54 protein-coding genes (1 of these 54 only partly in view) are annotated in these 56,910 nt (G+C 59.9%); 20 read left to right on the top strand and 34 right to left on the bottom strand.

The window, feature by feature from the left end; all coding sequences use genetic code 11:
- Window positions 1-181, top strand: the 3' portion of a protein-coding gene (locus M2416_RS25880; protein ID WP_041146845.1) for a DUF2002 family protein. It extends 182 nt beyond the left edge of the window; the window shows 181 of its 363 coding nt (coding positions 183-363); the start codon falls outside the window, past its left edge; the stop codon is at window positions 179-181.
- Between the two features lie 120 nt (window positions 182-301).
- Here M2416_RS25880 and alaE read toward each other — a convergent pair whose 3' ends face one another.
- Window positions 302-751: an L-alanine exporter AlaE gene (gene alaE / locus M2416_RS25875; protein ID WP_076946071.1), complete on the bottom strand. Its 450-nt coding sequence runs from the start codon at window positions 749-751 to the stop codon at window positions 302-304.
- 789 nt (window positions 752-1,540) lie between these two features.
- Between alaE and stpA the strand changes: the two genes are divergently transcribed.
- On the top strand, window positions 1,541-1,936 hold the full coding sequence (gene stpA / locus M2416_RS25870; RefSeq protein WP_259227515.1) for a DNA-binding protein StpA: 396 nt from the start codon (window positions 1,541-1,543) through the stop codon (window positions 1,934-1,936).
- Between the two features lie 67 nt (window positions 1,937-2,003).
- On the opposite strand, the gene M2416_RS25865 is transcribed toward stpA, so the two are convergent.
- From M2416_RS25865 to M2416_RS25850, 4 genes are all read right to left on the bottom strand, one after another.
- Complete coding sequence (locus M2416_RS25865; RefSeq protein ID WP_045857751.1) at window positions 2,004-2,183, bottom strand: hypothetical protein; 180 nt, start codon at window positions 2,181-2,183, stop codon at window positions 2,004-2,006.
- Window positions 2,184-2,312: 129 nt separating this feature from the next.
- Window positions 2,313-2,834: a rhodanese family protein gene (locus M2416_RS25860; protein WP_076946073.1), complete on the bottom strand. Its 522-nt coding sequence runs from the start codon at window positions 2,832-2,834 to the stop codon at window positions 2,313-2,315.
- Window positions 2,835-2,843: 9 nt separating this feature from the next.
- On the bottom strand, window positions 2,844-3,143 hold the full coding sequence (locus M2416_RS25855; protein WP_076946074.1) for an ArsR/SmtB family transcription factor: 300 nt from the start codon (window positions 3,141-3,143) through the stop codon (window positions 2,844-2,846).
- Window positions 3,144-3,263: 120 nt separating this feature from the next.
- Complete coding sequence (locus tag M2416_RS25850; protein WP_259227514.1) at window positions 3,264-5,045, bottom strand: sigma-54-dependent Fis family transcriptional regulator; 1,782 nt, start codon at window positions 5,043-5,045, stop codon at window positions 3,264-3,266.
- Window positions 5,046-5,307: 262 nt separating this feature from the next.
- Here M2416_RS25850 and exaC point away from each other — a divergent pair, with 262 nt between their 5' ends.
- From exaC to M2416_RS25825, 5 genes are all read left to right on the top strand, one after another.
- A complete protein-coding gene (gene exaC, locus M2416_RS25845; RefSeq protein ID WP_045857758.1) occupies window positions 5,308-6,828 on the top strand; it encodes an acetaldehyde dehydrogenase ExaC in 1,521 nt (506 codons plus the stop codon).
- Window positions 6,829-7,567: 739 nt separating this feature from the next.
- Window positions 7,568-8,164, top strand: coding sequence for a fimbrial protein (locus tag M2416_RS25840; RefSeq protein ID WP_259227513.1), 597 nt, complete (start codon window positions 7,568-7,570; stop codon window positions 8,162-8,164).
- 71 nt (window positions 8,165-8,235) lie between these two features.
- Window positions 8,236-8,901 carry a fimbrial biogenesis chaperone gene (locus M2416_RS25835; protein WP_259227512.1) on the top strand — a complete coding sequence of 222 codons (666 nt, stop codon included), beginning with the start codon at window positions 8,236-8,238 and terminating at the stop codon, window positions 8,899-8,901.
- Window positions 8,902-8,979: 78 nt separating this feature from the next.
- Window positions 8,980-11,478: a fimbria/pilus outer membrane usher protein gene (locus tag M2416_RS25830; RefSeq protein ID WP_259227528.1), complete on the top strand. Its 2,499-nt coding sequence runs from the start codon at window positions 8,980-8,982 to the stop codon at window positions 11,476-11,478.
- 17 nt (window positions 11,479-11,495) lie between these two features.
- Complete coding sequence (locus M2416_RS25825) at window positions 11,496-12,602, top strand: fimbrial protein (RefSeq protein WP_259227511.1); 1,107 nt, start codon at window positions 11,496-11,498, stop codon at window positions 12,600-12,602.
- Between the two features lie 19 nt (window positions 12,603-12,621).
- Here the strand turns inward: M2416_RS25825 and M2416_RS25820 are convergent, their stop codons facing one another.
- The 12 genes from M2416_RS25820 to M2416_RS25765 all read right to left on the bottom strand — a co-directional run bounded on the left by M2416_RS25820 (window position 12,622) and on the right by M2416_RS25765 (window position 25,498).
- Window positions 12,622-13,641, bottom strand: coding sequence for a fimbrial protein (locus M2416_RS25820; protein ID WP_259227510.1), 1,020 nt, complete (start codon window positions 13,639-13,641; stop codon window positions 12,622-12,624).
- Window positions 13,641-16,184 (bottom strand): fimbria/pilus outer membrane usher protein, encoded by a 2,544-nt coding sequence (locus tag M2416_RS25815; protein ID WP_259227527.1) that lies wholly within the window; start codon window positions 16,182-16,184, stop codon window positions 13,641-13,643. Before M2416_RS25815 ends, M2416_RS25820 begins: the two co-directional genes overlap by 1 nt.
- A 32-nt stretch (window positions 16,185-16,216) precedes the next feature.
- Window positions 16,217-16,885 (bottom strand): fimbrial biogenesis chaperone, encoded by a 669-nt coding sequence (locus tag M2416_RS25810; protein WP_076946082.1) that lies wholly within the window; start codon window positions 16,883-16,885, stop codon window positions 16,217-16,219.
- A gap of 40 nt (window positions 16,886-16,925) precedes the next feature.
- Complete coding sequence (locus tag M2416_RS25805; RefSeq protein WP_259227507.1) at window positions 16,926-17,477, bottom strand: fimbrial protein; 552 nt, start codon at window positions 17,475-17,477, stop codon at window positions 16,926-16,928.
- A gap of 113 nt (window positions 17,478-17,590) precedes the next feature.
- On the bottom strand, window positions 17,591-18,202 hold the full coding sequence (locus M2416_RS25800) for a helix-turn-helix domain-containing protein (RefSeq protein WP_259227506.1): 612 nt from the start codon (window positions 18,200-18,202) through the stop codon (window positions 17,591-17,593).
- A gap of 325 nt (window positions 18,203-18,527) precedes the next feature.
- A complete protein-coding gene (locus M2416_RS25795) occupies window positions 18,528-19,493 on the bottom strand; it encodes an ABC transporter ATP-binding protein (protein ID WP_259227505.1) in 966 nt (321 codons plus the stop codon).
- Window positions 19,486-20,472, bottom strand: a complete 987-nt coding sequence (locus M2416_RS25790; protein ID WP_259227504.1) for an ABC transporter ATP-binding protein — start codon at window positions 20,470-20,472, stop codon at window positions 19,486-19,488. Before M2416_RS25790 ends, M2416_RS25795 begins: the two co-directional genes overlap by 8 nt.
- Window positions 20,472-21,365: a D,D-dipeptide ABC transporter permease gene (gene ddpC, locus M2416_RS25785; RefSeq protein ID WP_123708519.1), complete on the bottom strand. Its 894-nt coding sequence runs from the start codon at window positions 21,363-21,365 to the stop codon at window positions 20,472-20,474. Before ddpC ends, M2416_RS25790 begins: the two co-directional genes overlap by 1 nt.
- The gene (locus M2416_RS25780; RefSeq protein WP_045857765.1) at window positions 21,366-22,385 is read right to left on the bottom strand and encodes an ABC transporter permease; all 1,020 of its coding nucleotides are present in this window, start codon (window positions 22,383-22,385) and stop codon (window positions 21,366-21,368) included.
- Window positions 22,386-22,444: 59 nt separating this feature from the next.
- Window positions 22,445-23,998: an ABC transporter substrate-binding protein gene (locus tag M2416_RS25775; protein WP_259227526.1), complete on the bottom strand. Its 1,554-nt coding sequence runs from the start codon at window positions 23,996-23,998 to the stop codon at window positions 22,445-22,447.
- 5 nt (window positions 23,999-24,003) lie between these two features.
- Window positions 24,004-24,588, bottom strand: coding sequence for a D-alanyl-D-alanine dipeptidase (gene ddpX, locus M2416_RS25770; protein WP_259227503.1), 585 nt, complete (start codon window positions 24,586-24,588; stop codon window positions 24,004-24,006).
- 37 nt (window positions 24,589-24,625) lie between these two features.
- Window positions 24,626-25,498 (bottom strand): MurR/RpiR family transcriptional regulator, encoded by an 873-nt coding sequence (locus tag M2416_RS25765; RefSeq protein ID WP_041146824.1) that lies wholly within the window; start codon window positions 25,496-25,498, stop codon window positions 24,626-24,628.
- 316 nt (window positions 25,499-25,814) lie between these two features.
- Here M2416_RS25765 and M2416_RS25760 point away from each other — a divergent pair, with 316 nt between their 5' ends.
- Both M2416_RS25760 and M2416_RS25755 read left to right on the top strand, forming a co-directional pair.
- Window positions 25,815-26,576: a transporter substrate-binding domain-containing protein gene (locus M2416_RS25760; RefSeq protein ID WP_259227502.1), complete on the top strand. Its 762-nt coding sequence runs from the start codon at window positions 25,815-25,817 to the stop codon at window positions 26,574-26,576.
- An 83-nt stretch (window positions 26,577-26,659) separates the two neighbouring features.
- Window positions 26,660-27,853: an MFS transporter gene (locus tag M2416_RS25755; RefSeq protein WP_259227501.1), complete on the top strand. Its 1,194-nt coding sequence runs from the start codon at window positions 26,660-26,662 to the stop codon at window positions 27,851-27,853.
- Here M2416_RS25755 and M2416_RS25750 read toward each other — a convergent pair.
- From M2416_RS25750 to M2416_RS25735, 4 genes are read right to left on the bottom strand one after another with little or no spacing between them, the layout of a single operon-like run.
- Entirely contained in the window at window positions 27,850-29,457 is a 1,608-nt protein-coding gene (locus tag M2416_RS25750) for a cyclic peptide export ABC transporter (protein WP_259227500.1), read from the bottom strand. The genes M2416_RS25755 and M2416_RS25750 overlap by 4 nt on opposite strands.
- 40 nt (window positions 29,458-29,497) lie before the next feature.
- Complete coding sequence (fhuB, locus tag M2416_RS25745; RefSeq protein ID WP_259227499.1) at window positions 29,498-31,471, bottom strand: Fe(3+)-hydroxamate ABC transporter permease FhuB; 1,974 nt, start codon at window positions 31,469-31,471, stop codon at window positions 29,498-29,500.
- Window positions 31,464-32,321 carry an iron-siderophore ABC transporter substrate-binding protein gene (locus M2416_RS25740; RefSeq protein ID WP_259227498.1) on the bottom strand — a complete coding sequence of 286 codons (858 nt, stop codon included), beginning with the start codon at window positions 32,319-32,321 and terminating at the stop codon, window positions 31,464-31,466. The genes fhuB and M2416_RS25740 overlap by 8 nt, the downstream gene beginning before the upstream one ends.
- A 2-nt stretch (window positions 32,322-32,323) precedes the next feature.
- Window positions 32,324-34,423: a TonB-dependent siderophore receptor gene (locus tag M2416_RS25735; RefSeq protein WP_254846089.1), complete on the bottom strand. Its 2,100-nt coding sequence runs from the start codon at window positions 34,421-34,423 to the stop codon at window positions 32,324-32,326.
- 214 nt (window positions 34,424-34,637) lie between these two features.
- Between M2416_RS25735 and M2416_RS25730 the strand changes: the two genes are divergently transcribed.
- The 5 genes from M2416_RS25730 (at window position 34,638) to M2416_RS25710 (ending at window position 38,023) form a co-directional block, all read left to right on the top strand.
- Entirely contained in the window at window positions 34,638-35,390 is a 753-nt protein-coding gene (locus M2416_RS25730; RefSeq protein WP_076946095.1) for an AraC family transcriptional regulator, read from the top strand.
- 151 nt (window positions 35,391-35,541) lie between these two features.
- Window positions 35,542-35,823, top strand: a complete 282-nt coding sequence (locus M2416_RS25725; protein WP_076946096.1) for a PTS sugar transporter subunit IIB — start codon at window positions 35,542-35,544, stop codon at window positions 35,821-35,823.
- A 3-nt stretch (window positions 35,824-35,826) separates the two neighbouring features.
- On the top strand, window positions 35,827-37,191 hold the full coding sequence (locus M2416_RS25720; protein ID WP_076946097.1) for a PTS galactitol transporter subunit IIC: 1,365 nt from the start codon (window positions 35,827-35,829) through the stop codon (window positions 37,189-37,191).
- Window positions 37,188-37,643, top strand: a complete 456-nt coding sequence (locus tag M2416_RS25715; RefSeq protein ID WP_045857791.1) for a PTS sugar transporter subunit IIA — start codon at window positions 37,188-37,190, stop codon at window positions 37,641-37,643. The genes M2416_RS25720 and M2416_RS25715 overlap by 4 nt, the downstream gene beginning before the upstream one ends.
- A 50-nt stretch (window positions 37,644-37,693) precedes the next feature.
- Window positions 37,694-38,023, top strand: coding sequence for a hypothetical protein (locus tag M2416_RS25710; protein WP_076946098.1), 330 nt, complete (start codon window positions 37,694-37,696; stop codon window positions 38,021-38,023).
- 22 nt (window positions 38,024-38,045) lie between these two features.
- On the opposite strand, the gene M2416_RS25705 is transcribed toward M2416_RS25710, so the two are convergent.
- The 8 genes from M2416_RS25705 to speB all read right to left on the bottom strand — a co-directional run bounded on the left by M2416_RS25705 (window position 38,046) and on the right by speB (window position 45,880).
- On the bottom strand, window positions 38,046-38,840 hold the full coding sequence (locus M2416_RS25705) for an SDR family NAD(P)-dependent oxidoreductase (RefSeq protein WP_076946099.1): 795 nt from the start codon (window positions 38,838-38,840) through the stop codon (window positions 38,046-38,048).
- 84 nt (window positions 38,841-38,924) lie between these two features.
- Window positions 38,925-39,857 (bottom strand): 2-hydroxyacid dehydrogenase, encoded by a 933-nt coding sequence (locus M2416_RS25700; protein WP_259227497.1) that lies wholly within the window; start codon window positions 39,855-39,857, stop codon window positions 38,925-38,927.
- Between the two features lie 5 nt (window positions 39,858-39,862).
- Window positions 39,863-40,591 carry a class II aldolase/adducin family protein gene (locus M2416_RS25695; RefSeq protein ID WP_045857798.1) on the bottom strand — a complete coding sequence of 243 codons (729 nt, stop codon included), beginning with the start codon at window positions 40,589-40,591 and terminating at the stop codon, window positions 39,863-39,865.
- A complete protein-coding gene (locus M2416_RS25690; protein WP_076946101.1) occupies window positions 40,592-42,112 on the bottom strand; it encodes an amino acid ABC transporter permease/ATP-binding protein in 1,521 nt (506 codons plus the stop codon).
- A 33-nt stretch (window positions 42,113-42,145) separates the two neighbouring features.
- Window positions 42,146-42,949: an ABC transporter substrate-binding protein gene (locus M2416_RS25685; RefSeq protein ID WP_076946102.1), complete on the bottom strand. Its 804-nt coding sequence runs from the start codon at window positions 42,947-42,949 to the stop codon at window positions 42,146-42,148.
- Between the two features lie 9 nt (window positions 42,950-42,958).
- Complete coding sequence (locus tag M2416_RS25680; protein WP_259227495.1) at window positions 42,959-44,035, bottom strand: isopenicillin N synthase family dioxygenase; 1,077 nt, start codon at window positions 44,033-44,035, stop codon at window positions 42,959-42,961.
- Window positions 44,032-44,895 carry a sugar phosphate isomerase/epimerase family protein gene (locus tag M2416_RS25675; protein WP_259227525.1) on the bottom strand — a complete coding sequence of 288 codons (864 nt, stop codon included), beginning with the start codon at window positions 44,893-44,895 and terminating at the stop codon, window positions 44,032-44,034. Before M2416_RS25675 ends, M2416_RS25680 begins: the two co-directional genes overlap by 4 nt.
- 34 nt (window positions 44,896-44,929) lie before the next feature.
- Complete coding sequence (gene speB, locus M2416_RS25670; RefSeq protein WP_076946104.1) at window positions 44,930-45,880, bottom strand: agmatinase; 951 nt, start codon at window positions 45,878-45,880, stop codon at window positions 44,930-44,932.
- 112 nt (window positions 45,881-45,992) lie between these two features.
- On the opposite strand from speB, the gene M2416_RS25665 reads away from it, so the two are divergent.
- Window positions 45,993-46,904 (top strand): LysR family transcriptional regulator, encoded by a 912-nt coding sequence (locus M2416_RS25665; RefSeq protein WP_259227494.1) that lies wholly within the window; start codon window positions 45,993-45,995, stop codon window positions 46,902-46,904.
- Window positions 46,905-46,931: 27 nt separating this feature from the next.
- Here M2416_RS25665 and M2416_RS25660 read toward each other — a convergent pair whose 3' ends face one another.
- Together M2416_RS25660 and surE are read right to left on the bottom strand one after the other, a co-directional pair.
- Window positions 46,932-47,555: a transporter gene (locus M2416_RS25660; protein ID WP_259227493.1), complete on the bottom strand. Its 624-nt coding sequence runs from the start codon at window positions 47,553-47,555 to the stop codon at window positions 46,932-46,934.
- A 156-nt stretch (window positions 47,556-47,711) separates the two neighbouring features.
- Complete coding sequence (gene surE / locus M2416_RS25655) at window positions 47,712-48,587, bottom strand: 5'/3'-nucleotidase SurE (RefSeq protein ID WP_259227492.1); 876 nt, start codon at window positions 48,585-48,587, stop codon at window positions 47,712-47,714.
- A 518-nt stretch (window positions 48,588-49,105) separates the two neighbouring features.
- Between surE and M2416_RS25650 the strand changes: the two genes are divergently transcribed.
- Entirely contained in the window at window positions 49,106-49,894 is a 789-nt protein-coding gene (locus M2416_RS25650; protein WP_259227491.1) for a histidine phosphatase family protein, read from the top strand.
- 89 nt (window positions 49,895-49,983) lie between these two features.
- Entirely contained in the window at window positions 49,984-51,327 is a 1,344-nt protein-coding gene (locus M2416_RS25645) for an OprD family porin (protein WP_259227490.1), read from the top strand.
- A gap of 44 nt (window positions 51,328-51,371) precedes the next feature.
- Here the strand turns inward: M2416_RS25645 and M2416_RS25640 are convergent, their stop codons facing one another.
- The 3 genes from M2416_RS25640 to M2416_RS25630 all read right to left on the bottom strand — a co-directional run bounded on the left by M2416_RS25640 (window position 51,372) and on the right by M2416_RS25630 (window position 55,001).
- Complete coding sequence (locus M2416_RS25640; RefSeq protein WP_045857819.1) at window positions 51,372-52,334, bottom strand: sugar-binding transcriptional regulator; 963 nt, start codon at window positions 52,332-52,334, stop codon at window positions 51,372-51,374.
- Window positions 52,335-52,470: 136 nt separating this feature from the next.
- Window positions 52,471-53,250 carry a triose-phosphate isomerase family protein gene (locus tag M2416_RS25635; RefSeq protein ID WP_259227489.1) on the bottom strand — a complete coding sequence of 260 codons (780 nt, stop codon included), beginning with the start codon at window positions 53,248-53,250 and terminating at the stop codon, window positions 52,471-52,473.
- Complete coding sequence (locus M2416_RS25630; RefSeq protein WP_259227488.1) at window positions 53,241-55,001, bottom strand: dihydroxyacetone kinase family protein; 1,761 nt, start codon at window positions 54,999-55,001, stop codon at window positions 53,241-53,243. The genes M2416_RS25635 and M2416_RS25630 overlap by 10 nt, the downstream gene beginning before the upstream one ends.
- Before the next feature lie 330 nt (window positions 55,002-55,331).
- Here M2416_RS25630 and M2416_RS25625 point away from each other — a divergent pair, with 330 nt between their 5' ends.
- The 3 genes from M2416_RS25625 to M2416_RS25615 all read left to right on the top strand — a co-directional run.
- On the top strand, window positions 55,332-55,811 hold the full coding sequence (locus tag M2416_RS25625) for an RpiB/LacA/LacB family sugar-phosphate isomerase (RefSeq protein WP_045857825.1): 480 nt from the start codon (window positions 55,332-55,334) through the stop codon (window positions 55,809-55,811).
- A 13-nt stretch (window positions 55,812-55,824) separates the two neighbouring features.
- Window positions 55,825-56,805, top strand: a complete 981-nt coding sequence (gene tal, locus M2416_RS25620) for a transaldolase (protein WP_259227487.1) — start codon at window positions 55,825-55,827, stop codon at window positions 56,803-56,805.
- Window positions 56,792-56,910 (top strand): hypothetical protein (locus M2416_RS25615; RefSeq protein ID WP_171996282.1); only part of this gene is annotated, 119 nt, incomplete at its 3' end. The genes tal and M2416_RS25615, both read left to right, overlap by 14 nt.

Genomic DNA, 56,910 nt, shown 5'->3' with positions numbered 1-56,910 from the left:
GCTGGCGGACCCCGCTTCGGATATCAAGACCTGCGATCATTACGAGCAGTTCCCGCTCTATTTAGCCGGTGATGCGCAGCAGCATTATGGTATTCCACACGGATTCAGCTCTCGTATTGCGCTTGAGCGCTTTCTGAGTGGCTTATTTGGCGAAGCGCAGCCGACGATGTCCCATAGTTAACTCATAGTTAACCGGCGGATTTGCGCATTAACGTGCGGGCAGATTACCGCTGGGGGATGATAACAAGGAAGTGGATGCAGTGAGCGACTGGCGCGGGCCAGTCGCTGGTTGGTCAGCGGCTCAGGCCTTGGCCTGGCGGTAGGCGCTGACGCGGAACAGGCGGCGACAGTAATCAAGAAAGTAGCCATACGCCGCGCCCATCAGCATTGAAACGATGATATTCGAACTCACCGCCGCGGCAATCTGATGCCAGTCGGCACCCACGACAAACAGAATCGCGACGTACACCGGCGACTGGAAGGTCACATAGGCGACAACGTCGGCAACATTCTTCATCCAGCCTGTAGGGCTGATATGGCGCGCCAGGCGCATCGCGCGGTCGCGGTAAAAACCGTAGGGCACCGCAATAATAATGTTTACCGGAATAGCGACCAGACGTGACGATAACGACTGCTCAAAAGTCATTCCGGAGAGGAAAATCTCGATCATCATGTTTACGACGGTGCAGTACACGACCATCGCAAAGGTGTCTGCTACCGCATGACGCAAGCGGGACTGCGCAGAGAACATCGGTATGCTCCTCGAAAATAGAGTCTGTTACGCCAAAAAATGCGCGCTGTTATAGCGTTTTTGGGATGCCTGTAATGATTCGAGTAGGTTATATCTCTAGCTTGAAGGTGGCAACTAGCTGTAAATTTTTATTTAATGGCTTTTTGTCTATAAAATACTCTGTGGAAGGCTGTTCGCTGAGCGTTTCGTTAGTTTTATGCTGGTTGTCGTTTTTATTGTTAATTATCAATAGGTTAATATTGTTATGGTTGTGTTGCAAAAAAGATAATGCTGATGGGGTAGCCCTTAGCCAGCGCGATCTTCGCAGAGAAACGTGATGCTCATCACTTTTAGATTTATTTGGCTATTCCTGGCGAATAACTCAGCATAAGATGCTGTTATGGGCGTTTTTTTTCATTCGCCATTAATGAATGCTTATGCAGGCCCCGGCCGACGTAGCGCACTTCGCCCCTGGCGATATTATGCTAAGGCTTTGTGCATCCCCACTATATACGCATGACGGAGCAGGCGCGCGGCTCAGGGATATTCCTGTTGCGCATCGACGCGCCCTGAGGAGTAATATCAGCGGGCGGTTTGCCGTTACGCTAATCTGAATAACTCGCAGCGGTTGGCGCTATATTGAACCCAGCCCGTAAAAGCCTGCCGCCTGGGTCGTGTATAAATTAATTCACAACGGAATTATCTTTCTGTATTTATACGGGGATATTAAAGGTGGTAATAAATAATCTCAGCTATTAACATGGTCAGGTAATTTTGTTTTATTTGTTATCCGGAGTTTTTTGAAAATTTATGTCTTTAATGTTACAGAAACTGAATAATATCCGCTCGCTGCGGACCATCACGCGTGAATTCTCCATTGACGCTCTTGACGATATGCTGGAAAAACTCAGGATCGTCACTGAAGAAAAACGTACCCGGCAGCAGGCTGAGCATGCGCAGAAAGCTGAATATCAGGAAAAAATTAGCACCTGGCTGGAGCTGATGATGGCCGATGGCATTACGCCTGATGAGCTGCTGGGCCAGAAGACATCGCCGGGAACGAAAGCGCGGCGGCCGCGTCCGGCAAAATATCGTTTTATCGATTTTAACGGTCTGGAAAAAACCTGGACCGGCCAGGGCCGCATGCCGAAGCCGATCGCCCGGGCCATCTCTGCGGGTAAAACCCTCGAGAGCTTCCTGATTTAATATTTATCCCGCCGCGGCAGGCTCTCTGCACCAGGGGAAATAACGGTGGGGTGACCCACCGTAAATATCAGCAAACGCCAAAATCGCCGTCTTCGGTATAGGGCGTAACGTCGGCCGCTTTGAGGGTAAATTTCTCGCCCTGCTCGTTGCTGGCCTGCACGGCGACAATGTGATCGTCGTTGACGGCCACCACTTTAAGCTTTGGACCGCCCGTTCGCGGCTGTACCAGATCGCCAGGTGAATACATTATCTCTCTCCTCTGCATGAATAATCCGACGCCTCATCCTGCTATCTGCCGTGATCCTGCGTCGCGATTGCGGATATTAACCATAGCTCAGCCGAACGGCAGGAGACAACTGACCTGAGGGGGTAGATATCAGCGTCGGTTCCACGGCATCACCGCCAGCAGCCGCGCCATGCCGCAAAAGCCGGTGATACCGGCGAAGGTCAGCCCGGCGCCGACCAACGCGCTCAGCAGGAAAAAGCCGCTGCCGAAGCCGTATCCCAGCACCACGCCGAGGAGTATTAGCCCGCCGGCGGCGATCTGCACCTGACGCATCAGCGGCAGCGGCTGCGATTTATCTTCTGTGACCGGCAGGCCCGCCGCTTTCCAGGCCTGGATGCCACCGGCCAGCAGCCTGACCTGCGCCGGAGCGGCGGCCGCCAGCAGGCGAATGGCGTTGTTTTGCGTCCGCGAGCCGGCCTGGCAGTGGAAAATAATCGTCTCATCGGCGGTGGTGTGCAGCGTCGCGCCGCCGTTCAGGGCGCTGAGCGGGACCAGCTCGGCGTCGGCAATGTGCTCGCGGGCATACTCATCGGCGTCGCGAATATCAATTAATCTGGCGCCCCGGGCGATTTGCGTCCGGGCTTCTTCGGGAGAAAGGGCGGTGATAGTCATGACGGCTCCTTAAGGGCAATAGATGGCCTTCAGCGTGGCGATAATCTGCTGGACGGCAGGATCGGTGATGAAGTAATGGATGCGCTGCGCCTCGCGCCTGCTGTCGATGAGGCCTTCGTCGCGCATACGCGCCAGATGCTGTGAGGTGGCGGAGGGGCTCAGGCCGGTGATCCGCGCCAGCTCGCCGGCGCTGGCCTGCGGCGCGTCGCAAAGCATGCACAGAATCATCAGCCTGTTGGGGTTGCTCATTGCTTTTAACAGGGCCGCGGCTTCCCCGGCGCTGACCTGCAGCTGCTGTGGTGTGTTCATCTCTTTATTTTAGCATTGCCTAAATTTAGCTTATTCTAAAATAAAGGGGCGCAGTACGCCAGCGCGGATATCGGCCTATTTACGTCGTAGCGGCGGCGGGGCGCGGGGCCCCGCAGAGGATTAATTTCGCCCCGACCGCGCGGCCCGGCGATAGAGCGTGCTGCGCGCCACGCCCAGCGCCTGCGCCGCCTTACTGACGTTACCGTTGTAGGTGGTCAGGGTATCGGCAATCAGCTGGCTATCGTGCTGCTGCAGCCCGCGCGGCGCGGCGGGTGCCGGCGCTGCCCGGTACTCAGCGGGCAAATCGTCAACCTCGAGGCGGGCGCCGTCATCGGCCAGCGCCAGCAGGACCTTCATCAGGCTTTGCAGCTGGCGCACGTTGCCCGGCCAGGGCTGGCGGGCGAGGTTGTCCAGCAGGTCCGGCGACAGCTGCACCCGACGCTGCCCCGCGCCGAGCGCCTGCGATAGCCGCTGGATAAACGCCGGCAGCGCCGGCCAGCCGCGCAGCGGCGGAATGGCGAGGGCAAATTCCCGTAGGCGATAGAACAGATCCTCGCGAAACTCGCCGTCGGCGACGCGCTGGGCCAGATTACGGTGGGTCGCACAGATCACCGCGAAGTTAACCGGGGTGCTCTGGCTGGCGCCGAGCGGAGTGACCTCTTTTTCCTGCAGCACCCGCAGCAGCCGCGTCTGCAGCAGCATCGGCATATCGCCAATCTCATCCAGGAACAGCACGCCGCCATCGGCCTCGCGGATTTTACCGATATAGCCGTTTTTACTGGCGCCGGTGAAGGCCCCCGGCTGATAGCCAAAGAGCTCTGACTCAATCAGCGATTCGGGAATGGCAGCGCAGTTGATGGCCACAAACTTACCGCTGCGCCAGCGGCTATGCTGGTGCAGGGTACGGCTGACGTACTCTTTCCCACACCCCGTTTCTCCTTCAATGCACAGGGCGATGCCGGCGTTGAGCAGGCGCACCATTTTTTCCCCTTCGCGCGGGCCGGCGAAGGGAAGGTCGACGGCGGGCGGGCCCGACACCGCCACGGCGCTGCGGGTGGGGGCGCGTAGCCGGTAGTAGTAGCTTTGTCGGCGAACGGTGAGCGGCAGCGGAACGGTGACTGCGGTTTGCGTCAGCAGCGGAAAGAGCTGCTGGAAGGTGATGTGGCCCAGCTGCTCGCTGCCGAGCCCCAGCTCGCGCATCGCCAGCCGGTTGCCGGCGGTGAGAACGTTATCGGAAAAGACCAGCAGCAGCTCCTCAACGCTGTCGAGCTTTTGCGGCTGCGAGTGCAGGCTCATCAGCCACTGCTGCGGGTGCAGGCTCTGTTTTACCCATAAATACTCGATCTGTTTAGCCGCCTCTTTCACCCATCCCAGGGTATGCGGATGGGGGAAATGCGCCGGCCCGGAAATATCCAGCACGCCGGCAATTTGCCCGTCAGGGCTCTGAATGGGGATGGCCGCGCAGTAGAGATCCTGGTTGCTGGTGAGAAAATGCTGGCGGCCGTCAATTTCGCAGCTGTCGTCAATCGCCAGCGCGGTGCCGATGGCGTTAGTCCCGCGGCCGCTCTCGCTCCATAAATTTCCCGGCGCGAGGGCAAAGCTCTGCGCCTTCTGCATGGCGTGCATATTGCCGAAGGTTTGCAGCACCAGGCCGCTGGCATCGGAGAGGATCACCACCGACTGCAGGTCGGCGACTTTACGCGACAGGGCGCCAACCACCGGCTGCGTGAGCTGCTGCAGCCCGCTATGGCTGGCCAGCAGATCCGCCAGCTCGCCGGAGCGCAGGCGCGGGAACTCATCCGTCGTCGGCTGCAGGCCATACAGCTGGCTGCGAAACCACGAATCGCTGAGCAACGGATTAGCTGTTTCCTCCGGGGCGAGGGTAAACGGGTTTCCTTGCACGGAGCACCTCATGGTCGGCTGAGTTATGTTGCAACATTGTAGCTTTGCGGTTTCTTATGTGTTGCGATTTGCGACACAGAAGCAAACATCGCTGCCGCGGAATGTGAGATGTCGACCAGGGGTAAAAGTTAATTGTCTGATTTTATTTGCTATTTTAAAGTGCGATAAAACTGGCATAACCCCTGCAATAGCCTTGTTGCAGCAGGCAAGAGCAAAAAACCAATACGCCGCTGCGCCTCAACCCTACAAGAAGGAGATTGCAATGCGTTATGCTCATCCTGGCACCCCGGGCGCGTTAGTGACGCTCAAATCCGCCTACGGCAACTATATTGACGGCAAGTTTGTCGAGCCGCTCGGCGGCGAATTCTTTATGAATACCTCCCCCGTGGACGGTAGCGACATTGCGCAATTTCCCCGCTCCGATGCCAAAGATATCGATTTTGCCCTCGATGCCGCGCACCGTGCCGCGGAGGCATGGGGAAAAACGTCGGTGCAGCAGCGCTCCAACCTGCTGCTGGAGGTTGCCGATCGCATCCAGAAAAACCTCGAGTACCTGGCGGTAGCGGAGAGCTGGGATAACGGTAAGCCGATTCGCGAAACGCTGAATGCCGATCTGCCGCTGGCGGTCGATCACTTCCGCTATTTTGCCGGCTGCCTGCGCGCGCAGGAGGGCAGCACCGCCGAGATCGACGAAACCACCGTGGCCTATCACTTCCACGAGCCGCTGGGCGTGGTGGGGCAGATCATCCCGTGGAACTTCCCGCTGCTGATGGCGGCGTGGAAGCTGGCGCCGGCGCTGGCGGCGGGCAACTGCGTGGTGCTCAAGCCGGCAGAACAGACGCCGCTCAGCATTACGCTGCTGCTGGAGATTATCGGCGATATCTTCCCGCCGGGCGTGCTGAACGTGGTGCAGGGATTTGGCAAGGAGGCCGGCGAAGCGCTGGCGACCAGCAAGCGGATCGCGAAAATTGCCTTCACCGGCTCCACGCCGGTAGGCCGGCATATTATGGCCTGCGCCGCGGAGAATATTATTCCCTGTACCGTTGAGCTCGGCGGCAAGTCGCCAAATATCTACTTTGCCGACGTGATGGACGGTGAAGACGAATTTATTGAGAAGGCGGTGGAGGGGCTGGTGCTGGGCTTCTTCAACCAGGGCGAAGTCTGCACCTGCCCATCGCGGGCGCTTATTCATGAATCGATCTACGAGCCGTTTATGGAGCGGGTGATGGCGAAAGTGGCGCAAATTCGCCGCGGCGACCCGTTTGATACCGATACGATGATCGGCGCCCAGGCCTCGCGCCAGCAGTTCGACAAGATCCTGTCGTACATTAAGATTGCCCGCGACGAAGGCGGCCAGATCCTCACCGGCGGCGAGCGCGCCAGCATCACCGCGGAGCTGGATAACGGTTACTATATTCAGCCCACCCTGATCAAGGGGCGCAACGATATGCGCAGCTTCCAGGAGGAGATTTTTGGCCCGGTCATTGGCATCACCACCTTTAAAGATGAAGCGGAAGCGCTGGCGATCGCCAATGAGACCCAGTTTGGCCTCGGGGCCGGCGTCTGGACGCGCGATACTAACCTGGCCTATCGCATGGGGCGCGGGATTAAAGCCGGCCGCGTGTGGACAAACTGCTACCACGTCTACCCGGCCCACGCGGCGTTTGGCGGCTATAAGCAGTCCGGCGTCGGGCGCGAAACCCACAAAATGGCGCTGAACGCCTACCAGCAGACGAAAAACCTGCTGGTGAGCTACGGTACCGCGCCGTTAGGACTGTTTTAACTGAGCGACTAAGCCCACGCTGATTTATATCTGCTAAAACCCGCGCCTGCTTTTGAGGCGCGGGTTTTTTTATTAAATCGGTTACCCATGTTATTAGTGTGTGTTTGCCGCGAAGGCGCGGGATTTAATGCACGCGGCGAGTGGGATGGCAACATGAAAGATATTCACGGCCAGGCTTTCATTTGAAATATATTCCGGCAGCAGAACAGTAATTGTTATTTATTAGCATGGTTATGATTTATGTGGTGACAAAAAAATGAAGGAAATGGTTACTAAGATAATTCTTAATTTAGTCCGATACCCCTTGTGCGAGTATGGAAAAAGCAGGGGGGGAGATAGGGTTATTTGATTAAATTTGTTAATTAATTCCCGCTCTTGTTGTGATTTATTGACGCGGCAGCGGATTTTTTGCGGGAAAAATTAACAAGAGAAATAATATCTTTCATCTTTATTTTATGTGTAAAGTAAAATGCTATTTCATTAACATAACAAGATATTGCGTTTTGTTTTTTGGCAGAATATTATTTTCGTGCATGTTAAATGCACATTTATAAATTTTACTTAATGGCTTTTCTTTTTTGAGTAAACCAGCTGAGGTGGAATTCGTCTTTGTATATTTGATAACCTGCGGATGGAACGAACGCATTATTAACAAGGAGACCCGGTAAACAGATTTTCACAGGCCAGGCTGGTGCTGTGCTTTATCTGTATTAAATCTATATTAGCAATGAGATAAATAATGAAAACCCAAGCACGCATTATGGCAATTCTTGTCGGTACTCTGGTGTCCGGCGCAGTATTCGCAAGCCCTTCTCAGCCTTCCAGCTCCGCAATGACCGTCAACCCCGGCGCTGGCGCCGGCACGCAGAACACCGGCGGTCAGGTTGAGTTCACCGGTGAGATTACCGATACCTCCTGCAACGTTGATAGCACCAGCGCTAATCAGGTCGTCGATCTGGGCAAATGGGCAAGCAGCTATTTCACCGGCGCGGGCTCAGAGACCACCAAAACCGGCTTCCATATCAAAGTGAAAGATTGCCCTGCTTCGGTAACCACCGTGGCGGTGATGTTTGACGGCACTCGCGATACCAACAACAGCAACCTGCTGGCGGTAAACGGCGGCGCTCAGGGCGTGGCGATTAAGCTGTATGAAAATGATAAATCGACGGCCATCAACCTCGGCTCGGTCTCGCACCAGCAGGCGGTGACTGCCGGCACTTCCGGGGCCGCCTCCGGGAGCGCCGATCTGCAATTCTTCGCCGACTATATTTCGACCAGCGCCGTGTCCGTCGGCCCGGCAAACGGTACGGCCAACTTCAATATGGTTTACAACTAATACGCCCATGAGCAGGCAACGGGCCTGCTCATTCCCTCCGGCATTCCGACTTTGGTTTAATGGTTATCAATATGAAGCAGCTTATCACTGCGGTTACGGCCGCCTTTTTCCTGTTCTCCGCCGTGGCTCAGGCCGGCATTGTTATGGGCGGCACCCGGGTTATTTATCATGAAGGGAAGCGCGAAGCCTCCATTTCTGTGACCAACGCTGATAACCATTCTCCCTATCTGGTGCAGTCGTGGGTGGAGAATTATGCCGAAGCGGATAAAGGCCCGGTGCCATTTATTGTTACGCCGCCGCTGTTTCGCCTCGACCCGGAGCAGGAAAACGTATTGCGTATTAATTTCATTGGCTCACCGCTGCCCGGCGATCGCGAGTCGGTATATTGGCTGAACGTGAAAAGTATTTCCCCGACGCAAAAAGGGGAGGCCAATAAATTACAGGTCAATATTAAATCCAAATTTAAGATTTTCTATCGGCCAAACGGTTTGCACGGCGATCCGGAGAGCGCATGGCAGCAGCTGAAATTTAAACAGGCCGCTCATCGCTTAACCGTTCACAACCCGACACCCTATTTTGTTTCATTTTTCACGGTTGCCGTTGGCGGCAAAGAAATTACAGAACCCGGAATGGTGGGGCCTTTCGCCGATAAAACGTGGCCGGCCGAAGGTAGCGGAACGGTTAAATGGCGTGCCATTAACGATTTTGGCGGTATTACCGATTACGCCCAGCAGTAGCCCTTCACGCTTAACAGATCGCCTGGTCAGGATATTGTGAAAAAGAAGCTCCCGATTATCCCTCATGCTCGTAGCGTGATGAAGGCCCCCAGCGGGGGGATGTTAGCGCTGGCAACCGTTCCGACGCTGCTTTTTACCCTCTGTCAAAGCGGCGCGGCGCGGGCGGACGACTACTTCGACCCGGCAGCCTTAGAGTTTGCCAATCCGCAGCAAAAGACCGCAGACCTGCGCTATTTTGCCAAATCCGGCGGCCAGCAGCCCGGCACCTACCCGGTGAGCATCTGGCTCAACGACCAGCAGGTAGGCCAGGCACCGGTGGAGTTTGTCGAAGATAGCGGGACGCTACGCCCGGTATTAACCGCCGCGCAGCTGGCGGAGTTCGGGGTCAACGTCAGCGCTTTTTCATCCTTCAACACCCTGCGGGACGGGGAGACCTTTACCCGGATTGAGCGCTATATTCCCGACGCCAGCAGCCGCTTTGACTTTGCCAGCCAGCGCCTCAACCTGAGCATTCCGCAGGCGGCAATGAACGCGCAGAGCCGCGGCTACGTTGACCCGGCGCGCTGGGATGACGGTATTGCGGCGGCGTTTGTTAACTACAACCTGACGGGGGCGCAAACGCAGCAGTCTGAGGACCGCAGCCGCTCAAGCTATTTGAATTTACGCAGCGGCGTTAACCTTGGCGCCTGGCGCCTGCGTAATATCTCGGCGATGCAGTATGACCAGCACTATCGCTGGAGTAGCCAAAGCACCTATTTGCAGCGCGATGTAAAATCCCTCAAAAGCCTGCTGCGAATTGGCGATACCTTCACCACTGGCGAGGTCTTCGATAGCGTGCAGTTTCGCGGCGTTCAGCTGATGTCCGACGATGAAATGCTGCCGGACAGCATGCGCGGCTTTGCTCCGACGATCCGCGGTATGGCGCACAGCAACGCCAGGGTGACCATTTCACAGCATGGCTACGTTATCTACGAAACCTTCGTTGCTCCCGGGGCCTTTGCGATTAAGGATCTCTATCCCACGGCGCAAAGCGGCGATCTTGAGGTGCAGGTAAAGGAGAGCGACGGGTCGGTGCGCACCTTCACCCAGCCCTACTCCGCGGTGCCTTTTATGCTGCGCGAAGGGCGGAGCAAATTTAGCCTCAGCGGCGGGCGTTATCACGCGGGCACGCATTCAGCCCAGTCGCCGGAGTTTTTACAGGGCACCCTGTTTTACGGTCTTCCCGCCCAGTTCACCCTCTACGGCGGCAGCCAGCTGGCGCAGAAGTATCAGGCGTGGGCGCTGGGCGTGGGGCGCGGGTTCGGCGAGCTGGGATCGCTGGGGGCCGACGTCACCTGGGCCACTACCGCCACCGTCAGCGATAAACGCTACGTGGGGCACTCGATTCGCGCGCAGTACCAGAAGGATTTTACCCTCACCGGCACCTCCTTTAACCTCGCCAGCTACCGCTACTCCTCGAGCGGATACTATGACTTCAGCGAAGCCAACGCCCTCGACGACCCGAGCGAGCGGGTGGACAACAAGCGCAGCCGCGAAGAGCTGTCGATTTCTCAATCCGTTGGCGCGGCGAGCAGCCTGGCGATATCCGCCTGGTCGCAGGAGTACTGGCACAGTAAAAGCAGCGATAAGACGGTCCACGTTGGTTTTTACAGCGCGTGGAAGGGCATCTCCTGGGGCGTGGGCTACTACTACACCCGCTCGTCCGACGACCAAAAGGCGGACCGCTCCTGGTCGCTGAACCTCAACGTTCCGCTGGGCGGCTGGCTGAAGGAGAGCGCGGTAAGCTACAGCACCACCACCGACAGCAACGGCCGCTCCTCGCAGCAGGTCGCGATGTACGGCGCGCTGCCGCAGCGGCCCAATCTCTACTACTCGCTGCAGCAGGGCTATGCGAACGGCGGACAGGGCAGTAACAGCAGCGCCGGGCTGGATTATCACGGCGGCTACGGCAGCGCCCAGCTGGGCTATCGGCACGACAGCGCCAGCAACCAGCTGACGTGGGGAGCGTCAGGTTCGGTGGTTGCGCACCCGCATGGCGTTACTCTTGGGCAAACCGTGGGCGACAGTTTTGCCATCGTGCGGGCGCCGGGCGCGGCGGACGTGGCGATCCAGAACGGCACCAACGTGCATACCGACGGGCGTGGATACGCGGTTGTGCCGACGCTCACGGTCTATCGCAAAAACGTAATTACCCTTGATACCGCCTCGATGGCCAACGATACCGACGTGGAGCTGCAGGGACAAACCGTGATCCCCGGCGGCGGCTCCGTGGTGCTGGCTAACTATCAAACCCATATTGGCAACCGCGTGCTGTTCACCCTACGCGATAGCCGCGGGCCGATCCCCTTTGGCGCCAGCGCGCATCTGCGCCAGCAAGAGGAGGCGGAGGGCACCGCGCCGACAGGAATGGTCGCCGACGGCGGGCAGGCCTATCTGAGCGGGATCCCGGATGACGGTACGCTTGACGTCAGCTGGGACGACCGTAATACCTCGCGAAAATGCGCGCTGCATTTTCATCTGGCTGACCACCAGGCACGGCAAAGCGCGGTAAAAACCGTCAGCGGCCTGTGCCGATAAACCGAAGAGAGATCGCCATGTATAGCGGCTGTCGTACGCTGCAGTTTTTGTTCCTGCTGGCTACGGGGATTTACACGCATTACGGATGGGCCGACAGCTGCGGCGGCAGCGTCGGTCAGATGACCATTAACGTGCAGAATATTAAGTATCTGCCCACGCTGCGGGCCAACACGCAAATGACCAGCGCCATGGCGGACAACGGCGGCGGGATCCACTTTGTCTGCGATCTGCAGCTGCCGACGGCGAGCATGAAGCGCATTATCTATAAACAGCGCAACACCGCCGGCTCGCCGCGGGTGATTAACGGCCAGCACGTCTATGACTCAGCGCTGAGCGGCATGGGCTATTCGCTGGGCTTTCAGTGCGAAGGCGGCGCGATTCGCTACATCGATGGCGGCAGCGCCCCGGCAGGAGGCGAGTCGATGACGGTTTGCGATAGCGCGCAGATATCGACGCTGCTCGCCAGGCGCGAGACGGTGGTCAAAGCCTATATCACCTTTTATAAAACCGGCGATATTCCGCTGGTCAGCGGTAACCACACCAGCGTTGCGGCCCAGCCGCAGGTGGGTAATTTATATATTGAGAAGCAGGATAGTGGGAGCGCGGGCCACACGCTGAGCTCGCCGGTCAGCATCGACCTCTCCGCCCTTAACGTGGATATTGGCGCCAACGGCAGCTGCCAGGTGACCCGCTCGTCGATTGGCGTCAATCTGGGCACGGTCAATAAGGCGGAGTTCAAAGGCAAAACGACCGTCGCCGGCGCAGCGCAGACGTTTAGCATTCCGGTATTTTGCAGCACCCCGGCTGATATCAGGATTGGCTTTTTTGGCGTCACCGCCGATCCCGGCATCGGCGACGCTTTAGCCCTCGCCCAGGTCGTCGGCGCGGCGAGCGGCGTCGGAATCAAGCTGAGCTACGGCAATAACTCCGCCCCGGCGCCCTCTGCCGGAACCCCGATAAAGATCAACGAGGCCAGCAATCTGCCGGTGCTGAAACATATCACGGCGAGCAGCGCCGCCACCGCCGAGAATATCAACTTCAGCGCCCGCTACGTGCAGACGGGAGACCGGGTGACGCCAGGGCGGGCCAATGGCCTGGCGACCTTTGCCCTGGAATATAACTAAGGGAGGGCCGTGCGCCCGGCTACTGAAAGGTGACGGTAATGGTGGCCGTCGCCGAAAATGCGCCTGTTTTGGGGGCGGTAGTGGTCCACAGCACCCCGACGAAGTAGGGCTGGGTTAGAGGGACGCCGACTTTTATCGGGATTTTTTCCGGGGCGTTCATTTCAATGCGCGGCGTCATAGTGGTGCTTTTGGACAAGATAATGCCAAAACCGCTGTCGCTTTCGGGAAGAACGATCGCCGCATCCTGAATTTTGTTCACCGAGCTGAAGGTGGCAAACAGGTCTTCCGTACCGCAGGCGATACCTGAACCCTTCTGGCTCAGGCCATAGGTCACGCTAAAGGATCTGACTCTCTCTATCTGGCCCGGTCGGGCGTTGCCGGCGGAAAGCGTGCCAAAATCTATTTCGCTTGGGGAGATGGCCACCGTCGGCACGCAGGCCATAGCGTTAATCTGGTTAAGGCCGGTAATCAACAGGTTATAGTTATCCCCGACCCTGCCATTGCGTAACCCCCCTTCGCCATCCACCTGGAATAGCGAGAGCTTAAGATCTTTGGCGATAACGCCGCCGTTGGTTATCGCGCTGCCCGTCGCGATGATATAAACCTGATAGTTCAAATCGAAGGTCACCGGGATCGCCGTCTCCGTGCAGTCTCCCTGGCAAATTGTCGCCGGACCGATTTCAACCTTTTGCCCGTTTTGCAGCAAATAGTCGGCGCCGTTATAGGTGATACCAATTTTGATAAAGGCGGGCAGGGTGCCGGCCTTGTTGTCCGGATCCAGCCAAAAATAGGCGCTCTCGCCCTTCGGGTGCTTGTCGGTATCGCTGCAGGTAAAGCGGGCGCTTATCGTCGGCGAGACCCATATTTTTTGCCCCGCGATCAGCTCGCTGCTCGACACCTTAATAATATTGCCGATATCAACGGTTTCGCTGATGGTCGAGGTTGTCGTGGCGCAGGTAAGCGCCCGCGCGGGGAGCGCGCTCAGGCCCAGGACTGCGGCCGCGAAGATGAAAAGTAGATGGCGGATGAAATGCTGCATTATGGCCTCGGTAGGTTATCTGCGCAGACTAAGGTTAATTCGCGATAGGCGATCGTGGTCGGCTCATCGGGCCCGGCCGCCGGCAGCGTGATGGTGCAGCTCTCCTCCGGCAGTTCGCCCCACTTAACCCGCAGGATATCGCCCGGATTGACGCCAGAGACAAACATCTCTCCGCCGGGGCCGACCAGCCCGTTGTTACGCCCGTCGGCGGTATAGAGCAGCGCTCCTGGCGGCGGATAGTCGCCATTGGCTCGCGAACTGTGGATCAGCACGCTCTGGCCGCGGTAGGCCTCAAACTTCACGAGGGCGATCGCCCCGCGGGTCGGAACCGTGCTGCTGACGGCGTTCGGGACGTCGAGCCATTCATCGAAGTCCTGGGTATTGAGCTCAACGGAGTTTGGCCGCCAGGGCAGGGTTTGCGGGACCACCGCGTAGCCGTAGCGATTAATTTTGACGCCGGTCTGGTTGCTGATGCCCACGCCCTCTGCGCCCCTGGCCTCTACCAGGCTAAAGGTAGTGCCCAGCGGCTGGCTGAGGGTAATGCCGCCGCGATGGGCAACCATGCCGCCGGCCAGGTTGGCGCTGACCTGCCTGCTGGCGTTGTTATAGGCGTAGCCGGCGTAAACATTGCCATACTGTCCCTGATAGCCCAGGCTGGCGCTGTTGGTTGATTTTGTCGCCTGGTCATAGGCGGTGGATAAGGCGTAGCTCAGGCGGCCGTCGTCGAGGAGTGAACCGTTGAGCCCGGCCTGCTCGGTCGTCCCCGCGGATTTGCTATGGCTGAGGCTCATCGAGGCGGTGATGCTGTTGCTATCGGCGAAATTAAACGGCACGGAGAGCCTGAGGTTGAGGCTGTTGTCATTCCGGGTGTAGTGATTACGGCTGTTTTGGTAATAGATACCGTAATTTATTTTGCCGATGCTGGAGCTAAACCCGCTCTGCAGGGAGAGATCGCTGCTGGCGCTGTTCCAGTACTTTTGCTGGCTGAAGTTAAGATAGAACGAGCTGTGCTTACCGATTTTCTGGCTGGCCGAGATATCCAGACGATTCTTTTTGTTATACAGCGACGTGCTGTAGTAGGTGTCGGGGCGGTCGTTTTGCCACCGGTAGGGGTCATCGTCGGCAGGCCAGCGATAGTTCGTATAGCTACCATCGTGCCATCTGCGTCTTTCGATAACGGCATCGGAAAAGCTGTAGTAACCGGCGGTTGAGTAGCGGTAGCCCGCAACCTGGAAATCGGTGCTGGTGGCGAGAAAGGATTTGGCATACAGAAAACGGATGCTCCCCCCGTCCCGGCGGTGGCCGTCCGCCAGCTGCGTAGAGGCGAAGGTATAGTCCGCCGAAACTGCGCCCGCGTTCCCCATATTGATACCGACGCCCGCAGCGCCCGCGCGATAGTTTTCCGCCGCCAGCCCGCCGCCGTACAGCGTAAAAGCGTTGTTGAGCCCAAAGGAGAGGGTGCTTTGCATAAAGTCCGGGGCGTAGCCGTCTACGCCGTCGTGATAGCGGCCGGCGGAGATCTGATAGTTCCACATCCCGGAGCGCACCAGCTTTGGCAGCGTGGTATAGGCGACGGTAAAGGTATTGTGGCTACCGTCCGCTTCGATAACCGTGACGGTGAAGTCGCCGCTGCGATTGACGGCGCTGATATCGCTAATCTCAAAGGGCCCCGGCGGAACGTTCTCGGAGAAGATGACGTACTTGTTCTGGCGGACTTCGACCCGGGCATTGCTATTGGCTACGCCTCTGATGACCGGCGCGTAGCCGGTCTGGCTGCCGGGCAGCATTTCGCTATCGCTGCCGAGCTGCGCGCCGCGAAACTGGATGCTGTCAAAGACGTTCGCGTCGGTGCTGGTCTGGCCGATTTCCAGGCGGCTGCGCCACGCAATAATGCTGGTTTCGAGGGTGCTGGAAAGACTTTTCCAGCGATCGGTCTGGTCGCTGGTTTTATTCCAGTAGGCGCTGTTGCGCAGGCGCCAGGCGCCAAGATTGAGCCCGCTGTTTAGCGACAGGTACTGATATCTATCGCTTCCCCAATCGCCGTGAGTCTCATCGTGGGTATAGTTATAGTTAATAAAAGCGGCGTTAATTCCGTCATCAAACAGCGCTGGCGACACGTAATCATAGGGGCGGGTGAGGACAAACTGCTGCGGGAGGGTGATTGCCAGGCGGTGGCTGGCGATATCGACCTCCAGCCGAGCCTGCGTCAGGTTGTCGACGAGCGGATAGCAGCGTTGGCTATCATCATTAATTTTTACGCCGTAGTGAATATATTCCTCGGCGCTGATACAGGGCGCCAGGCGGCCATTTATCGCGTCCGCCGAGAAGGTTATCTCTCTGCTGTCGACGAGCTTTTCGTTAATGTAAATATTAACGTAATAGCGTCCCGGCAGGACGTCGCTTTCGCTGGCGGCAAAATCACGCAGCGCATTCTGATCTATTCCGTTAAGAAAGCGGGCATTATAACGTTCGGCACTCTCAGCGGCGGCGGTGATGGTCATCAGGAGGGCGCTAAACAGATAGCGTAATTTCACTATATCCATCACTCTATCATCCTTAAAGTGAGCGAGACGTTTTAACGCTTAACCGGAATAGCTATTGAAGCGCCGTGGTCATTAATATATTTCATGCTCTTAAGGTGCGCGCCGGCGGGTAGCGTGAGCGACTGGTGGCTATACGGGGAGAGCATGATGCCGTTAAGCGGCACCGTTTTTCCTTTATTATCCGCCAGCTCCATTTTGCTGAGAGTAATATGCAGCGGGCCGTTATTGTTAAAGGTCAGGGTCGTTGCGGAGGACGTCCACTGCATTTTTTGCACTTCATCAGCCAGCGTGGTTTTTATCTCCTGCGGTCGGTAAAAAAGCTTTAGCCGGGTGCGGATTGCGATTTGCAGGACGTTCTCCCCGGCTGCGCTCGGGGGAACTTCCTGAACGTTGACCCAGTACAGGGTCTCGCGGTCGGTCGGCAGTCCGCTACCTGAATAAATAAATCTCAGCAGCGCCGACTGCTCGGGGCGCAGTTTGACCAGCGGCGGCGTGACGATAATTGGACGACTCCCGTTGGGGCTCTCTGTTCCGTTATCCAGCCAGGTCTGGACGATATAGTTCCTGCTGCTGGGGTTATTTATTTTCAGGCTTGCCGAACGCTCTTTTCCGGAGTAGATGACTCGCGAAGCTTCCACCTGAATAGCACCCTGGGCCTGAAATACAAAGGTGGCGAATAGTACTGGCAGCAGAATTTTCATCGTGTTCCCTTTTAAATATGCCGTCCCTGGCCGGTGAATATTATTGCTGAATAACGGTAAATCTCGCGGTGGCGTCAGCGACGCCGGACTTAATGTTTGCGGCCTGACCCCAGGCGTAATATGACGCTTTCAGGTAAAAGGTACCGCCGCCGTTAGCCGAGGTAACGTGGACTACCGGGTCATTATCTTTATTGAGCGGCTGATCCAGGGTGACCGCGTTATCATTACGGTCGGTCAGAATGATGCCGACATTCTGTGCGGTGCCTGGGGCGTCGGCATCATCTAAGGCCAGGACGTTAACTTTGTTGGCTTCCGTGGCTGAGGTACCGTCAAGCACCAGGTAATAATCCCCCTCCTCGCAGCCGGTAATGGTAATGGTGACCCCCACTTCCGGCCCCTTGAAATCCTGGGTCAGCTTGCTGAGAGGAATTTTCCCCATCGCGACGTCAAGCTCCTGGTTATTCATGCCGTTTACCGTGCAGCTGGAGTTAACCACTTCGCCTTTGAACTTCAGCGTGCCGTCGGCCGCGTTAACGTACTGGCAGGTCGCGCCAATCAGCGCCATTGCGAGGCACAGAGATTTCATTTTCATATACAATTCCTTATGTTATATCGACATGCGTGAAGAACGGTTGTTAGCGATAGCCGGGGGCAGCGCTGCCGGTACGCTATTTTTTTATGCTGATGCTGCGTTGTTTATTTCAGTTATAAAGAGTGCAGATAGTTATACAGCCCGGTAATATTTCTGACCTTGAGTTTTTGATAAATATTTCGTCGGTAGTGGCTGATTGTCATATTGCTGATATCGGTTGCCTGAGCGATTCTTTTATTGTTAAGCCCACAGATAATATAGGGCAGCAGCGTATCCTCCTGACGACTCAGCTTTAAATGAATATTGCGATCGACGGACCTAATGGTTTGTTTAAACGTATGGCTGACGGTATGCGGGTAAGTATGCCTGAAATAAGCGCGCAGGCGCTGCGTGGCACTGGCATACTCCAATACCAGGCTTGAGAGAGCGTTAATAACAATGTTCTCAAGGGGATCGAGAAGTAAATCCTCTTTGACGACAAAAATAATATCCCCGGTAATATATTTATTCTTTTGCGCAAGCAGGGATGCAAGATGCTGAATGTTGGGATAACTGTAATCAATAACGATCGTTTTGGCCGAATGCAGGTAGTCCTCCGCGGTGGCGCCGAGGTCAGGGAAAACCGCAACGGCGGTGGCATCGGAATACGCTGATGCAGCGGATTGTGCCACAAGGGAGGTAATTCCGCTGGCGAAGTAACTGTTGGCTGTAATAATAACGATCATAATGTATATCCTTATACATCCTGGCTGGTAAAGAGTATGGCGATTTTCATCCGGCGTTGTAAATAGGATGATGAGCGTGATTGTAAGAATAATCTCAATGGGCGTTGTGGTGTTTTGTGCCTTATGGCAGGAAGACTTCGTGCGGGCAGAGAAATAAATAAAGATACAGGCGAGGATGTATCTTATTTATTATTCACGCTGTTTATATTGTGGTGGTTATTATAGATAAACCGCATCCTTTCACCGGGAAACCAGCGCTGTGAAAGAATGCGGCATCATCGATGCGGCGATAAGCACCGCTGCGATCTGCGGGCGATATCCGCGTTCAGCTCATTACCGCCGTGACGGCAAGGCTTTCCGCCTTCCAGCAGCGGGCGGCGCTGCCGTTGGCCAGCGGGCGCAGGGGCTGCGGTTGCTCACAGCCGGCGCTGGCGAAGGGGCAGCGCTCGCGAAAATAACAGCCTTCCGGCAGATGCCGGTTGCCGGGCAGCTCGGTGTTGCGCGGGGCGTCGCCCAGCGGCGCGCCAATTCGCGGCACCGAATCCATCAGCAGACGGGTATAGGGATGAGACGGCGCGTCGAGGACCCGGCGCGCTTCGCCCATCTCGACGATTTGCCCGAGATACATCACCGCCACGCGGTCGCTCATATGACGCACCACCGAGACGTTATGCGAGATCAGCACGAAGGTCAGGTTCTGCTGTTTTTGCAGCTCAACCAGCAGATTGAGGATCTGCGCCTGCACCGAAATATCCAGCGCCGAGGTGGGCTCATCCAGCACGATAATATCCGGCTTCGCCGACAGCGCGCGGGCAATCGCAATGCGCTGGCGCTGGCCGCCGGAAAAGGCGTGCGGCAGGCGGTCGAGATACTCCGGCCGCAGCCCAACCTGCAGCGCCAGCCGCTCGGCGAGCGCGCGCCGCGCCTTCTCTCCGGGCCGGGACTGGATCCACACCGGCTCGGTGATGGTCCGCCAGACGGGCAGGCGCGGATCCAGCGAGGAGAGCGGGTCCTGAAAGACCATCTGCATTCTTCCGGCGTCGCCCCCGGCCGCGGAGTCCCCACCGCGATCGAAGCGGCCGGAAGAGGGTTTGAGCATGCCCATCAGCAGCCTGGCGAGGGTGCTTTTGCCGCAGCCGGATTCGCCAACGATACCCAGGGTTTCGCCGCGATAGGCCGTCATATCGAGGCCGTTTAGCGCATAGACGCGCTCGACGACCTTGCCGCGCCAGTTCTTGCGCGCCGGAAAGTTAAGATGAACATCGCTCAGCGTTAATAATCTGTCAGACATGGGCGTTCTCCCGTTGCGGATACCAGCAGGCCGCCTGCTGTTCGGTGTCTTCTATCGGTCGCAGCAGCGGGACCGTCCCGCAGCCCTCGCCGGCGGCGAAGCAGCGTTCGCGAAAGGCGCAGCCCCCCGGCAGGCGCGCGAGGTTGGGCACCGTGCCGGGAATCGATTGCAGCGGCGATCGCGGCTCGCCGTTATCCGGAGCGCTGTTCAGCAGGCCAACGGAGTAGGGATGTAGCGGATGATGCAGCACCTGCGGGGTGGAACCGCTTTCGATAACCGCCCCGGCGTACATCACGTACAGCCGATCGCAAACCTGGGAAACGACCGCCATATCGTGGCTGATAAACAGCACCGCGGTTCCCGTGGCCTGCGCCTTCTGTTTTAGCAGGCGCAGAACCTGGCGCTGGACGGTCACGTCCAGGGCGGTGGTGGGCTCATCGGCAATCAGCAGGTCAGGCTCGCAGGAGAAGGCGATGGCGATCATCACCCGCTGGCGCATTCCGCCGGAGAGCTCAAACGGGTAGCGCTCCATCACCCGCTGCGGGTCGGCGATCTGCATATCCGCCAGCAGCGCCGCCGCCCTGGCGCGCGCCTCGCGGGCGGAGAGCGGACGGTGCTGGCGGATAACGTCCACCATCTGTTTGCCAATCCGCCGCGTCGGGTTCAGGGCGGTCATCGGCTCCTGGAAAATCATCGCCACCCTGCGGCCGCGAATAGCGCGCATCTCTTTTTCCGTTGCGCCGAGGATATCGTTGCCCATCAGAGTCACCTGACCGCTGTGGATCTGATAGCTCTCCGGCGGCAGCAGGCGCATCGCCAGCATTGCGGTAACGGATTTCCCCGAACCCGACTCGCCCACCACGCCAACGATTTCGCCGCGGTCGATATGCAGGGAAACGGCGTTCAGGACGTGCACCGCGCCCTGATAGACGGGGAAGCTTAAGCGGACGTTATCGATAGTTAAAACCCGATTATTCATTAGCTGCGTCCTCCGGACTTCGGATCCAGTAAGTCCTGAATCCCGTCACCAAACAGATTAAAACCGACGGCGGTGATCAGGATGGCGGCGCCGGGGAAGGCGCAGTACCACCACTGGTCGAGAACATAGTTGCGGCCGTTGGCCACCATCGCCCCCCATTCGGCGGTCGGCTGCTGGGCGCCGAGGCCGATAAAGCCCAGCGTTGCCGCCATCAGAATGGCGCTGCCGATATCGAGCGAAGCCTGCACCACCAGCGGCGGCAGCGCATTGCGCAGGATATGCCAGCTGATCAGGTGCCAGCGGGAGGCGCCGAAGGTGACGGAGGCCTCCACGAAGCTGTGCTGGCGCACCACCAGCGTCTGCCCGCGGGCGAGGCGCACGTAAAAGGGGATCCGCACGATGGCGATCGCCAGCATGGCGTTGAACAGGCTCGGGCCTAACGCGGCGGCCAGCGCCATCGTCAGCACCAGCGAGGGGATCGACAGCATGATATCCATCAGCCGCATGATCAGCGCGTCGCTGCGTCCGCCAAGCACGCCGGAGAGGCAGCCCAGCAGCGAGCCGCCGATCCCGGCGATCAGCACCACCGCCAGCCCGGCGGCGATCGACTGCTGGCTGCCGATCAGCACCCGGCTAAACAGATCCCGACCCACTTCGTCGGTGCCAAACCAGTGGATCGCCGACGGCGCCTGCAGGCGGGCGGTGAGATCGATGGCGTTAGGATCGTGCGGCACCAGCCACGGGGAGAAGATCATCAGGAACAGCATGATCAGCATAATGCCGCCGCCGATCAGCGTCAGCGGGCTTTTACGTACCAGCCACAGGCGGCGTTTCCACGCGTGGCTGCGGCTAATTTTCACGCCGACGGCGGGGCTTTCCTGGGTCATCATCACTTAGCTTTCTCCCCGACCCATACGCGGGTCTATCCACAAATAGAGCAGGTCAACGAGCAGGTTGACCAGCACGTAGGCAAACGACACCACCACGGCGAACCCCATTACCGCCGGGAAATCGAGCGCCTGAATGGAGGAGACCACGTAGGCGCCCATCCCGGGCCAGGCGAAGACGGTTTCGGTCAGCACCGCGCCGTACAGCAGGTCCCCCAGCGCGAGGCCGAGCACGGTGACCGAGGGGATCAGCGCGTTGGGCAGGGCGTAGCGCATCACGATGGTCCACTTCGGCAGGCCGCTGGCCAGCGCGGTGCGGATATAATCTTCGCTGAGCTGCTCCAGCATCGCCGAGCGAATCTGCCGGGCGACGATCCCCAGGTGGACGAAGGCCAGGGTGGTGGCCGGCAGTATCAGGTGCTGAAGGGCGTTAAAGAACACCTCGAGGTTGCCCTCCAGCAGCGAGTCGATCAGGTAGAAACCGGTCACGTGGGTCGGCGGATCAAACCAGTCGTCAAGACGTCCGCTGCCCGGCAGCCAGTTCAGCTTGCCGTAGAACAGAACGATCACCCCCAGCCCCAGCCAGAACGCCGGGGTAGAAATACCGGTCAGCGCCATCAGGCGCACCAGATGATCGGTCCAGCGGTTGCGGTACACCGCCGAGAGCACGCCGAGCGGAATGCCGACCACCAGCGCGATAAATAGCGCGCATATCGCCAGCTCCAGCGTCGCGGGGAAGAAGGTTTTCAGATCCTCCAGCACCGGGCGCCCGGTACGGATAGAGGTGCCGAGATCGCCGTGCAGCAGGGCGTTGACGTAGTGTAAAAACTGCTGCCAGAGGGGGAGATCCAGCCCCAGCTGCTGGCGGATATGGCGCACGATCTCATCGCTCGCGCGATCGCCCGCCAGCAGCCGCGCCGGGTCGCCGGGAATGAGGTGCGAAATAATAAAGGTGATTGCGCATACGCCGGCGACGACGAGGATCAGTCCCCAGCTGCGTTGTCGTAGTAAACCCCAGAAACTCATCATGGCGTCCTCTGCCGGGCCGATGGCTGCCCGGCATCACAAGGTTAAGGTGCGGCCCGCTATTTGTGCATCTCGGCAATATTGAAGATCTGCTCGAGCATCGGATTAAAGACGAAGCCTTTGACCTCTTTGTTCATCGCCACCTGATAGTTCTTCTGGAACAGATAGACGTAGGCGGCCTCATCGATAACCGTTTTCTGCGCCGCCTGATAATCCGCGGTTCGCTGCGCCTGATCGGCGGTGGAGACCGCCTTCTTGAGCAGGGCGTCAACCTGCGGGTTCTCGTAGAATGAACGGTTGCCCGGCAGCCCTTTCTTATCCGACTCAAACCAGTAGTTCATGAACATATAGGGGTCGGCGAAATCCGGGCTCCAGTTACCGATGGCGATGTCGTAATCCCCTTTGCCAATCCGCTCGCGCATGGTGGCGTTAGCCAGCTTTTCGAGCTTCACCGGGATACCCAGCGCCTGCAGGTTCGCCTGGGTGGAGAGGGCGATAGGCTCCCAGTTAGGGTCATTATCGGAGTAGAGGAACGACAGGGTTTTCGGCTTATCCGCCACTTTTTCCAGCGCGGCTTTGGCTTTGTCCATATCGAGGGAGTACTGCATGGCGCTGGCGTCATAGCCCCACATGCCGTCTGGGATCGGGCCGCGCATCTGCTTGCCGTTGCCGCCGAGAATGCCGTTGACCATCCCTTTATAGTCGGTGGCCCAGGAGACGGCGCGGCGGAGATCGACCTGATTCATCGGCGCCTTGCCGTTGTTGAGGTACAGGTAGGTGACGCGCAGCGCCGGATAGTCATACACCGCGACGTTATTCTCTTTTTTCAGCGCCGCGAACTGGTCTACCGGCAGCGCGTCGGCAATATCCAGATCGCCCTTGGTCAGCTGCAGGCGGCGGGCGGAGCTTTCGCCGATAATCTTCACCGTGACGCGCTTAAAGACCGGCTTAATGCCGGCGTAGTGCGGGTTGGGCACCAGCACCAGCTGCTGGCCTTTCTGCCAGCGCTGCAGCATATAGGCGCCGGAGCCGGCGGTGTGCTCCGCCAGCCAGCCGCGGGCGTCGTCGGCGGCGTTGGCCTTCAGCACCGCCGGGTTGACGATCGACGCGCCGTCGTTGGCGAGGGTGTGCAGGAACGGGGCGAATGGCTCCGGCAGGGTGAAGCGGACCGTGGTGGGATCGACGGCATCAATTTTCAACCCGCTCGGGAAGGCTTCCGAAGGACCTTGCTTAATGCGCATCAGGCGTTCGAACGAGAGCTTGACCGCCTCGGCTGTCACCGGCGAGCCGTCGGCAAACTGCATGCTTTTGTGCAGCGTAAAGGTCCAGGTTTTACCGTCATCGGAGACCTGCCAGCTCTCCGCCAGCTCGCCCTCGACGTCCGTCGAACCTTTCCCGTCATCGGTTTTATATTTCACCAGCCGCTGATAGGCCGGGTAGGTGACCGTCCAGTCGTTGTTATCGATAGTCACGGCCGGATCGAGGGTCTGCGGGTCGGCGGCTTTACCGATCACCAGCATATCTTTGGGGACCGCGGCATAGGCCGGCGCGACGGCGGCGGCCAGCGCGACGGCCAGCAGCAGCGGACGAAAACCGGTTAAGGGGGTACGCATCATTTTCATGGAATTACTCCGTCAGTCTTGGCGGGAGCCAGGCAGGCAAAAACATCATCAAGGAGCGGATAACCGGCCGCGTCCGGTAGTTCGAAGTGCCACCATTCCGTGGAAATACCCTTAAAGCCGCCGCCAAACATCACGGCGTTCAGCAGCAGGCGATGACGCTGAGCGGCGGCAGAAACCGCCGGGTGGTAAGGGTGAGAGAGATCGTCCATCTCATCGAAGGCGGTGCCCATATCCAGCGGCTGGCCGCTTTCATCGAGCAGCGTCACGTCGATAGCGGTGCCGCGGCTGTGGTTCGAGCCCAGCGCAATCGGCACCACATAGTCCTGGTTCGGACAGGCGTTCCACAGCAGCAGCTGAGCCTGCTGCGGACGATAGGCATCAAGAACCTGCAGATGCAGGCCTGCCAGCCGGGCGATGCGCAGAGACTTCTCCAGCGCCGCCGCCGCGTCCGGGTGCAGCAGGCAGCGGGCTTCGGCATAGATGGGCTGGCCGGTAATGTTATCGGCGCTGGCGTACTTGAGATCGATAGCCAGCGCCGGAAACCGCGCGCGGATATCGACCAGGGTGACTTGCTGATTCATCTGTTATTTCCTGTCCTGAAGCCTGGCGAGCAGGCGCTTATTCACGTTCAAATTGACCAAACTCCTGCTGCAGCGCCCGGTTCTCGGCCAGGCGCTGCGACAGCGACGGGCCGAGCCGCTCGACCACCGCCGAGAGCAGCAGGTTGAAAAGGCAGCCGATCGGTGCGAGCGAATCCCAAAAGTGGCCGGTATCGGTTTTAACCTGCAGCAGATCGAGGGGATAGTCGCGGGCCCACGGGCACCAGATATCGGTGACCAGCGCGGTGGCGATGCGCCGCTCGGCGGCCACCCGGCAGAACTGCCTGGCGGTGCTGGAGTAGGCGCGGGTATCGGTGATCACCACGTAGGGATGCTCATATTCAGAGTTCAGCGCCTCCAGCCAGCTGCCGGAGCTGCCGTCGGCGTAGGTCACCCGCGGACGCAGATATTCGAGGTGGCTAAAAAAGGCGTTGGCAAGACCGCGCGTGGACTGGATGCCGATCACAATCACCGCGTCGGCTCGCGCAATCCGCTCGCTGATGCGGGCGAAGGTCTCCTCCTGCGCCAGCTGGTAGACGTAGCGGATAGCGTCGAGCTCCATCTGCAGCGACAGGCTGGCGCGGTCGGGCTGCGCCTGCTGCTGCGCCCAGGAGTCGAGGCGATCGATGACGCCCCAGTGTCTATAGGGCACCGGCGCGCGATCCTTCAGGCTGTTTTTAACATCATCGAGGTTGCGGTAGCCCAGCTTGCGCAGATAGCGTCCGACGGTGATCCCGCTGGTGCCGGTTGCCTGAGCAATGCTGTCTGCGGTCTCAAAGGGGATATGCTGACGATGGCTCAGCAGCCAGCTGCCGATGCGCTTCTCGCTAGGCGTCAGCTGGCTGAAGGTCGCCTCAATGGTGCGAAACAGCTCGTCGCTACTCTCGTTCATCCTTACCCCCCGGTGATATTGGGTTCTCATAAATCATTGCGTTGTTACTCAGATAACAAAGCACGATGCATGCCATCTATTACGCAACACCGTCGTTTGCGGTATGACGGGGAAAAGGCTGGAGGCAGGCGAACTATGAGCGTAGATTTTCGCCAAAACATGCACAAAGAAGGTGCAACGTTTCCTGGTTGTGCATCACAAAAATAAAACATATGGTTAACAAAGTTGTCATTAATGCCCGCGACCGAAAAGAGAAAAACGGCGGGCATCGGGCGCGCACAATTAACATAACTGACTAATTAATAAGGATGATGGTATGAAGGTTAAGGTTTGTATTGCCCTGGCGCTGGCGAGCATTGCCTGCAGCAGCCTGGCACGTGATATGCAAACAATTCAGCACAGCGGCGAGCTGAAGGTCGGCGTGCCGGGAGATTACGCCCCGCTGGCGTTTCATAACGGCGTCGGCGAGCTGCTCGGCTATGACGTTGATATGGCAAAGGATCTCGGCGAGAAGCTGGGGCTTAAGGTGACGTTCGTGCAGACTAGCTGGCCGACGCTGTCGGGCGATCTGCAGGCTGATAAGTTTGATATCGCCATGGGCGGCGTCACCGAAACGCCGGAGCGGGCGAAAGATTTCGCCCTCAGCCATCCGGTGGTGGCCAACGGCAAAATTGCCCTCGCCAGCTGCATGGCTGCGCCGGCGCTGGGGAGCCTTGAAAAAATCGATCGGCCGAACGTGAAGGTGATCGTCAATCCCGGCGGCACCAACCAAAGCTACGTCGATGCGCATATTAAGCATGCGCAGATTATCCGGGTGAAAAACAACGTCGATAACCTTGAAGCGCTGCGGCAGAAAACCGCCGACATGATGGTGACCGACCTGATTGAGGGCATCTATTACCAGAACAAAGAGCCCGGGGTCTTTTGCGTCGCCAACGAGCAGCCCTTCCCGGGAACCGCCAGCTTTAAGGTCTACATGATGAACAAGGATAATCAGCCGCTGCTGGAGAAGGTCAACCGCTGGCTGGATAGCCAGGATAAAAATGTGCTCAAGCAGAAGTGGAAAATTCACGAATAGGCGCTGGCGATTGTCTCGTTGCCGGGTAAAGTGGCTGTTCACACGCCGCGCAGGCGCGCAGCGAAACCGGATAACGAGAATTGATGAACGCTGAGATAACCCTGCCCGTCAGGCAACAGAACAACAATATCATCCGCCTGGCGACCGCCCAGGCGCTGGCGGGGGCCAACTCGGTGGTCTTTTACGCCACAGGGGCGATTGTCGGCAACGCCATTGCCCCGGATCGCGCCCTTGCCACGCTGCCGATCGCCATTTTCGTCCTCGGGATGGCGGCCTGCATTTTACCCTTTGGCCTTCTTGCCAGAAAACGCGGGCGCCAGGCGGTATTTATGCTGGGCACCGGCGCCGGGGTTCTGACCGGCCTGCTGGCCGCTCTGGCGGTGGTGATCGGCTCCTTCTGGCTCTTCTGCGTGGCGGCATTTTTGGGCGGCGCCTACGCGGCGGTGGCGGTCTCGTTTCGCTTTGCCGCCACCGACGGCGTCGGCGTCGAGCGCCGCGCCCGGGCGCTGTCGCTGGTGATGGGCGGCGGCGTGGCCGCCGGGGTGATTGGCCCGATGCTGGTGACCGGGACGATGAACCTGTGGCCGGCGCATACCTTCGCCATGACCTTTCTTGCCCAGGGCGCGGTGGCGGCGGTTTCGGCGCTGGTGCTGCTGGGGGTCAAGTCCGCGGAGCCGGTAGCCCAGGCGAAGAGCGGCGGCCGTCCGCTCGGGGAGATCGTACGCCAGCCGGGTTTTGCCCGCACGGTATTCAGCGGGGCGGTGGCCTATATGGTGATGAACTTCCTGATGACCGCCGCGCCGCTCTCTATGCATCTGCACGGTATTTCTCAGCAGGCGTCGAACCTTGGCATTCAGTGGCACGTGGTGGCGATGTACGGTCCCGGCTTTTTTACCGGCAGGCTTATCGCCCGCTTCGGCGCCGGGCGCATTAACGCGGCGGGGCTGGCGCTTCTCGCGCTGTCGGTGCTGGTTGGGCTGGCCGGCACCGAGGTGATGCACTACTGGGTATCGCTTATCCTGCTGGGCATCGGCTGGAACTTCGGCTTCACCGGCGCCTCGACGCAGATTATGGATTTCCACCGCCCGGAAGAGAAAACCCAGGTGCAGTCGCTGAACGACTTTATCGTCTTCGGCGTGATGATGGTGGGGGCCTTCGCCTCCGGCGCGCTGATGAACCTCTTCGGCTGGAACGCCGTGCTCTGGGGCTCGCTGGTGCCGGTGATGGCGGCGCTGGCGGCGCTGCTGTTCGGCGCGCGCGCCAGGCGCCAGCGCTAAAGCGGGGCGGCCTGGACGATGCGCCCCGACTCCAGCTTGATAATGCGGTCCGCGAGGTGGAAGTAGCGATCGTCGTGGGTGATGGCGACGATGGTTTTGCCCTCGGCCTTCAGCATCGGCAGGAGCTCAAGATAAAACACCGCCTTAAACTCCGGGTCCTGATCGGCCGCCCACTCGTCGAACAGGTACAGCGGGCGCTCCTCAAGCCACGCCTGCAGCAGCGCCAGCCGCTTGCGCTGTCCCTGCGACAGGGCGGTGGTTGAGAAGCGTCCCTCGGCAAAACGAACCTTGTGCTGCAGCTTCAGGAGCCGCAGCAGATGGTTAACCTGCTCCGCCGTGCGCTCGTGGACAAACGCCACGTCGTCGAAGAGGAAAAAGTCGTTAAATACCGCCGAAAACAGCTGGCGGTAGCCCTCCTGCCGATCGCCGGCAAGGGCGCGGCCGTTGAGCACGATCGCGCCGCTGTCCGGCGGATAGAGCCCCACCAGCAGGTTGGCGAGGGTGGTTTTACCGCTGCCGTTGCCGCCGACTATAAACACCAGCTCGCCCGGGGAGAAGCGTATATCGAGCGGGCCGAGGGTGAAGCTTTCCCCATCTTCCCCCCGGTATTGATAGCGAATGGCTTCCAGCGCCAGGGAGCGAAAAGGCTCCGCGGGCAGGGGGCGCTGCGGCTGCTCCGGCGGCAGATCCTCGCGCAGCTGCTGCACCCGCTGCAGCGCGACCCTGGCGCTGGCGAGGGTCGGCAGCGACGACAGCACGCCCTCCACCGGCACAATCATATACAGAAATATCATCACGTAGCCGGTGATGGTCGCGGGCTCCAGCGTCAGCAGGTCGCGCAGGCCGAACAGCACCAGGCCGATAAAGGCGAAGAACAAAATGCTGCCCCAGCTGGTGGCGAGCCCGTACAGCACGTAGCCGCGGGTGCGCTGCTGGCGCACGGCCTCGATGTTATCGGCCAGCTCGCCGGCGACGAAGCGGCGGCGGCGGTCGGCGTTAAGCCGATATTCGCGTCCGCCGTCGAACAGCTTTTTGCACTGCTGAATCAGGGTATCCTCCCGCAGCCGCGACTGGCGCAGCAGCCCCATCGCCCGGCCGTGCGCGGCGCGGTAGCCGAGGCTGCCGAGGGCGATGGCCGCCAGCGCCAGCCCGAGAACGCTGACGGAGAGGGTGGCGAGATAAATCAGGCAGCCGGCGATCACCGCGCCGTAGATGAACAGGTTGGGCAGGCTGACGAAAAACACCACCAGGGTGTCGAGGTCCTGGGTGAGCACCGATATCGTTTTGCTCATCCCGGACTTCTCCAGCTGCAGCCAGCGGGTTTCGCTGACCTGGCGGGTCAGCTCGCCGCGCAGGCGGGCCTTCACCTTCTGGCCGAGGTACATAAAGGTGGTCTGCGAGATGACGCGGGTGGCCAGCATCAGCAGCGCCAGCAGCGCAAACTGGACGCCGGGCCCGAGCCAGCGGTCGGTCTGCGGCAGCGTCAGGCTGTGGTTAATCATCGCCAGCAGCGAGGCGTTGCTAAAGCCGCTAATCAGCCCGGCGACCACCGCCAGCAGCAGCCAGCCGCCGACCATTCGAAACAAAACCAACAACACCGACATGTGAAATTCCTTATTCATTACTCACAATGCGTTATGCGAATTAACGATGGGCCCCGGGGCGGATCAGCGGCCAGACCAGCAGCGGAACGCCGATAAGCGATGCCACCAGCCCAACCGGCAGCTGGCGCGGATAGAGCGCGTTGCGCCCCAGCCAGTCGGCGACCGTCATAATGACCGCCGACAGCAGCGCCGCGGCGTACAGCTGCGCCAGCGGCCCCCTGACGCCGAGCCGGCGCGCCAGATGCGGCCCCAGCAGGCCAATAAACGACACCGGGCCGACCAGCAGGGTCGCCAGTCCGGTCATCACCGCCGCCAGCGCCAGCACGCCAAGGCGGGCGCGGGGCAGGGAAACGCCCAGCGAACCGGCGACGCCGCCCAGTGGCAGCAGCACCAGCCAGCGGCGAAACAGCGGCGCCAGCGCCAGCAGGAGCAGGGTGGCGATAAACAGCACCTGCGCCAGCGGGGCGCTGATGTAGTAGGTGCTGCCGGTCATCAGCGGCAGCAGCACCGCGCTGGCGGCAAGATTGTTGAGCATCACGATGCTCACCGCCGCCTGACAAAGGGCGTTCAGCGCCAGGCCGTTGAGCAGCACCCGCTGCGGATTAAAGGCGCTGCGGCGGCTGTTCCACATCGTCAGCAGCAGGCTGATCAGCGCCCCGGCGAGGCTGCTGAGCAGCAGAAAAGCGCTGCCCTGAGTGGGGAACAGCAGAATATAGGCCGTCACCCCCATCGCCGCGCCGCCGCCGATGCCCAGCACTTCCGGGCTGGCCAGCGGGTTGCCGCTGACCCGCTGCATCAGGACTCCGGCGGCGGCCAGCAGGGCGCCGGCGCTGATGGCTGCCAGCAGCCGGGGGATCCGCAGCGGCAGCAGCTGCGCCAGCTCGCCGCGGGTTGCCCAGTGCCAGTGGCTTATCCCGTGGCCGAGGAACAGCGAAATCACGACCGCCGCCAGGGCCAGGGCCGCCGCCCACGGGATCCAGCGGCCGGCGGGCTGCGCCGGGACCAGCGGCGGCGGGGAGGTATCAATCCCGTGCTGGCGGGCGTGGCGCGCCAGCAGGATCAGCAGCGGCCCGCCGGTTAGCGCGGTCAGCATCCCCACCGGCAGCAGCTGGCCGTTGAACAGCGAGACCTTTGATACGCAGAGGTCGGTAAACCACAGCAGGCCGGCGCCGGTCAGCGCGCTGTGCAGCATCAGCTGGCGCGAGGTGCGGGCGCCGCCAAAGCGCGCAAGGTGCGGCGCGGCGAGGCCAAGAAAGCCAATCACCCCGACGGCGTTGATAATCAGCGCGCTCATCACCAGCGCCAGCGCGACCGCGGCGCCGCGAATGCGCAGCGGCGAGGCGCCGAGGCCGCTGACCATCGTTTCCGGCAGCTGCAGCAGCTCCAGCGGGCGCAGCAGCAGGGCCAGCAGGAGCGCGCAGAGCGCCAGCCACGGCAGCAGCGCCAGCAGCAGATGACCATCTTCCTGCGCCAGCGAGCCGCCACCCCACATCAGGACGGTCAGCAGAAAGCGGTCGTTGACGATCGCGATCAGCATCGTCAGCGCGCCGCACCAGAGGTTGATCATCATGCCGGCCTGAATCATCACCAGCGGGGAGAGGCGCTGGCGCCAGCTCAGGAGCAGCACCAGCAGCAGCGCCGCCAGCTCGCCGCCGATAATCACCGCCATTCGCGGCCCGCCGGTCAGCGCCGGCAGCCACAGCGACGCCAGCCCCATCGCCAGAGTCGCGCCCGAGGTCAGGCCGAGGGTCATCGGCTCCGCCAGCGGATTGCGCAGCGCGCGCTGCATCAGCCAGCCGCACAGCCCGAGCGTTGCGCCGCTGACGATGGCCATTCCCTGACGCGGGAGCCACATGCCGTGCAGGATAATCGCCGTCGGCTGCGCGTTTTGCGCGCTGAATAGCGCATGAAATCCGCCCTGATGCTGCACGTCGCTGGCCGCCAGCAGCAGGGAAATCAGCCACAGCGCGGCGATAACGCCCCACGACAGACGTCGGGAAAAGGATTCAGGCATCGCGCCACCCCGCCATCAGCTGGCTGAAAATATCGGCAAAGCGCCCGGCGGTAATCAGGGATCCGGCGTCGCTGATGGGCTGCTCGATCAGCCCGATCGGGTAGCGCGAGGTCAGCGGCAGCCGCTGCCAGAGCGGGCTTTGCCGCCAGCGGGCCACCGCGTCGCGCCGATCTTCGGCCACCAGCAGGATCAGCCGCGCGTCGAGGGTGGCGATGCGGGTTAGCTCCATCAGCACGCTGCCCTCCGCGCCGCCGCCGTCGGGCCAGCCGTTGCGCATGCCGCAGGCCGCCAGCACGTCGCCCGGCAGGCTGCCGCCGGTATAGAGCTGCAGGTGCAGGGCGTCGACCGGGGTAGCGAATATCACCGGCTGGCGCAGGGTTTGCGCGTAGCCGCGGGCGCGGGCGATTTGCTGATGCAGGCGGGCGAGCAGGCTCTGTGCCTGCGCCTGGCGCTGCAGCGTGGCGCCGAGCCGGCGCGTGGAGTCGATAAACGCGCTCAGCCCGTGGGCGGGAAAAGTCAGGAGCGGGGCGATTTTTTCCAGCGCCGGCTTGAGCAGGGCGTGCTGGGGGGTAATCAAAATGGCGTCCGGCTGCAACGCGTAGAGCGTTTCCAGATTGGGTTGAAACAGCAGCCCCAGGTCCTGCACCGTCTGCGGCAGGGCCGGGGTGGGGATCAGCTTGCGATACCACGCCGGCGCCGAGACGCCGGCCGGCGTCACGCCGAGGGCGAGGATCGTCTCCGCCAGCCCCCAGTCGAGCACCGCCAGCCGCCGCGGGGCAGGCGTACCGCTGGCCCACGACAGGGCGGGGGCCAGCAGGGCAGCAGTTAACAACCTGCGTCGTGAAAGCATGGTTACCACTTGTAGTTCAGGGTGGCGACCAGCTGACGTTTCATCGCATATTCGCAGCCGTTATCCTGGCAGGAGGCGAGATAGGTTTTGTTGGTCAGGTTGGCGGCGTTAAGCGCCACGCCCCACTCGCGCCACTGGTAGCCCAGCCGCGCATCGTACACCGTGGCGGCCGGGACCTTCAGGCTGTTATCGGTGGTGGCGTAGCTGCTGCCGACGTAGCGCACGCCGCCGCCGATGGAGAAGCCGTCCAGCGGGCCGCTGAGCGCATACTGCGTCCACAGCTTAGCGCTGTTGCGGGCAATCCCCACCGGATGCTTGCCTTCGCTGCCGTCGTTGGCGCTGATCACCTGCGGATCGGTTAAGGCCCAGGAGGCCAGCACCGACCAGGCAGGGGTGATGTTGATCTTCCCGTCCAGCTCGATCCCCCGGGAGCGGATCTCGCCGGTTTGCACGCTGTAGTTGGCGTGATCGGGGTCCGGAGTGGCGACGTTGGTTTCGCGCAGGTTAAACAGCGCGAGGGTAAACAGGGCGTCGAGGCCGACCGGATCGTACTTCAGGCCAATCTCCGACTGCTTACCTTCGGTGGGCTTAAAGGCGCGGCCGTAGAAATCGCTGCTGCTGCTCGGCACGAACGACGTGGAGTAGCTGACGTAGGGCGCGAGGCCGTTATCGAAGTGGTAGAGCAGCCCGGCGCGTCCGGTGGTGGCGTAGTCGTTACGCTCGCTGCGGGCGTCGGTAAGCAGGTCGGTGCTTTTGGTTTTCGCCGCGTCGTAGCGCCCGGCGAGGTTGAGGATCCAGCGATCCCACTCCAGCTGATCCTGCAAATAGAGGCCGGTCTGATCCATCGTCGAGTGGGTGCTGCTGTCGAACGGCGGCTTTTCCACCGGGGTGCTGTAGTCCGGATCGAGATAGTTGATCGGGCTGGCGTCGCCGTAGCCGGACTGGCTGCGCACCGAGCTGTGCATGCGGTCAATGCCGGCCAGCAGGGTGTGCTTCAGCGGGCCGGTTTGCAGATGGAACTCCGCCTGGTTATCCACCGCGAAGTTGACCATCGTCTCCTTCAGGTTCATCGAATAGCGGTCGATCAGCGGCGCGTCGGCGTGCACGCCCCACGGATAGACCATCAGGTAGTCGCCGGTGCTGCTGATATAGCGCAGGTTCTGGCGGAAGGTGACCGTATCGTTAAAGTCGTGGCGGAACTGGTAGCCGATGCTGCCCTGCTTGCGCTCGTACTTATCGAAGCCGGGCTGACCGCCGTAGAAGCTGGAGGAGATCTGACCGTTCGGGTTATGCGTCAGCGTGCCGGAGACCGGCATCTGGTTGTAGAAGCCGCTGTCCGGGTCCTTGCGCAGCTGCGCCAGCAGCGTCAGGCTGGTGCGGTCGCTCGGCTGCCAGGTTAGCGACGGAGCAATGGCATAGTGCTGATAGCGGGTGTGATCGACCTGGGTTTCGGTATCGAAAAAGGTGCCCGCAACGCGGCCCAGCAGGGTTTTATCATCGTTCAGCGGGCCGGTCGCGTCGAAGCCGGTACCAAACTGGCTGTGGTTACCGGTGGTGACGTACACCTCGCCGCCGGGCTCGGCCTGCGGGGTCTTGCTGACCATGTTGACGATCCCGCCGGGGTTAGCCTGGCCGTAGAGCACCGAAGCCGGGCCCTTGACGACCTCAATGCGCGACAGCAGGAATGGGTCCCACGCCGGCCGGCTCCACCAGGCTTCGCGCGGCAGGCGCAGGCCGTCGAGATACTCGTCGGCCTCAAATCCTCGCACGATAATGGTGTCGAAACGGGTATCCGGTCCGGAGCTTTCCGACGAGACGCCGGAGACGTAGCGCAGCGCTTCCGGGATCGTTTTCGCCGCCTGGGCTTCAATTTGCGCCTGGGTGACGACCGCAATACTCTGCGCGGTGCGGCTAATCAGCTGGCTGGATTTGCTGGCCGCCGTCGCGCTATGGGTGACGATATTGCTTTCGTCATCCTGCCCCTGGGCGTCGGGAGCGGCGGTGACCACCATCGTCTGTTCTTTTGTGTTATCCTGCCCGTTATCCGCAGTAAAGGCCTGCCCGCTGTATCCTGCGATGATTGTACATACCAGTACTTTCAACGGTTTATCCCTGAAAAACTTGCCAGGTTGTCTCATAGCATTTCCGACTGTTTTTAGAATTGGATGGAAATGATAATTATTCAACTATAAAAGAGAAGCCCGTCCGTGGCAGAATAGCGCCATTGGTCACCGGGATGTCGCCATTCGGACAAAAGTTGTCTCTAAACGCAGCAGTACGCACAAATGGTGAGAATCAGACAAAGGGCAGGTGAAGATGACAACCCAGCACGCGATCGAAGGGCTGCGCCAGCTGAAGTACACCCCGGGCAGCGAAGAGCCGGTTCATCAGCATGAACAGGGGCAGCTGATCTACGCCCTGCGCGGCGTGGCGAAAATTGTTACCCCCCAGCATATCTGGCTGCTGTCGCCGGGGCGCGCCGTCTGGCTGCCCGGCGGCCTGCCGCACGGGCTGCAGGCGGTTGACCACGTGGTCACGCAAAATATCTACTTAACGCCCCCGGCGTCCCGACGGTTCGGCGACCGCTGGCGCGGCCTGTCCGCTACGCCGCTGCTGCACGCGCTTATCGCCGCCGGTCTTGAAGAGGGGCTGACGGCGGAGCGGCAGGCGCTGGTTTACGCCCTGCTGAGCGACGAGCTGGCGCGCCTGCCCACCAGCCTCCTGTGCCACGTGACGCTGCCCAGCGACCGCCGGGTGCGCCAGGTGTGCGATACGCTCTGTCGCGAGCTCGATCACGCGGCGACTCTCGCCTGGTGGGGGCAAAAGGTGGGGGCCAGCGAGCGGACCCTGGCGCGGCTGTTTCGTGAGGAGACGCAGCTGAGCTTTTCCGAATGGCGCCAGCAGATCCGCCTGCTGGAGGCGGTGTGTAATCTTGCCCGCGGGGTGGCGGTGAGCACCCTGGCACACGAGCTGGGCTACGCCAGCGCCAGCGCCTTTATCGCCATGTTTCGTAAAAAGCTGGGCGTTTCGCCCCAGCGCTATATCCAGGCCGCCGGCGTGAAGGGGTAACAAGCCGAATAACTAAATATTATTTATTATCAATGCGTTATTTGTTTAACGGCGTTCTGTGTGTACTCTGTGTGTAAAATTACACACTGATCACAATTCTTAACCCGCCATCGTGATTTAATCCTCTCAACCAAAATGGAGAGGAATACTCATGAAACACATGATGATTTGTTGTGGCGCTGGCGTAGCAACCAGTACCGTTGCCTTAAATAAGCTGCAGGATTTCCTGAAAAAAGAAAATCTTCTCGCTAAGGTGCGTATTTCCCAGGGCACCGTGGCGGAAGCGAAAACGCGCGATGACGTTGATTTTATCGTTTCGACTTCACCGGTTGCGCTTTCCGTTCCGGTTATTAACGCTCTGCCGCTGTTGACCGGCATGGGCACCGATAAAGTTTTCAGCAGCGTGAAAGAATTAATTCTCGCCGAGGGTTAAGCCATGTTTATTGTTGATTATATCGTGGGCCTGGGCGCCTCGGTGATGATGCCGCTGATATTTATGATCCTCGGACTGATATTACGCCTGTCGCTCAGCAAAGCCCTGAAAGCCGGCTTAATGGTCGGGATTGGTTTTATCGGATTAAGCATTACCGTTAACCTGATGATCGACTCCCTGACGCCGGTCAGCCACGCGCTGGTGGAGCGCTTCGGCCTGAACCTCACCGTGCTGGACGTCGGCTGGCCCGCAGCGGCGGCGGTGGCAATGGGGACGCGGGTTGGCGCGCTGGTCATTCCGGTGTGCGTGGCCATTAACGTGCTGATGCTGTACAGCAAAACTACCCGGGTGCTGAACGTCGATATCTGGAACCTGTGGCACCACGCGTTTACCGGTTCGCTGGTCACCATTATTACCGATAGCCTCTGGCTGGGTATTTTTGCGGCGGCGATTAACTGTATTATCACGATGGTTATTGCCGATCGCACCAGCGGCGATGTTGAGAAATACCTGAACCTGCCGTCTATTTCCGTGCCGCACGGTTTCTCCGCCTCATTTGTTCCGGCGGCATGGCTGGTGAATGCGATTGTCGATCGTATCCCGGTGATTCGCGATATTAAAATTGATACCGAAGTGATTCAGAAAAGGCTCTCTATTCTCGGCGATCCGGCGTCGCTTGGCGCAATTATCGGGGCCCTGCTGGGTATTATTGCCGGTATCGAAGTGAAGGCCATATTACAAACGGCAATTACCATGGCGGCGGTGATGACTATTATTCCGCGCATGGCCAAAATGCTGATGGAAGGGGTGTACCCGATCAGCGAGCGTATTCAGGAGATTGCCCAGTCGCGCGCCGGATCGTTCGGTAAAATTGCCATCGGCCTCGACTCGGCGGTTAGCGTTGGCCATCCGGTGACGCTGTCGGTGTCGATGCTGATGATCCCCATTATGCTGGTTCTGGCGGCGATTATTCCGGGCAACCAGTTCCTGCCCTTCGCCTCGTTAACCGGCCTGCCGTTTGCCTTTGTGCTGGTTACTGCGGTATGCCGGGGGGATATGTTCCGCACGCTGCTTACCGGCCTGCTGACGCTCAGCCTGGCGCTGCTGATAGGCACCAACCTGGCGCCGATTGTCACCAGCACGGCGGTGAGCACCGGCTTCTCCCTGCCGCAGGGCACCACCAGCATCAGCAGCGTCGACTACGCCGGAGCCATGCTGCCGTGGGCCATCATTCAAAGCTTCCATCTCAAAGAGATTGGGGTCGGCATTTTAACCCTGTGCACCCTCGCCCTGGTGCTGTGGAACCGGCGCAAGCTGGCGCAGGAAAACGAGCAGTTAGCTGAAGCAAATGCGGAGGTGGGCAAATGATGTTTAGCGCACAGCGGGTGGTGAAGTTCACCGAGGCCGTCAGCCGGACTGACCTCCTGACCCGCCTGGCGGCAGGCCTGCAGGCGGACGGCCTGGTCAAGCCGAGCTTTAGCGAAGGGGTGCTGGAGCGGGAAAAGGTCTATCCGACGGGGATTTTTATGGAGACCCATAGCGTCGCCATCCCGCATACCGAGTTTGAGCACGTCAACCGCACCGGTTTTGCCATCGGCATCAACCTCGCGGGCGTCGAGTTCCAGCGTACCGATGAGCCCGAGGAGGCCGTAGTTCCGCAGATAGTGGTGATGATGGCAATCGACAAAACTTGCGAAAAGGTGGCAATCATTCAATCCTTGTTCGCCTTACTGGCCGATAGCGATCGCGTTAACGAAATCGTTAAAATGACGCCAGAGGAGATTGCAAAAGTGTTCACCGATGCCATCGTCACGCAGTAAGATAAAATGATGGGCTCAATACGGTGATGCCGGAAGCGAAGAGGGACAAGATGTTACGAATCAGCGACGTCATAGAGTTAGCGATGGTGAGTCGTAAAACTATCTATAACGCGATCAACAGCGGCCGGCTGAAGTACCAGCTGGTCAACGTTGATAATCGTCAGGTTCGTATGTTTTTCGAAGAGGACGTCTTCGAAGCGTTCCCCAAAACCAGCCGGGTTAGCACCACTCAGGAACAGGAAGTGCAGGCGCTGCGAGAGGAGGTGGCGTCCCTCAAGTTTGCGCTGGCGGAGCTGCAAAAAGCGGTCAACGCCATGGATCCTGAGGGCAGGTACGAAATGACCAGCGTAAAAGAGTCGTCAAAAACGCCCGACCGCTAGCCGGCGGACGGGCGCCGTATTATCAGACGATATCGTCCACCACGCCGCCGTCAACGCGCAGCGCCGCACCCGAGGTCGCCGAGGCCTGGGTCGAGCAGACGTACACCACCATATTCGCCACCTCTTCCACCGACGCCGCGCGCTGAATCACCGACGCGGGGCGATGGGCCATGACGAACTCTTTCGCCAGCTGCTCCAGCGGTTTCCCGGTCCTCGCGACCTCCTCTTTCATCATGTCGGCAAAGCCGTCGGAAAGGGTGGGGCCCGGCAGCACGCTGTTGACGGTGACGCCGCTGCCGGCGACGTATTTCGCCAGCCCGCGCGCCAGCGACAGCTGGGCGGTTTTGGTCACTCCGTAGTGGATCATGTCCGCCGGCACGTTGCGCGCCGATTCGGAAGAGATAAACACCACCCGACCCCAGCCCTTTTGCACCATTCCCGGCAGCAGCGCCCGCGACAGGCGCACGCCGGACATCACGTTGGTCTGCCAGTAGTTTTCCCAGGTTTCGTCATCGGTTTCATAGAAATCCTGCGGGCCATAGATGCCGGCGTTGTTGACCAGAATATCGATGCCGACCAGCGCCTGCAGCAGCTGATTGACGCCCCCGGCGTCGCTCAGGTCGGCGACCGCCGGACGCGCGCTGGCGCCCGAAACTTCGTTTTGCAAACGGGCGATGGCCTCGTTAACGCTGCGCTCGCTGCGTCCGTTAATCACCACCTCCGCGCCGCTCTCCGCCAGCCCTTTGGCGATGGCAAAGCCGATCCCCGCGGTTGATGCGGTCACCAGCGCGACCTTCCCCGATAAATCAATCTTCATAACCCTGGCCTTAATGTGTAAGCAACGGACCATTAAGCGTAGCAGCTGATGCCGGCGCAGGACGGGGAGAGAGGTTGCAAGGTGTTAATAGCCCGTCTGCTTATCGACCAGATTTTTCAGCGGCAGTGCCTGCTGCTGGCGCTGAATATTTTCCAGCAGCTGACGGGCGATCACCTGCGCCGGGGCGATAGAGGCGATATGCGGGGTGATGACCACCCGCGGATGCGACCACAGCGGGTCGGCGTCCGGCAGCGGTTCGACCGGGAAGACGTCCAGCAGCGCGCCCGCCAGCCGGCCGCTGTCCAGCGCCTGCAGCACGTCGTGATTCACCATATGCTCGCCGCGCCCGCAGTTGATCAGCACCGCGCCTTCCGGGAGCTGGTCGAGCAGGGGGCGCGCGAGGATGCCGCGGGTCTGCTCGGTAAGCGGCAGGACGTTGATCAGCGCGTCCAGCTCGCCGAGGAAGCCGGCGGCCTGCGTATCGCCATGGTAGCAATGCACGCCCGTTAGCCGCTTTTCGCTCCGCGCCCAGCCGGAGACGCGGTACCCCAGCCCGGCAAGGCGGGTAGCGATGTAGCCGCCGATTTCACCGAGCCCCATCACCCCGACGCGAAAATCGGCGGCGGCCCGCTGCGGGTAGCCCTGCCACACCCGCTCGCGCTGATGCGCCAGCGCGCGGTCAAAGTGGCGCTGAAACCACAGCACGCCCCACAGCGCGTATTCGAACATCCCGTGACGAAAATCTTCATCCACCACCCGGCATAGCGGCACCTGGCTGGCGAACACTGATTCTGGAAGGTGGTCAACCCCGGCGGAGGCGGCCTGGATAAGCTTTAGCCCCGGCGAGCGGGCCAGCATCTGAGGGTCGGGAAACCAGCAGCTGGCATACTCCGCGCGACCTGCCGCCGGATGGTCGGGCAGGACCGCCGTCACGTGGGGAAAAAGGCGCAGCGCGTCGCAAATCTCGCGGGCGTAGTGTGGGTCATTGCAGTCGACAACGATAGTCAGGTTAGGCATAGGCATTACTCTTTATAAGCGGTGTCGAGGCGGTTAAGGCGGCGCAGCCACGCCTGCCAGACCTGCTGACGCTCGTGCTCCACGCCCATCAGCTGTTCGCAGGCGTGCTGGCTCAGGTGCGCCGGGATGAGGTGAATCGGGCTGAGCGGGGCGAGCTGGGCGGTCGCCATCTGAATTTCGCAGGCGCGGTTGAGGTAGTACATGATGTAAAACGCATCGGCGACGGTGCGCCCGACCGACAGCAGCCCGTGGCTCTGCAAAATCATGGCGATATTATCCCCCAGCGAGCGCTGAATGCGCGCGCGTTCGTCGAGGTCAAACGCCACCCCTTCATACGGGTGATAGCCGACGCGCTGATAAAACTCGGTGCTGATCTGGTTAAGCTGCAGCAGGCCGTCCTGGCAGGCGGCGACCGCCATGCCCGGCAGCGTATGGGTGTGGATCACGCAGTGGGCATCCTCCCGCGCCATATGCACCGCGCTGTGGATGGTAAAACCTGCCGAGTTTGCCGGGGCGGAGCCTTCCACCACCTTGCCCTGCATATCGACGACAATCAGATTGCTGGCGGTCACCTCGTCGAACATCATGCCGAACGGGTTAATCAGAAACCGCGGCTCGCCGTCGCCGGGCAGGCGCACGGAAAAGTGGGTATAGAGGGTATCTTCCCAGCCAAACAGCGCCGCCAGGCGGTAGGCGGCGGCCAGATCCTGGCGCAGTTCACGTTCAGTAGCCATTTATTGTACTCCCATAAATTCACGGATGCGGGTCAGCCCCGGCTCGCTGGCGCCGTCGCGGATGCGCCGGGGCGGCACATCGCTCACCACCACGCCGTTCTCCATCATCACCACCCGGTCGGAAATGGATAACGCGAAGTCCATCTCATGGGTGACGATCAGCATCGTCATCCCTTCGCGGGCGAGAGACTGAATTACCTTCAGCACCTCGCCGACCAGCTCCGGATCCAGCGCCGAGGTGGGTTCGTCAAACAGCATGATGTCCGGTTTCAAGGCCAGCGCCCTGGCGATGGCAACGCGCTGCTGCTGCCCGCCAGAGAGCTGCCAGGGATACTTTTCACCATGGGCCAGCAGCCCGACGCGATCCAGCAGGTAGAGGGCCTGCTCCTTTGCCACGCGGCGATCGGCGAGCTTGTGATACAGCGGGGCCAGCATCACGTTGTCGAGCACCGTGCGGTGGGGAAAGAGGTTGAAGCTCTGGAAAACCATGCCGATCCGGCGCACGCCGGCGCGCATCTGCGGCTTATCGACGATCGCCGCGCCTTTCAGGTAATCCTCGCCGTAGAGAATAATCTCCCCGCCATCGATGTTTTCCAGGGCGTTGATGGTGCGGATGAGGGTGGTTTTGCCCGACCCGGATGGCCCGATGATGCTGATGACCTCGCCGTTATCGACCTTCAGATCGATGCCTTTCAGCACCTGATGCTGGCCCCAGGATTTTTCGATCGCCCGCAGATCGAGGGCCGGCGGGCTGCCGCTGGTGGGCTCGGCCTTCGCCGCCTGACTCGGCGCTTTCAGGCCCTGGCGCAGGGCCTCGCATTCGGCGTCGTTGAAGGTTTGCGGGCGCTTTTGCTGAATATCGAGCCGGTTTTCCAGCGCCCGGAACAGCCAGGTAAACAGCGTTACCACCATCACGTAGTAGACCGCCACCGCCAGCAGGGTCTCCATCACGAGGAAGTTCTGCGCGTACAGGCGCTGGCCGGTAAGCAGCAGCTCCGGGAGCGAGATCACCGACAAAATCGAGCTGAGCTTAATGATGGTGATGTATTCATTAATGAGCGTGGGCAGCGAAATACGGAACGCCTGCGGGATAATAATCAGGCGCTGAATGCCGATAAAGCTGAAGCTTAAGGCGTGGCCGGCTTCGCTCTGTCCCTTTGCCACCGAGATTAATCCGCCGCGATGAATCTCCGCCATATAGGCCGCCTCGGTGACGGTCATCGAGACCAGGCCGGCAATAAACGGCACCCCGAGCAGCGGCTGGGTTAGCGGAAAGAGCTGCGGCAGGTTATAGACAAACACCAGCAGCACCATCAGCGGCACGCTGCGGAAAAACCAAATATAGAGTTCGACGGGAACCTTCAGCCAGCGCGGGCCGGAGAGCTTCGCGCAGGCTAAAAGAAAACCTAATACCAGGCCAATAAACCACGACAATGAACTGACGACGATGACGGTAACGCACGCCTGCCAGAATGCCCCAATGCTAAATAACGAGAAAAAGTATCCCCAATCGAACTCCATACCGACTCCTGTTGCGCATTGGCTTAAGCGTATTTAATCGATGCGTTCTAAGTTGTATTTCTTGATGATGGCGTCATATTTGCCGTTGGCTTTTAAGGTGGCTAACGTTGATTTAATCGCCTCCACCAGTTCGCTATTGCCTTTGCTGACGTAAATCCCCAGCGGCAGGGGGTAGACCAGCCGGGTGGAGCTAATCGCCAGCCGTCCGCGGCTCTTGTCGACAAGAATTTGCGCCGCCGGAGCGATCTCTAACTGCGCGCTAATATTTTTCGATATCAGGGCCTGGGAGACTTCCGGGGCGGTCGGGAACTCCTGAATGCTGATCGCCGGTTTGCCGTTTTTCAGGCAGTACTCGTCGGAGTGATTCTTCAGGCTGGCGACCCAGCTGGTGCCCTGCTGCAGCCCCACCTTGACGCCGCACAGCTCGTCTTCCGTTTTCGGCTGAATCTCGCCGCTCTTGAGGGCGATAATTGACGCGCCGGAGAGGGCGTAAGGCACCGCGTCGGCCTGTTTAAGGCGCTCCGGCGTGATGTACATCCCGGAGATTACCGCGTCATATTTCTTGCCAATCCCTAAGATCAGGCTGGTGAATTTGGTATCGATCAGCTGCGGTTTGGCCTTCAGCTGCTCGGCAATCAGCGCGGCGAATTCCGGGTCGAGGCCGACGATATTGTTATTGCTGTCGTAAGATTCAAACGGCGGATAGGTCACCTCCATCCCGACCTTAAATACGCCATCCGTCAGCAGCTCTGCGGCCTGGGTCAGCGGAGAGAAGCAGGCGGCGACGGCGATGCCCACCGCCACACGGCGCGAGAGCTTATGGAGCGTTTTTTTCATCATGTATCCTCACGGGTTAGTAACGGTTTTTTGCTGGGCTTGTTTTTTCAGATGACCAAAGGTGTTGGTGCCTCGGGCGCGTTCCGGGAGCTGCAGCTCGCCTTTGTTGACCTTCTCGCGCAGGTAGCGATAGGTCTGCAGCGCCTGGCTCCACATATGCTCGCCAATGCTCAGCTCCTGGTAGTCGCTGGCCTCTCCGGCGGTTAAAAAGTTGGGCAGCGGGCGGATCAGGGTGTGGTAATCGCAGGCGAAGAACAGCGGGAAGGAGTAGCGCTCCTGCGGCACCTTGCGGACACGGTGGGCTGTAGCAACAAACGTGCCAGCGCTTAGCACTTCCAGCATATCGCCGATATTGATAACAAAAGCCTCTTCTCCGGCGGCGCTCTTCGCCGGCGGGGCGTCGATCCAGGCGCTATCTTCATTCAGCACCTCAAGGCCCGGCTGGTCGGCGAGCAGCAGGGTGAAGCACTCGTAATCGGTGTGTGCACCAATACCGGGAACGTCTTCGGCGCTGGCGTCAAAGGGGTAGTGGATCAGGCGCAGCTTCGACGGCGGGCAGGTCACCATCGCCTTGAAATAGCCCTCCGGCAGGCCAAGGGCGAGGGCGAAGGCGTCAAACAGGCGATGGCCGAGGGCAAATACCGCGTCATAGTAGGCCAGCACCCGGGACTGAAACTCGGGCAGCTGCGGCCACTCGTTGGCGCCAATCAGCGGCGTTCCGGCCAGCACGAACGGGTGGTCATCCGCGGCCTGAAAGCCAATATCAAACGCTTCTTTGTGGTCCGGCTTGCCGGAGCCGTAGATCTCTTCCCCTTCCGGGACGTAGCCTTTGTGGCTGCGGGAGTGGCCGATGTAGTACTGCATCTTTTGCTCCATCGGCAGGGCGAAGAGCCGTTTGGCCGCCGTGCGGATCCCGGCGATCAGCTCGGGGGCAATGCCGTGGCCGGTGATGTAGAAAAAGCCGACTTCCCGCGCCGCTTTGCCGATGGTGTCGGCGACGGCCTGGCGTTTCGCCAGACTGTCGCTGACCAGATCGCTGATATCGATGGTCGGTAACTCGGTGAAAGAACTTTTTGCGACGTTCATGGCTGCGGATCCTTTTCGGTTAGCGATAAAAACTCGGCAAAATGCTGCTGTTCATGTTCCGCCATCCACGCATTCAGCGACCACAGATCGGCCACCGGAACGTTGGTAAACGGCAGGTGGTGCAGATAGCCGTCGGGGCCAAACTCGGGGGTCAGCGTGGTCTGCTGATACCCGCGTCGGCGCTGCGACTGCCAGATCTGCTGCCAGAAGCGCTGCTGAAACCGCAGCGCGGCCTGATATTCCGGCGCCGCCGGATGCGGCACCTGCGGCCCCTGGTCGTAGCCGGCGCGGGCCTGAACGTGGTGCACGCGGTCAATAAAGGCGCTGAAATCATCGCAGGGGTCATCCAGCAGACGCTCGCTTACCACAATCCAGTGGCTGATATCGGCGGTAAAGCGCAGCTGCGGCAGCTGCTGGATAATCTCGAGGGTCAGCCACGGGCTATACAGCGAGGTGGCGCGATGGGTTTCAAAGCTGCAGGTCACCTCGCAGGCGGCGGCCAGCTCGTGGGCCCGGCCGAGAAAATCCACCTGCTGCGCCAGCGGCCAGCGGTCGTTGCCGGCCAGCAGATTGACAAAGCGCGGGTTCAGCGCCTTCGCCTCGGCAAAGCGGCTTTTTAAGCGCTCCAGATGCTGGTGCGGCGTCTCGGCCTGCGCCGGGATCACGCCGCCGCCGCTAAAGACGATGGCGATATACTCCAGCTCGGACTCCTGCAGGCGCCGGGCCAGCGTCTGCCGCTCGTCGGCGCTCGGCGGAACCCGCGCCTCGATGCCGCAGCAGCCGACGCTTTTTAGCTCGCTGAGGGTCTGCTGCCACGGGGTGGTCACGCCCCAGAGGGTGCGAAAAACCTTGAGCTGCAGGGTGGGCTGGGCGGTTGGCTGCATTCTGAATCTCCTATGGATATTTCACGCCCGGCAGGACGCAGAGCATTTCATACAGCAGGTTGGCCGCCAGCTGGGAGGTGTTGCCGCTGACGTCGTAGGGCGGGGAGACCTCAACCAGATCGCAGCCAATCAGGTCCAGGCCGCGGCAGCCGCGGACGATCTCCAGCGCCTGAATGGAGGTCAGGCCGCCGACTTCCGGCGTGCCGGTGCCGGGCGCCCAGATCGGGTCGAGGCTGTCGATATCGAAGCTGAGATAGACCGGGCCTTCGCCCATCTGCTGGCGAACCTCGGCCATTAGCGGCGCCAGCGACCGGTGCCAGCACTGCTCCGCCTGCACCAGACGAAAGCCCTGGTCGACGCCCCACTGGAAGTCGCCGGCGGCGTAGCCCTGGGCGCGCTGGCCAATCTGCACCACCCGTTTGAGATCCAGCAGCCCCTCTTCGACGGCGCGGCGGAAGGTGGTGCCGTGGGCGATTTTCTCGCCGAACATCTCATCGTTGGTGTCGGTGTGGGCATCAACGTGAATCAGCCCCACCGGGCCGTGCTTTTTGGTCAGGGCGCGCAGAATCGGCAGGGTGATGGTGTGGTCTCCCCCGAGGGTCAGGGGGATGAGCGGGAAACTATTTAAAGCGGTGTAGTAATCCTCGATGATCTGCACCGATTTGAGCAGGCTGTAGGTATTTATCGGCACGTCGCCGATATCGGCCACCGACAGCGATTCAAAAGGCGCCGCGCCGGTTGCCATGTTGTAGGGGCGAATCATCACCGATTCGGTGCGAATATAGCGCGGCCCGTAGCGGGTACCGGAGCGCTGGGAGGTGCCGATATCCAGCGGGATGCCAACGAAAGCGGCATCAAGGCCCTGTAAATCTTCGATAAAAGGCAGGCGCATCATCGTTGCGCGGCCGCCGAAGCGCGGCATCTCGTTGCCACTCTGCGGTTGATGAAAGACGTTATCCATTTCAGCTCCTGAATCTGAGTCACCAATGCTCGATGAGGAGATAGTGCGAAAGATGCGCTGGACTTTAAATCGCCTGCTGTAAATACTTAGTTCATTTAATGGTGAACTAAGCATGCACAACGACGGCAGTCTCAACATTCGTCAGCTGCAGATTTTTGAGGCGGTGGCCCGCCTGGAAAGCTACGGCAGAGCCCAGCAGGAGCTGGGGATTTCGGTGTCGGCGATCAGCAACGCGATGTCCCAGCTGGAAGGTCAGCTCGGATTTAGCCTGTGCCAGCGCGGGCGCGGCGGCTTTGCGCTGACCGAAAAAGGGCAGCAGTTTTTACAGCAGTCGATTCGGGTACTGGGCGAGCTGAGCGAGCTGGAGCGCCAGTCGGCGCTGCTGAAGGGCGAGCACAGCGGCACGATTTGCATCTCGACCCTCGACTCGATTGAAACCGAAACCGCGCTGTCGCTGCCGGTGGTGCTGCGCAGCTTCAGCGATAAGTTTCCTCACGTGCACATCAAACTGATTATCCGCACCCCGGCGGAGCAGCTGAACGGCGTGCTCAACAACCATATCGATCTGGCGATCGGCAGCTACAACTCCCAGGTGCATAACATCATCAGCGAGCCGCTCTATCGCGAGCAGCACTGGCTCTACTGCAGCGACCTGCACCCGATGTTCTTCAGCCGCCAGCTCGATAAAGAGCACATCAGCCAGTGCCCGCTGGTGACCCGCAGCTACTGGAATACCAGCGATCTGCGGCGGCGCGGCTTCAGCAAAGGCAGCGCCACCGTGGAGACGGTCGATGCGCAGCTGCTGCTGATCCTCTCGGGGAAATATATCGGCTACCTGCCGGAGCACTACGCCTGGCCGTGGATCAAGGAGAACCGGCTGCGGGTGCTGCTGCCCAACGAGTTCGGCTTCCAGTCGCCGTTCTCGGCTATTTGCAAACGCGGGCGCAGCAACGAGCCCTATCTGAAAGAGTTTCGTAATTTACTCAAGAAGAATACCGTCGCCAGGCCGAAGTGGAACTACTAGAGGCCGCCGGGGCATTGCGGCAGCGCGCTATCGGGCGCTGGCCGCGGCCGAAGTGCGGGCGAGGTAGCGAAAATAGCAGTAGTAGCCGATCGATGCCGTCAGGCACAGCATGTAGCCAAACGACTCGCTGCCCTCTTCGACGGCGTTTTTCACCGCCCGGGCGTAATCTTGCGCAAGGATGGCGAACCACAGGCCGTGCATCCCGAACAGGCGCGAGAAGACCAGCACCGCCAGCAGGCCGCTGAGCATCATCCCGTAGTATGGCGTGCGGGTGTACTGCGCCAGCTGCGCAAGGGTTTGACGGTAATGGATGAGCGGATAAATAAGCGTACACAGCGTGGAGAGCAGGGCAAACCAGACCCAGCTGCCGTGGGAGATCAGATCGAAGGCCGCGTCCAGCTCGCGGATCAGCATCGCGAGGAAAAACCCGCCGACGAGAAGATTGCAGTAGCGCAGCAGCGCATATCGCTTTGCCAGGCAGAAGTGAATCAGCACGATTGCCGCCAGCACCAGCTCCTGGATGATTTCGGTAAGCGAGATTTCCGCAATGTTGTTATCGAATACCCGTACGTCAATCCATAGACAGAGTACCGCGACGGCGGAGGCGAAGGCCGCGCCAAGGAAAAAGAGAAGGCTTCTGAGTACAGACATTAGCACCACGTTATATATTGAAAAACAATATGGTAAGTGCTGTATTTATAACTTCCTCTTCACTTCGTGCGCCTTCTCCGCCGTTTTTTAACCAATCGAGCTTTTTCCGCTCTGCCGGCGACGTTCAGCGTCAGGGGGCCCGTGCGGTCCGCGCGTTTACTGACCTAACAGCGTTTTGTACTGGCCTGTAAACTGCGGGGCGTTCCACGCGCCGTCAAAAAGGGTATAGGTGATATAGCCCTTGTTGAGCCAGCCGGAGTCAGTATTGTCGAAGGCTGGCGCGAGCGCCGCCGGGTTGAGGGTCTGCTTCGCCTTGCCGTCGGCCGTCAGCTGATAGCCGATCTGCGGCGTCGGGAACGCTTCGTTATCGACGTAGCGCACGCCTTTGATCTCGGCTTTTGCCAGCGGCGGGTAGTTAATGCTCAGCCCGGACCCTTTGGGTAAGAGGGGCGCGCCCGGGGTTCGTTTGGCGCTGAGAGTATCGACTACGCCCACGACGTAATCGACCGACTCCGGCCAGTATTTATGCGTCGCCGGCCAGCCGTTTTTCATCTCCTCAGCGCTAAAGATATAGCCGATGCTGGCGGCGATCGCCGGGATGCCGTAGCGCACGGCGCGGGCGGCAGCGCTGACGGTACCGGAATTGACCTGCGCCATGCCGGTGTTGGGGCCGTCGTTCACGCCGGAGATAACCAGATCCGGCGGCGCGTCCTTCAGCAGGCCATGAAGCCCAAAGTCAACGGCGTCCGCCGGGGTGCCGGGGAAGCAGTAGCGCCTGTCGGCGACCTTTTGCAGGTCGAAGATCTTACCGGGTTTAAAGGTGATGGCGGAACCTATGCCGCTTTGGTTGGTGGCGGGGGCGACCATCCAGACGTCATAGCCTTTGGCTGCCAGTTTGTCCTGCAGCGAGGTGCTGCCCGGCGAGGCGCAGCCGTCGTCGTTGACGATCAGTATTTTCAGCACGGGCCGGGCCGCCCCGGCGGAGAAGGCGACGGCGGAGAGCAGCGCGGCGGTAAGGATGATTTTTTTCACTTTATATCCTTGTGTTTGATGGAAGGGCTGAATTGGACGCAAAAAAAAACCTAAGACTCCTGCCAGCAGCGCCGCTGCGACGGATATCTTAGGTTTTGCCTGCGTTCAGTAACAATCCCGGATAGCCACGAAAATACGCCATGTGGCGGCCTTCGTCCAGGCAAAGGCTATTTTTTGTGAGCGGCTTCAATAAATAAATCGTTATTAGTCAGGTTCCTTCCGTGAGCCTTTTTACCGCAGGCGATATTTTTGTTTGAGGCTTATTAGCCGATGCGTGAATATATAGTGGAATATATGTCGCTGTCGCTGTTTAATTTGCTGGCGATCACATTTATTAATTTGCCACGAAAAAGTGTGTGGTGTTATTTCGCAAGGGTGATATGGTCGGCGTAATTGGATTGTTACTGTGTATACAGGCAAAACCTACGTCAGATAGCGAAAGCGGTGGTTATCACTTTCGTTATTAGGCGTGGGTTTTTTTGTTTTTATTACAGCTGTGAATAACGCAAGGATATAACATGAAAAGATGGCTAGTAGCTTTAATGATGGTTGCCAGTAGTGCCACTTGGGCGGCGGAAAATAAAACGCCGGCCGCCGGCGATGATACCGTGACGATCTATTTTGCCCGCCACGGGAAAACGCTGCTTAATACCTTTGACCGCGTTCAGGGATGGGCCGACTCCCCGCTGACCGAGGAGGGACGGCGGGTGGCGCGCTATTTAGGTGCCGGGCTCAAGGGGATTAAATTCGACAGTTTCTACACCAGCGATGCCGGACGGCAGCGCGAAACGATGGCGGTTATTATGACCCAGGCGGGGATCGCCGACTCTCGGCCGACCGAGCTGGCGGGCCTTCGCGAAGCGTTCTTCGGCGGGTTCGAGGGCGGCTTGAATCGGGATATGGCCGCCGCGGGAGCCCGTCAGCTGGGGCTTGCCGACGCGGCGGCGCTGTATCGGGAGATGAAGGCCGGTACGCTGTCGGTGCGCGATAGCCAGAACGCGCTTGCCAGCGCCGATCCCAGGGGGATGACGGAGAGCTACGACCAGGTGAAGCAGCGCGTTCAGGCGGCGCTGGCGACCATGCTTGCGCAGGCGAAAGCCGAGGGCGATAAAAATATTCTGGCGATTTCATCCGGTACGGCGATGCAGATAATGATCTCCGATCTCACCGATGACCCGGCGAAAAATAAGCCGTTAGCTAACGCGGCGGTGGTCAAAATCAGCTATCACAACGGCCGCTATCGGGTAGATGAGATCGGCTCGTTAAAATACGTTGAGGCAGGAAAGCAGGCGCTCGGCGAAAAATAAAATAACGCTTACTGCACTCTTTTTGGGCCGCATCTCATTATTACCCGTCGTTGGTAAGGATGCGGTTCGGCCCGACTCTGGGGGATACTATGAATCTGACTCGCGTTACCGCAGCGCTTATCGCCCTTAGCGCTTCGACAGCCGCCTGGGGCGGTAATAATAATGAAGATAAGCAGCCTTCCACGCTAATGAACGGCATGGTTAGTGAGCCTTTTTTCCGCGATTCGCACATGACCTTATCGTTAAAAAACTACTGGAAATATCTTAAGGAAGAGAACGCCAATCCTAAGCGCGTGCATAATGCGTGGGGGCAGGGGATCGCAGTGGATTATCAGTCGGGTTATTTTAACGATATATTCGGCGCCGATATTATCTATTATGGCGCCGTTAAGCTGGGAGCCAGCGATTACTTTAACTCTCGCGGCGTGCTCTACAATAACGGTCCCGGTAATAGTAAAAATAATGCCGAAGGCTTCTCTAAATTTGGCCAGCGTAATCTTAAGCTCAGGTACAGCGTCGCGGATATGCAGCTTAACGCCCGCTGGGGCTGGCAGGTGCTGAAAAACTATGGCGTCATCTCGACCTCGACGCGGCTGTCGCCGACCACCTACTCCGGCTGGAGCGGCGCCCTGAGCTATGACAACCTGACGCTGCGCGGCGCGTACGTGGAAAACTCCATGGACCGCAACTCGCCGGACAAGAAGCATTTCCAGACCAACGCCGGGCGCGAAATTAACCACCTGGCCAGCGGCGAGCTGCTGTGGAAAGGCCGCTATCTGGATCTGCAGTATGGCTATGGCGAAAGCGATAGCTATCTGCGCCGCCACCTGCTGTTTGCCAATCTCAGACCACTGGCTCCGCTGAATATCGGCATGCAGATATATGCGACCCGCGCGCTTGATGAGTATCGCGCGATGCCCGCGAGCAAGCGCGACTTCGATGATAGCGCCCGGCATTTCGCCCTTGATGCCAGCTGGAAAGCGCAGCGCTGGAGCAGCAGGTGGGGCATCGGCTATACCGAGGCTAAAAAAGAGAACGAGGTGGGTTTTTACCCGCGGCATATGAGCAAAAACTCACGCGGCACGTTTATCTCGATGGCCTACGCGGGCGATGACTACATGCGCGACCGGGAGCTGGTGCTGGCGAATATCTCGGACTACCAGCTGACTCCGGAGCTGGCGATCGGCCTGGCCGGCAATATTGCCCAGTTTAGCTACCGGGGCAATCACGTGCGCAGCGGCGAAATTAGCGCCTTCAGCCGCTGGATTCCTTCCGACCCACGCTTTAAGAACCTGACGGTATGGCTGATGTTTGGTCCGGGCTGGTCGTACAAAAGCAGCGGAAAAACGCCGGTGCTGACCGACGGCCGCTACACCCGAACCCACACCCTGGCTTCAGAAGCGATCGTTGAATACCGCTTCCGCCTGTTCTGATTAACTGAGGGGCAATTTGTCGGGCTAACAATCAGCCCGGCGGATTACTGGCTCATGCTTAAAATCGTGCGAATGTTGCGGGCGCTGGTGGCGATGATGTCGACGGCCCCGGTACGCAGGGCACCCATAATCGCCATCGCTTTGGTATTTTCAGACGCAATCGCGATCACGCAGGGGATCTGCTTGAGCTCTTCAACGCTCAGGCCAATCACCCGGTTGTCCATCACCGTGTTGACGTGCTCGCCGCGGGAGTTGAAGAAGTCGTAGCCCGCGACGTCGCCGATAACGCCCTGGTTAATGCTGGCGTCGTTGATCTCCTGCGGCGTGAACCAGCCCAGCTTCACCATGTAGCTCTCTTCGTTCATATCGCCGATGCCCACCAGGGCAATATCGGCCTTGCGCGCGCGGTCGAGCGTCTCTTTGATGGTGCCGTTCTGCAGCAGCAGCTCTTTTAGCTGCATATTTTCGACGTAGGCCGGCGCGTACAGCGACTCGCTGCTGCCGCCAAATTTTTTCGCCAGCAGACGGCTGATATGATCGGCGTTGATGATATCGCCCGGCCGATGGGTGCCGCCGATGCCGCAAATAAAGCGGCAGTCGCGCGCCTGGATGGTGCCGGAAAATTCGGCGACCGCCGCCACGTTGCGACCCTGACCCACCGCCACCACCACGTTATCTTTCAGCATGTTGTTGAGGTGGCTGGAGACGAGGGTGGCAACCTGGCGACGCTGCTCCTCTTCATCGTTATGGTCGAGGGCGATCAGCGCGCGGGTGATGGGGAAACGATCTTTGAGCTGCTTCTCCAACTGGGTGCTGAAGATCGGGTGGTAGCGGACGTTGATCTCGACGATCCCTTCTTCTTTTGCCCGTTTTAGCAGACGTCCGACCTTAATACGCGAGAAGCCAAATTTGTTGGCAATCTCTTCCTGCGTTATTTCATCGCAGTAGTAGGCTACGGCAATCTCGGTGAGTAGCTCATACTCCTGGGACGCGCTCGATTTTTCCATTCGGCTGCTTTCTCCACGCGATAGATTAATGTTTAGGGGGTGAACATTTGCTGAAAGTATATCAGAAACGTTTTTACCTCAAGCAGGGTAAGCGCGACGGTTCTCTGCAAACCCCGTCGCGCTTCGGCAAGGACGGCTAGCTCTCCGGGCGGTCGGCCGCTATCTTCTGCGCTTCGGCAAGAATTGACGCAAAGTCCTCGGGCCGGTGGGCAAAACGGCCGAGGAAAATGCCGTCAACGTCGGGCCACAGGCGGCTGAGCAGGCCGGGGCCCGCGCTTCCGCCGTAGATAACCTGCAGCTGCGGGCCGTATTTTTGCTGCAAATGCGCGCGCAGCTCCCGGCAGACGTGGCGGATATAGTCGTCGCTGGCGGGCTTTGGCGCGCCGATGGCCCACTGCGGCTCCCAGGCAAAAATCGTCGGCGGCAGCGCGCCGTCTCCGCGGTGTGCCAGCAGCGCCCGCACCTGCTCGATGGCGTAAGCGGCGGCCTCTTCGGCGCTCATCTGCCGGTCTTCACCAATACAAATGACCGGCGTGAGATGCGTGGCGTAGGCCATATCGATCTTCTGGTTAATGACGTCGGTGGTTTCGCCGAAGTGGCGCCGCCGTTCGGCATGGCCCAGCTCGACGTAGCGGCAGCCCATCTCCTGCAGCATGGCGGCGCTGCTCTCGCCGGTCCAGGCGCCGGGCGGGGCGGCGCAGATGTTCTGCGCTCCCGTGGCCATAGCCGTTCCTTCAAAGCAGCGCAGCGCCGCGGCGACCGCCGGCATCGCCGGGAAGGTGAACAGCTGCAGCCGCGCCGTCAGCGCTGCCGGCTGCTGACGCAGCAGATCGGCAACCTGCTGGCACCACGCCTGGGTTTGGCCATAGCCAAAATAGGTTTTATGGCTGGTGCCGACGATGGGGCTTAGAGGCATACGTTCTCCCGATGTTGTTCAGTTTCAGGGTTGTCGCTCATGCAGGTGCCTACCGCGGCGATGATCATCGCCAGCGAGACCGCGCCGGCGTCCGGCGTGCCGAGACTGCGTTCCGCCAGCGGGCGGGCGCGGCCGATTTTTGGCAGCAGCTGGGCGGTATCCTGCGCGCTCTGGCGGGCGACGCGTTCGGCTTTGTTCCAGGCCTCTGCGAGAGAGAGACCCTCGTCCGTTGCCGCGCTCAGCGCCTGGCTAAACGGCAGCAGCACGTCGACCAGGGTTTTATCGCCGGGTTTGGCTTTGCCAAAATGCATCACTCCGGCGTTGGCCTGCGAGATGGCCAGCGCCACCCGCGCGGCGTCAGGCTTTTCCTGATTGCCGATGGTGATGCCCAGCGTATTGAGGATCACGCCCCAGATGGCGCCAGAGGTGCCACCGGCCTCGTCTGCCCAGGCGTCAGCGGCGAATTGTAGCAGGGTACCGGCTCCGGCACCCCGTTCCAGCACCTTCTTCGCCGCGCTGCGGGCGGCAACGACGCCGCGCTCCATGCCGATGCCGTGGTCGCCGTCGCCGGCGATCGCGTCGATACGGCCAAACTCTTCGGCGTTATCAATCACCGTTTGCGCGACGGCGTCAATCATCGCCATCACCTTGACGGCGACCTCTTTCGATTCCGCGCTGCCCTGGGGAATGGTGACCTCGCCGCTCTGCGCCAGCTGCTGCGGATCGAGGGGAACGTGCGGCAGAACGGAGCCGCGGCTAAAGGCCGGAGCGGTGGCGGGAGCAAGCCACAGGGCCTCCAGCTCGTCATCAAACCAGACGAAGGTCATCGACATTCCGGCCATATCAAAGCTGGTGACAAACTCGCCAATCTGGATATCGGTCACTTCGACACCGGCTTCCTGCAGCAGCGGCTGCACGTCGTGCCAGAACACGAACAGCTCTTCATACTTCACCGAGCCGAGACCGTTAATGATCACGCCCATGCGCGCGCCTTTGGTTTGCGCGATCGCCTGCGGACGCTCTTCCAGCAGAGTGCGGGTGAGCATCTGCGCCAGCTCGTTCGACGACACGGTGTCCAGTTCGCTAATACCCGGTTCGCCGTGGATCCCCATGCCAAAGCCCATCTTCCCTTCCGGAATGGTGAACAGCGGATGCTCGGCGCCGGGGAAGGTGCAGCCGCTGAAGGCCAGGCCTAGCGAGCGCGTTTGCTCGTTGGCGCGGCGGGAGATAGCCAGCACCTCGGCCAGCGAATCGCCGCGCTCTGCGGCGGCGGCGGCGGCTTTAAACACCACCAGATCGCCGGCTACGCCGCGGCGCTTCTCTTTTTCAGCCAGCGGCGCGCTGGAGATATCGTCGGTAATAGCCATGGTTTCACAGGGGATGCCCTCGGCGCGCAGCCGCTCGCAGGCGAGGCCGAAATGCAGTACGTCGCCGGCGTAGTTGCCGAACATCAGCAGCACGCCGCCGCCGTTGTTGGCCGCCCGCGCGACGGAGCAGATTTGCTGCGCCGAAGGGGAGGCGAAAAGGTTGCCCATGGCCGCGCCGTGGGCCAGGCCCTGGCCCACCAGGCCGGCGAAGGCGGGGTAGTGCCCGGATCCGCCGCCGACCACGATAGCCACGCCGCCCGGCCGGCTTTGGGTGTTGCGCACGACCCCGCCGGGAACCTGGCGCACCATTGACGCGTGCGCGCTGACGAAGCCCGCCACCATTTCTTTGGCAAAGTCTGACGGTCGGTTAAAAATCCAGCTCATTTTGTCTTCTCCAGATGATTTGTATTTAGTTTCCCAGCCGCCAGTTTCTGGCCATTTGTACCATCACAAATGAACGCTATCAGATCACATGATTCAATCAAATGTTCAGCAGGTGGATATGTGATCGCGGTCGTGATTTGCTTAATAAAGCTATTTTTTGTGCAATCCCCCCTTTTTTAGCCGTCGTTTTCTTGCTAAACCTTATTACATACGAACAACTAGTGAGCTTTAGTTCAGTTAAGCGGCCGGGAATTCCAGCCTGAATCCATCACACGAGCGGCTTCTGAACATAAGTTTGATACTAACGCTGTCATTGATGAGGTAAGAAAAATGTTGAAAGTCGCAATCGGCGCGGATGATGCTGCGACCGGACTGAAAAATCTGGTAAAGGAACATCTGCAGCAGCGAGATATCGAGGTCGTTGATTTCAGCCATGACGTGGCGGGAAATGAGCAGATCTACCCGGATATCGCCTTTAACCTGGCTTCGGCTATCCGCCAGGGCACCTTTGAGCGCGGGCTGCTGTTTTGCGGCACCGGCATCGGGATGGCGATTGTGGCGAATAAGGTGCCCGGCATTCGCGCCGCGCAGTGTCATGACGTTTACTCGGCCGATCGCGCCCGCAAAAGCAATAATGCGCAAATTATGACCCTCGGGGCGCGGGTGGTGGGCAGCGAGCTGGCGCTGATGCTGGTCGATACCTGGCTTGCCGCCGAGTTTGAAGCCGGGCGCTCCGGGCCGAAGGTGCAGCGTATCGATTACTATGAAACGCTGGTTCACCCGGACGGTGCGGCCCGCGCAGAAGAATAAAGGAGTCATCACGATGACCATTCTGGAAAAACTGAAAGAAGTGACCACCGTCGTTGCGGACAGCGGCGATATCACCGCTATCCGTGAATACCATCCGCAGGATGCCACGACCAACCCGTCGCTGATCCTGAAGGCCGCCGCGCAGCCGCTCTATCGCCCGCTGATCGAGCAGGCTATCGCCTGGGCCTGCGAGCAGGGCGGCACGGCGCAAACGCGGCTGATTAACGCCGGCGATAAGCTGGCGGTGAATATTGGCCTCGAGCTGCTGGGCCAGGTGCCGGGCAAGGTGTCGACGGAAGTGGACGCCCGCCTCTCTTACGATCGCGGGCTGTGCGTGGCAAAAGCCCGCAAGCTGATCCGCCTGTACGAGCAGGCCGGAATTGACCGCTCCCGCGTGCTGATCAAGCTGGCGGCGACGTGGCAGGGGATTAAGGCGGCGGAGGAGCTGGAGCGCGAAGGCATTCACTGCAACCTGACGCTGCTCTTTTCGTTTGCCCAGGCGCGCGCCTGCGCCGAAGCGGGAGTGTGGCTGATTTCGCCCTTCGTCGGGCGAATCTACGACTGGTATCGCGAACGTAATCTGCTGGAAGACGACGCGGCGGAGAACGATCCGGGCGTGGTCTCGGTGCGCAATATCTATGACTACTATAAGAAGCACCGCTATCCGACGGTGATTATGGGCGCGAGCTTCCGTAAAACGGCGCAGGTGATGGCGCTGGCCGGTTGCGATCGCCTGACCATAGCCCCTGCGCTGCTGGAGGAGCTCAGCCGAATGGAGGGCGATCTTCGCGTTGCGCTGGTGCCTCCGCAGGCCGGTGAGGTGCCGCCGTCGCCGCTGACCGAGTCCGAGTTCTACTGGCTGCACAATCAGGACCCGATGGCGGTTGATAAGCTGGCAGAGGGCATTCGCCTGTTTGCCCAGGACCAGCAAAAGCTGGAGACGATGCTCAGCGAGCTGCTGGAAAAACAGGAGGCGGACAATGTCATCGCGTAAAGAGCTGGCGAACGCTATTCGTGCGCTGAGCATGGACGCGGTACAGAAAGCCAAATCCGGCCACCCGGGTGCCCCGATGGGTATGGCTGACATTGCCGAAGTCCT

The organism is Klebsiella sp. BIGb0132, from assembly GCF_024810075.1.
In the GTDB taxonomy this organism is placed as follows: domain Bacteria; phylum Pseudomonadota; class Gammaproteobacteria; order Enterobacterales; family Enterobacteriaceae; genus Klebsiella; species Klebsiella terrigena.
Note: the sequence above shows the minus strand (reverse complement) of the source record. Positions and strands in the feature narration are given on the sequence as shown.

Coding starts and splice junctions, on each gene's coding strand:
- alaE (WP_076946071.1), bottom strand. CDS start 751: ATGTTCTCTGCGCAGTCCCGCTTGCGTCATGCGGTAGCAGACACCTTT.
- stpA (WP_259227515.1), top strand. CDS start 1,541: ATGTCTTTAATGTTACAGAAACTGAATAATATCCGCTCGCTGCGGACC.
- M2416_RS25865 (WP_045857751.1), bottom strand. CDS start 2,183: ATGTATTCACCTGGCGATCTGGTACAGCCGCGAACGGGCGGTCCAAAG.
- M2416_RS25860 (WP_076946073.1), bottom strand. CDS start 2,834: ATGACTATCACCGCCCTTTCTCCCGAAGAAGCCCGGACGCAAATCGCC.
- M2416_RS25855 (WP_076946074.1), bottom strand. CDS start 3,143: ATGAACACACCACAGCAGCTGCAGGTCAGCGCCGGGGAAGCCGCGGCC.
- exaC (WP_045857758.1), top strand. CDS start 5,308: ATGCGTTATGCTCATCCTGGCACCCCGGGCGCGTTAGTGACGCTCAAA.
- M2416_RS25840 (WP_259227513.1), top strand. CDS start 7,568: ATGAAAACCCAAGCACGCATTATGGCAATTCTTGTCGGTACTCTGGTG.
- M2416_RS25835 (WP_259227512.1), top strand. CDS start 8,236: ATGAAGCAGCTTATCACTGCGGTTACGGCCGCCTTTTTCCTGTTCTCC.
- M2416_RS25830 (WP_259227528.1), top strand. CDS start 8,980: ATGAAGGCCCCCAGCGGGGGGATGTTAGCGCTGGCAACCGTTCCGACG.
- M2416_RS25825 (WP_259227511.1), top strand. CDS start 11,496: ATGTATAGCGGCTGTCGTACGCTGCAGTTTTTGTTCCTGCTGGCTACG.
- M2416_RS25820 (WP_259227510.1), bottom strand. CDS start 13,641: ATGCAGCATTTCATCCGCCATCTACTTTTCATCTTCGCGGCCGCAGTC.
- M2416_RS25815 (WP_259227527.1), bottom strand. CDS start 16,184: ATGGATATAGTGAAATTACGCTATCTGTTTAGCGCCCTCCTGATGACC.
- M2416_RS25810 (WP_076946082.1), bottom strand. CDS start 16,885: ATGAAAATTCTGCTGCCAGTACTATTCGCCACCTTTGTATTTCAGGCC.
- M2416_RS25805 (WP_259227507.1), bottom strand. CDS start 17,477: ATGAAAATGAAATCTCTGTGCCTCGCAATGGCGCTGATTGGCGCGACC.
- M2416_RS25800 (WP_259227506.1), bottom strand. CDS start 18,202: ATGATCGTTATTATTACAGCCAACAGTTACTTCGCCAGCGGAATTACC.
- M2416_RS25795 (WP_259227505.1), bottom strand. CDS start 19,493: ATGTCTGACAGATTATTAACGCTGAGCGATGTTCATCTTAACTTTCCG.
- M2416_RS25790 (WP_259227504.1), bottom strand. CDS start 20,472: ATGAATAATCGGGTTTTAACTATCGATAACGTCCGCTTAAGCTTCCCC.
- M2416_RS25780 (WP_045857765.1), bottom strand. CDS start 22,385: ATGAGTTTCTGGGGTTTACTACGACAACGCAGCTGGGGACTGATCCTC.
- M2416_RS25775 (WP_259227526.1), bottom strand. CDS start 23,998: ATGCGTACCCCCTTAACCGGTTTTCGTCCGCTGCTGCTGGCCGTCGCG.
- ddpX (WP_259227503.1), bottom strand. CDS start 24,588: ATGAATCAGCAAGTCACCCTGGTCGATATCCGCGCGCGGTTTCCGGCG.
- M2416_RS25765 (WP_041146824.1), bottom strand. CDS start 25,498: ATGAACGAGAGTAGCGACGAGCTGTTTCGCACCATTGAGGCGACCTTC.
- M2416_RS25760 (WP_259227502.1), top strand. CDS start 25,815: ATGAAGGTTAAGGTTTGTATTGCCCTGGCGCTGGCGAGCATTGCCTGC.
- M2416_RS25755 (WP_259227501.1), top strand. CDS start 26,660: ATGAACGCTGAGATAACCCTGCCCGTCAGGCAACAGAACAACAATATC.
- M2416_RS25750 (WP_259227500.1), bottom strand. CDS start 29,457: ATGTCGGTGTTGTTGGTTTTGTTTCGAATGGTCGGCGGCTGGCTGCTG.
- fhuB (WP_259227499.1), bottom strand. CDS start 31,471: ATGCCTGAATCCTTTTCCCGACGTCTGTCGTGGGGCGTTATCGCCGCG.
- M2416_RS25740 (WP_259227498.1), bottom strand. CDS start 32,321: ATGCTTTCACGACGCAGGTTGTTAACTGCTGCCCTGCTGGCCCCCGCC.
- M2416_RS25730 (WP_076946095.1), top strand. CDS start 34,638: ATGACAACCCAGCACGCGATCGAAGGGCTGCGCCAGCTGAAGTACACC.
- M2416_RS25725 (WP_076946096.1), top strand. CDS start 35,542: ATGAAACACATGATGATTTGTTGTGGCGCTGGCGTAGCAACCAGTACC.
- M2416_RS25720 (WP_076946097.1), top strand. CDS start 35,827: ATGTTTATTGTTGATTATATCGTGGGCCTGGGCGCCTCGGTGATGATG.
- M2416_RS25715 (WP_045857791.1), top strand. CDS start 37,188: ATGATGTTTAGCGCACAGCGGGTGGTGAAGTTCACCGAGGCCGTCAGC.
- M2416_RS25710 (WP_076946098.1), top strand. CDS start 37,694: ATGTTACGAATCAGCGACGTCATAGAGTTAGCGATGGTGAGTCGTAAA.
- M2416_RS25705 (WP_076946099.1), bottom strand. CDS start 38,840: ATGAAGATTGATTTATCGGGGAAGGTCGCGCTGGTGACCGCATCAACC.
- M2416_RS25700 (WP_259227497.1), bottom strand. CDS start 39,857: ATGCCTAACCTGACTATCGTTGTCGACTGCAATGACCCACACTACGCC.
- M2416_RS25695 (WP_045857798.1), bottom strand. CDS start 40,591: ATGGCTACTGAACGTGAACTGCGCCAGGATCTGGCCGCCGCCTACCGC.
- M2416_RS25690 (WP_076946101.1), bottom strand. CDS start 42,112: ATGGAGTTCGATTGGGGATACTTTTTCTCGTTATTTAGCATTGGGGCA.
- M2416_RS25685 (WP_076946102.1), bottom strand. CDS start 42,949: ATGAAAAAAACGCTCCATAAGCTCTCGCGCCGTGTGGCGGTGGGCATC.
- M2416_RS25680 (WP_259227495.1), bottom strand. CDS start 44,035: ATGAACGTCGCAAAAAGTTCTTTCACCGAGTTACCGACCATCGATATC.
- speB (WP_076946104.1), bottom strand. CDS start 45,880: ATGGATAACGTCTTTCATCAACCGCAGAGTGGCAACGAGATGCCGCGC.
- M2416_RS25665 (WP_259227494.1), top strand. CDS start 45,993: ATGCACAACGACGGCAGTCTCAACATTCGTCAGCTGCAGATTTTTGAG.
- M2416_RS25660 (WP_259227493.1), bottom strand. CDS start 47,555: ATGTCTGTACTCAGAAGCCTTCTCTTTTTCCTTGGCGCGGCCTTCGCC.
- M2416_RS25650 (WP_259227491.1), top strand. CDS start 49,106: ATGAAAAGATGGCTAGTAGCTTTAATGATGGTTGCCAGTAGTGCCACT.
- M2416_RS25645 (WP_259227490.1), top strand. CDS start 49,984: ATGAATCTGACTCGCGTTACCGCAGCGCTTATCGCCCTTAGCGCTTCG.
- M2416_RS25640 (WP_045857819.1), bottom strand. CDS start 52,334: ATGGAAAAATCGAGCGCGTCCCAGGAGTATGAGCTACTCACCGAGATT.
- M2416_RS25635 (WP_259227489.1), bottom strand. CDS start 53,250: ATGCCTCTAAGCCCCATCGTCGGCACCAGCCATAAAACCTATTTTGGC.
- M2416_RS25630 (WP_259227488.1), bottom strand. CDS start 55,001: ATGAGCTGGATTTTTAACCGACCGTCAGACTTTGCCAAAGAAATGGTG.
- M2416_RS25625 (WP_045857825.1), top strand. CDS start 55,332: ATGTTGAAAGTCGCAATCGGCGCGGATGATGCTGCGACCGGACTGAAA.
- tal (WP_259227487.1), top strand. CDS start 55,825: ATGACCATTCTGGAAAAACTGAAAGAAGTGACCACCGTCGTTGCGGAC.